Here is a 56791-nt window from a genome sequence, read left to right as displayed (position 1 = left end):
CTGCCGCCGAGCACGCCCAGCCCGAGACGAAAGCAACGTACCCACGTGCCCAAGCTCTTCCTCCGGAATGCCCGCGGCCTGCACCGGGCCGACCGCGGTCCAGCCCTCTGGATTTCCAGGCTGCCGCGCCCCTCACTGCTCGCCTTCGTCCTCACCGGCTCGGCGGCGGCCTACGTCATCAGCGGCACCCTCCACCTCTACGGAATGGCCGCCATCGGACTGCTCTCGGTCAAGCTGCTGCTGTCCCTGACCTACCGGCCCTTCCGGGCCGGCACGCAGGACACGGGCACGGACCGGCTCGACCTGGTCGCGATCATCCCCACGTACAACGAGGATCCGAACACCCTGCGGCGCAGCCTGCGCAGCATCCTGGCGCAGAGCCGCCCGGTCTCCGTGGTGCACGTGGTCGACGACGCGAGCGGCGACCTGTCCGCGGTCCAGGCCGCCGAGGAGATGGCCCCCCAGTTCGCCCGGGCCGGGATCACTCTGCGGATCCACCGCCAGCCGGAGAACAAGGGCAAGCGCGAGGCCCTCGCGGTCGGCTTCCGGGCCAGTCCCGACGCCGGTGCCTACCTGTGCGTGGACAGCGACACCGTCTTGGACCCCCAGGCCGTCGAGGAGCTGATCAAGCCGCTGACTAACCCCCGTATCAAGGCGGTCACCGGTCTCGTCCTCGCACTCAACCAGCGCAAGAACCTGCTGACCCGGCTGATAGACCTGCGCTACGGCAACGCCTTCCTCTTCGAGCGCGCCGCGTACTCGCGGCTGGGCTCGGTACTGTGCTGCTGCGGCTCGCTCGTGGTCTACCGCGCGGATGTCGTCCACGCCAACCTGGACGACTTCCTCACCCAGCGGTTCCTGGGCCGTCCGGCCGTCTTCGGCGACGACCGTCGACTGACCAACTACTGCCTGATGCGCGGGCAGGTGCTCTTCCAGTCCACCGCCGTCGCCTACACCGCGGTCCCCGAGCGTCTCGGGCACTTCCTGCGGCAGCAGGTGCGGTGGAACAAGTCCTTCTTCCGCGAGTCCCAGTGGGCGCTGCGCAACCTGCCGCGCCTGCGCCCCGGCTGGTACCTCACGTTCCTGGAGGTCGCGACCTGGCTGGTGTTCACCGGCGCCGCGATCACCTCGCTCGCCGTCAAGCCGGCCACCGACCCCGGCAACATCCTGCGGCACCTGGGCGGCTACCTCGTCTTCACCGCCGTCATGGGATACGCGCGCAGCGTGCGCTACCTCGACGTGCCTCGGCCGGGCGTCGACTTCGTCGGCCGCCTGGGGATCTACGCTCTGGCCCCGATATACGGAGTGCTCCACCTGGTCCTGCTGCTGCCGATCCGCATCTACGCCATCCTCACCATGACCCACGGCAAGTGGGGCACCCGGCAGACGGGCGTCGAGGTCACGGACGACGCCGGCGCCACGGCAGGGCTCTACCGGGCCATGCAGGACACCTACACCCCCCAGCCCACCACGTCGATCCCGCACCAGGCGGCCCTGGGCAGCAGGGCGCCGTCCCCTTCCTGAACGATCACTCGGCAACCGCGCCGGCGGTCGAACCGGCCCGGCCGCACGCGTGGCGGTGATGGAGCAGGCCTGCCCGATGTCCTCGGAGACGGACCGGCACACGCCCCGCTCCCCCCGGCAGCCGCTGCCGTGCGGCCGTCACGGCAGCGGCATGAGCCGGTAGAAGACCGTGGTCACCAGGTCGCGTGCCCACTCGGCGTCCAGAAGTCCCGGGCGGAACAGAATGCGGTACATCATCGGTGCCACGACGTGGTCCATCACGATGTCGGTGCCGGGTACGTGTTCTCCGCGCTCGGCGGCGCGGGCGAGGATGATCTCCACCTGGTCGACGGCGTAGGCGGAGCACTGTCCGGCGTTGGTGCCTTCGGGGTCGCCGGCGAGGGCGTCTCGGATGTAGGACCGGCCCGCCGTGGACGACATCTCTTCGAGAAAGTCCACGGCCCAGTGCTCCAGGTCCTCACACAGGGTCCCGAAGTCGTGCGGGGGCGCCTCAGGACGCAGTCGCTCCACCGCGACGTCCGCCAGGAGTTCCTGGAGGTCCCCCCAGCGACGGTAGATCGTCGACGGGGTCACACCGGCGCGCGCGGCGACGAGGGGGACGGTGAGGCCGACGCGGCCCTGTTCGGCCTGGAGTTCGCGTACGGCCGCGTGCACCGCTTGCTGGACCCGGGCACTGCGACCGCCGGGGCGTACCGCTGGTCTGGGGCTCATACACGGCACCTTAACGCAAAGTCGTTGCTTGAATTCTTGACTCGAGCACTGACCTGCCAGGTCCGGTCAGGGACGCCCCTCGACCCAATAGCCGCCATATGGCGACCTGGACGACACGCGCGCCGCTCCCCCGGGTCGACTCATGGGCACGGGCCGGCCCTCAGGACCGCGGCCTCATCCAGACTTGCCTTCCTTAAAGCTCATGATTTGCGTTAGCTCACCCTGGGCGATACCGTCCACTAAGGCCAAGAAATGGCTTTAGCTTGATGGAAGGACGTCATGCGTCGCGCCGTCCCCGGGGTACCCGCTCGTCGGACGGGACTGGCCTGGCGCTCGTCGTCCGCACTGAATGCGGTACCGGTTTCGGCGCATTGCCCGAGGGGCACGAAGGAACCCGCCCCTAGCCACCGTGCACGATCGCGCCGGCACCCTCGCCACCTACTGCGGGCTCCGCTACCTGGCCATGAGCGTCCCGTCGGCGGTCGCCGGACTGCTCACAGTTCGCTACGGGCTCCTCACCACGACCTTGCTCTTCGGCGCCGCGGCGCTCGCCCTGGATGTGATCGCTGCCGCCACGGCCCTCGCGCGGGCACACCCCCACTCCGGACACCATCCTTCGGCTGGCGCCACCTCCCGGAACACATCCGATGCCATCTCCGTGCTACTCCCCTCCCCCGCCCCGCCCGCGCATGCCTCGCTCCCCCTGAAGGAGACCTCACATGAGCTCGACAACTCCCGCATCTGCTCCCCGCGGTACCGCGCCGACCTGGGTAGTGGGCGACGTGCTCGTGCACCGCGTCGACGAAGCCGAACTCCCCGCGCGGACCGGTCCCTGGCTGCTGCCCGGCGCGACCCCCGACGTCGTGAACCAGGCGCCATGGCTTCAGCCGGACTTTGCCGACGACGGCATCCTGCGTCTGGCCAGCCACAGCTTCGCCCTCGAGGTGAACGGCCTGCGTGTGCTCGTGGACACCGGCATCGGCAACGGAAAGACCCGCGCCAACCCCGCCTGGCACAACCTCGACACCCCCTACCTGCAGCGACTCACCGACGCCGGCTTCGCGCCCGAGACCGTCGACCTGGTCGTCCTGACCCATCTGCACACCGACCACGTCGGCTGGAACACCCGCGACGACAACGGCACATGGGTCCCCACATTCCCCAACGCCAGGTACGTGGTGTCTGCCGCCGAGTGGGACTACTGGACGGACGTGGAGATGGAGGCGCCTCGGCAACAGATGTTCCGCGACTCGATCCACCCGATCCGCGCCGCCGGTCAGCTCGACCTGATCGACGTGCCGCCGACGACGGGACTGGGCGGTACGGGCACCGAAGTGGGCCCCGGCGTCCGCTTGTTCGCCACGCCCGGCCACACTCCGGGGCAGGTCACCGTCGAGCTCCACAGCGGGAGCCGCTCCGCCGTCATCACCGGCGACTGTGTCCACCACCCCGTGCAGCTGCTTCATCCCCACATCACCAGCTGTGTGGACATCGACGCCGACCAGGCCGAGCGCACCCGCCGCGATCTGCTGGCCGCACTTTCCGACACCGACGTCCTGGTCCTGGGGAGCCACTTCCCCCCGCCGACCGCCGGCGTAGTCGTGGCCGAGGGCGGCAACTACCGTCTCGTGCCCATTCCTGGTGTCACCCCGTCCGCCTGACTGATGAGCCCGCGCCCGTACCGCTCCTGCAGGCGCCCGACAACGTCGCTCCCACCGCGAGGACATGACGCCGCTTCTGGTCGACCTTCACCAGAAATTGCCGTACCGGCACCGCTCAACTCACCGATGACTCAGACGACATGTTGTACGTTGAAACTCGCTCCCGATGATGACGTGTCCAGCTCAGCACTTGCGGTACCGAGGGTGGTCGGAATGGCGGCTCTGGAACTGGCGGAACTCATCGCGCAGTTACGCGCGGAGCTCACCGAGGCGATGCGTGCCGGCGAAGACGCCGGACTCCGGTTCGAACTGGGACCGATCGAACTGGAGTTGGCCCTGACCGTGGGCAGGGAGGGCGGCGCCCAGGGAAAGATCAGATTCTGGGTCGCGGAACTCGGCGCCGACGGCAAGATCACAAACACTGCAGCCCAGCGCATCAAGCTGGTTCTGGAGCCCCGACCGACCCACACGGTCGATGGCAGGCCGATAACCGTGTTGATCTCCGGCAGGGAGGTCGACGGCGAGCGATGAGTACGGGGACAGAGGCACCTGCGCGTGCGGCGGTGGACACATGAGTACCGCGTCCCTGGACCGCGCTCGCGTCGCCGAGCTACTGTTCACTTGCGCTGAGGGCCGGCGGCGTGACTCGGGCTACCGGGTCACCGGCGACGCCGTACTGACTGCGGCCCATGTGCTGAAGGGCGCCGTATCCGTAGACGTACGGTTCGAGCCCGACCTGCCCGGAGAGTGGACCACAACCGCGGTGTCCTGGTCTGCCGACGCGGCTTCGGACATCGCGGTGGTGACTGTCACTCCGCGGCCGGACGAACCGGCTCTGCCACCGGCTCGCTTCGGGCGGATCAGGGCACGGGCCGCTCAACTGCCCGTGCAGGCAGTCGGCTTCCCTCGATGGAAGCTGCGCGCCGACCGCGTTGATCCGCTGGCTGAGGGCACCGGGAGCACGGCGACCCGGTACCGGGACAGCGCGCACGTGGTGGGATCGGTGGCGGTCCTGTCGCAGTGGCGGGAGCGGACCCTGGAAGTGGTCGTCTCCGCCCGGCCCGCGCCTCTCGCCCCGGAGAACAACGGCGCGGTGTCTCCGTGGGAGGGCATGTCCGGGGCCGCACTGTGGGCGGAGGACCGGATCGTCGGCGTCGTCACCACACACCACCTCGGGGACGACCTGGGGATCCTGACCGCCGCCCGGTTCGACCTGGCGCTCGACGGACTCGATCCGGACCGGCGGGTCCTGCTCCGGGAGTTGCTGTCCGTCCCCGAGCAGTCCGCACAGCTGCCCGACGTCGTACCAGCCCCCGACCAGGGGGACGAGGAGTTCGCCGACCGATACCGCGGCTTCATGGCACGCACGCTCGACCGGTTCGAGTTCTTCGGCGTGGGCCCGCACGGCATCACGCGCCGGCACAGGTTCGCCACGGGCTACGTCCCCCTGACGGTGAGCCGGCGGGACCCGCGGGACGAGGCGATCGTGACCGCCGGAATCCGAGCCGACCAGGCCCTCGGAAACCGATCACGCGCCCTGGTGCGCGGCGTGGTGGGCTCGGGCAAGAGCACGCTGCTGCGCTGGCTCGGTTTCCGCGCCGCACGGACCCCGAGCGAAACGGGTGAACCGGCGCCCGTGCCGTTCGTCCTGGAGCTGGCGCGGTTCGAAGGCGGCCGACCGCCTTCCCTCCACGAGCTGATCGCCCCCGTGCTGCGCCCGGAGATGCCCGAGGGCTGGATACGGCGCATGCTGGCAGCGGGCCGCGTGCTCCTGCTTCTCGACGGACTGGACGAGATACCCCCGCGTGAGCGGATGCACATCGAGGAATGGGTCGAGGAGCACGTGGAGGCGCACCCCGGCACCCGGTGCATCGTCACCACCCGCCCCTCCATCGTGGCCGAACAGTGGTGGGCGGACCGCGATTTTCAGCAGTACGACCTGCTGCCGATGAGCCGTCACAGCATCGACGAGTACGTGCACGGCTGGCACGAGGCGGCACGCGCCGACCAGCCCGGCACCGCCTCCGGTGACGAGATACGCAAGGAGCTGACGCACTGCGAACGGCAGCTGCTGATCACTCTGTCCAACCGGTCCGCGCTGCGCGGGATGAGCGCCAACCCGCTGCTGTGCGGGCTGCTGTGCGCGCTGCACCTGGAGCGTGGCGAGCATCTGCCGGAGAGTCGCAAACAGGTCTACGACGACGCTCTGGAACTGCTGCTGGTGCGCTGGCCGCATCTGCGACGCCGGTACCGCGCGCGGGAAGGCGGCGAGCGGAACGGCGGCTTCGCACCCGCATCGGACACCGTGTCCGAGCCGCCGCTGCGCTACGAGGGGATGCTGAAGCTCCTCCAGCGCATCGCGTTCTGGCTGGTCCTCAACCGCCAGCTGGTGCTCACGCCGGAGCTCGCCCGGCGCCGGGTGGAGTCGTCCATCATCGGGCTGCGCGGCGACGTGGACCCGGACCGGTGCTGCGATATCTGGCCCACGAAAGCGGGGTCGTACGCGAACTGCCGGACGGCTCCCTCGAGTTCGTACACCGTACCTTCCGCGACCACCTCGCCGCGAAGGAGGCGGTCGACGAGGACAACCTCCCGATGCTGCTGGACAACGCCGACAAGCCGCAGTGGCATGACGTGGTGGTCATGGCGGGCGCCCATGCCCGCCCATCAGAACGGATCCAGTTGCTACGGCAGTTGCTGGCGCGTAGCCGGGCCGAACCCGGCCACCGCGACGCCCTGTACCTGCTCGCCGCCGCCATCCTGGAGCAGACCGACGTCCTCCCGCAGCAGACCGGGAACTCGCCCGACGTACGGCAGCTCGTCAACGACGCCATGGCCGAGCTGATTCCGCCCCGGACCGCGGTCGCCGCCGACCAACTCGTCGAGGCCGGCCCGATCGTCCTCGACCTACTGCCCGACCCCAGGGGCGTGAACGACGAGCAGGCCGTGCTGGTGGTGCGTGCGGCGGCCAGGGTTGCGGCCCGCTGGAACCCACCCGGTGCGGTCGAGAAGATCCTGCAGTACACCGTGGAAGGCTCCCCGAGCCGCGTGATCAACGAGCTCCTGGAGGCGTGGGGGCGGCACGGAGACTACGAGACGTACGCGCGCGACGTGCTCGGAGAGGTCGACTTCAGCCGTTTCGGCGTCGAGTTGCAGAACGGTCGGCGTATCGACCACATCGGCCACCTGAGGACCATCTCCGACCTGACGCTGCGCAACAACGTTTTCGATCTGCGCCAGCTCGCCACCCTGCCCCGGCTGCGGCGCCTCACCCTGCGCGACAACGACATGACCTCGCTGCGTGCCCTGACCGGCGCCCAGTCCCTCCGGGTCCTGGTTCTGGACCGGTGCGCCAGGAACGCCGGCGCCCTGCCCGTGGACCTTTCCCCGCTGCGCGAGATGCAGCTGTCCAGGCTCGTCATCTCCGGGATCACCACCCGGGCGGACCTCGCCAGCCTGGCCGACATACGACTGGACAGCCTGCGCCTCGAATCACGTCCGCGCGACTCGGAGCGTCTCCCGGCCGGACTGCACGTTCGTCGGCTCAGCCTTGCGGCCGGCGCGCGAGGGATCCGGTTCGACGAGGTGGACGGCGTCCGCTCGGTGATCATGGACTGGTCACCTGAAGAGGACTTGGCCGCCTTGGCCGCGAAGCTGCCGGAACTGCGCCGGCTCGTCCTGCGACACGCACCGCCGGGCACCACCATCCCACCGCTGCCCGGCATTCGGGTCAGCCTCTGTCCCAGCTATCGGCCGACGAGGTGAGGCGGACGCCGGGTCAGGGTGCGGGAACTCTCGTTCGCGGAGACTGTCTTCGCCTGAGGTTGGCTTGCGCACGCCCATCGCCCCCTAGGCTGTGGTGGTCATGAGTCAGAGTGGTTCGCAGGCGGCAGCATTCTTCCGCGACGTCCACCAGAGCAGAGTCGTCTGGCTTGTCCGGGACACCGACGGCAGCCCGGCTCCCCGCGAGCCCGATGGCACGCGGAGCCTCCCGTTCTGGTCGACGTCGGCCCGTGCCAAAAGGGCAGCGAAGATCAGGTAGGTGCCGTGCCCGGTGTCGTGCCGCGTTCCGCAGCGGGCAGTGGCCGGCACGAGGCCTCGGGCTCGGACCTGGTTACCGTAGACGTCGCGGTCGTAGCCGCCGTCGGCGAACAGTGAGTCCGGCTTGCGGGGTGGACGGTCGATGTGGCCGTGGACCTGCGGGATCGTACTTAAAGTCCGTGGAGCTTCCACAGCCCCTTCGCGAGAGCCGATATCCCGCCGGCCAGCGCGAGCAGAAGCACGAGACGACGAGCGTGTCCATCCGGCACTCGCCCAGCCAGCACTTTTCCGATCGCGGCGCCTGCCGTCATGGCGACAACGACCAGTTCCCAGACCGACGCGTTGAGCCGCGGCAAGCCGTTCGCCGCAAGAGACAACGCGTTCACCGCTACCCCGTAGAACTGCGCGTTGGGGACGAACTCCCGCACGGTCCAGCCCGCGTTCACGGCGTACAAGGACAACGGTGGACCACCTACTGCGGCCGACGAGTTCATGAAGCCGCCCACAGCCCCGGCCGCCACGGCTCCCCAGGTGCCACGCAGCGCGGGAATGCGCAGTCCACGCAGCACCAACACAACCGCCGTACTCACCAGTGCTCCAACGCCGATCAGCAGCGTCGGCTCGGGTAGCTGTGCGGCCGTCCAGGTCCCGACCGGTACGGTGCACGCTGCCGCGGCGATCAACGGCACCATCGCCACCAGGCGCACGTTCCGCCAGCCTTCGGCAATGCCGACGACGCTGATGGCGCCGGCCGCGCAGTTGGCCAACGCCACCCCCGTTCCGGGACCGAGGACGAGTATCAACGCCGGTACCGCGACGAGTGCGAACCCCATTCCGGTGAGCCATTGCACCGACGCACCTGCCAGGACAATTCCGTACAGCAGCACGTCGGCCGGCCAGCCAGTCACCGGTGACTCCCCACACGTTCCTCCTTCGGCTTCGGCGAGACACTGAAGCCTTTACGACCAGGGTCCTGAAACGCAATGACCTTGCAGCCGGTTGCGGGGGCGAAGGGGTTCTGTCTGACCCGTCGATGCGTATGCGTACCGGGCAGTTGAACGTCGGCATGGTGACGGCAGCGCTGATGGCAACGGCACCCGGCAGCTATTCGCAGAAGCAGAACGTGCTGGGGTGTGTCCGCCAACCCCGCTCGGTGCGTGCGACAGCCGTGCCGGATACAGGGGCAAAGCAGTCAATCTTGAGGGCTGACGGATACCTCGCGCGCTTTCGGCTCAGGTCGACCGGCCGCAGGTCACGTGCCGGGCACCCAGACGGAGTGATCGTGCTCTCGCAAGTGGCCCGCGGGAGTCGTCGGCGCTGCTGTCTGGCCCCATCACGGCCGGGCTTTGAGAGTTGCCGGAAAATGCCGGTGAGCCTTTGGCCCGCCCCCGGTTATTCTGCCTCGTCCTGAACAGACCAGGGAGGTCCCCCAGCATGAGCACCACCACGTCGTCCTTTCCCGAGCGGATCGAGCTCTCCGGGGAGGGTCTCGTCCTGCGCGACTGGACGGAGGCGGACCTGGTCGCTATGCCGGAGCTGTTTGACCACCCCGACATCGCGTACTGGACACCGATCGTCTCCCCGTTCGACGAAACGGCCGCCCGCGCACGGCTGGACCGGGACCGACAGTTGCGGGCGGAGGGCACGACCATCCTGCTCGCCATAACCGTCGACGGCGGCGCACCGCTCGGCGAGGTGATGCTGCGGCGTGCTCCCGAGGGCACGGAGCTCGGCTACGCGGTCGGCCCGGCGCACCGCGGCCATGGTCTGGCGGCGCGGGCAGTGCGGGTGGTGGCGGCATATGCCTTCGAGCAGTTGGGCGCGGAGCGGGTGATCCTGGAGCTGGAGGCCGAAAACGCCGCCAGCGTCGCCGTGGCCACCAAGGCGGGCTTCAGCCTGCTCGACATGCCGCTGATAAAGGGTGAGGAGAAGGGGCGACCCTACGCCCTGCAGACGTGGGGTCTGAACCGCCCCTGACCCTCAGTTGTTACCCGAGCACCGATCGCACGCTCAGCCAGACCCGCGACCGGCAGGCTCCGGATGAACAAACCTCCATGCCCATCCGTCCGCCCTGCGACGGCCCGCTGAAGGCCGGAGCCTCCGTTCTGAGCCGACGCGAGGACGACAACGGGAGCACCCGCCGCATGGGACCGGCGGGTGCTCGAGCCAGCACGTCTGGTGGAATTGGGCTGACCGGCCCTACGCCCCACCAAAGGACGGCTCACCTCTGGATCTGCACTTCTCAGTACTGCTCGGTCTCCATGAAACCCGTGCTCGCGTTGTCGTCCGCGTCGAAGGCGGCAGCGGTCGGGTCGAATCCAGGCGGGCTGTCCTTCAGGGCCAGGCCCAGGCCGGCCAGCTTCGCCTTGACCTCGTCGATGGACTTCGCACCGAAGTTGCGGATGTCCAGCAGGTCGGCCTCGGAGCGCGCCAGGAGCTCACCCACCGAGTGGACGCCCTCACGCTTGAGGCAGTTGTAGGAGCGGACCGTGAGCTCCAGCTCCTCGATCGGCAGCGCCAGGTCGGCGGCCAGGGCGGCGTCCGTGGGGGACGGGCCCATGTCAATGCCCTCGGCGTCGATGTTCAGCTCGCGGGCGAGACCGAACAGCTCGACCAGAGTCTTGCCGGCGGAGGCCATGACATCCCGCGGACGCATCGCCTGCTTGGTCTCGACATCGACGATCAGCTTGTCGAAGTCGGTGCGCTGCTCGACACGCGTCGCCTCGACCTTGTAGGTGACCTTGAGAACCGGCGAGTAGATGGAGTCGACCGGGATACGGCCGATCTCCTGACCCACCTGCTTGTTCTGCACGGCGGAGACGTAGCCGCGACCGCGCTCCACGGTCAGCTCCATCTCCAGCTTGCCCTTGCCGTTGAGCGTGGCCAGGACGAGGTCGGGGTTGTGCACCTCGACACCGGCCGGGGGCGCGATGTCGGCGGCGGCGACCAGACCCGGACCCTGCTTGCGCAGGTACATCACGACCGGCTCGTCGTGCTCCGAGGAGACGACCAGCTGCTTGATGTTGAGGATCAGGTCGGTGACGTCCTCCTTGACGCCCGGCACGGTGGTGAACTCGTGCAGGACACCGTCGATACGGATGCTGGTGACAGCAGCGCCGGGGATCGACGACAGGAGGGTGCGACGGAGGGAGTTACCGAGGGTGTAGCCGAAGCCCGGCTCCAGCGGCTCGATCACGAACCGGGAACGGAACTCGTCGACGACCTCTTCGGTCAACGAGGGTCGCTGAGCGATCAGCATCTGTGGATCAGATCCTTCAGTCGTGGACGCCCGCTATATGACGCCCGACGGGGCCGCACCCGGCAGGGTGCGGGTACTGCAAGGATACGGGCGGTACGACTCCTGATGGGGAGGTACCGCCTGAATCCTCAGGCAAGCCGTACCTCAGACGCGGCGGCGCTTAGGCGGACGGCAGGTTCAGCTCTTGCAGGAGTGGAGTCTAACGATCAGCTACTCCTGCCCTTGAGAGTCTGCCACCAGCGTAGTTCGTGGGTGCATACTGGGGGCGATGACAAAGCCTGCTGCACCGAAACGTCACTTGCCTACCAGCCCCTTCAAGGCCCCGGTCACGCCGGCTCCTAAGCACTTCGCCGTGGGCGACCAGGTCACGCACGACACGTATGGCCTCGGCCGGGTGATCGGCATCGAGGACGGAATCGCGGCACTCGTGGATTTCGGCTCGGCGCAAATGCGGATCTTGAGCCCGTACGCCAAGATGACCAAACTGTAGGACCGCTGTGCCCGGTCACGGAACGCCAGGCCCCCTCAGGGACCTGTAACGAAAGAGAGACATCTCATCGACCTGACGTCGCTGTTCTCCGCCCTGGAAGGGCAACCCCGCTGTGCCACTGCGGCATCGCCGCCTCCGACGACAAACCCCTTCCAGGCCCCGGACTTCGGGGAAGACGAGACTTTCCCCCTCGAGGATGCCCAGGAGCCCGCCTCGGGCACGCACACGGCGCGACCCAAGGCGGCCTAGCTCCCACGAGTGCGGTGGTCAGGACAGCTGACCGAGGGCCGTCTCCGGTGCTGCGGTGAGGAGTGCGGCCGTCTCAGTTCCCGTCTGATTCGGCCCCGTTCACCGTCGTTCAGCCGAGACCGTGTGCCGGGCCCTTCCCGTAGGCAAGCCGCCCACGAACGCAGGTGAACACCCCTGCGACCGACGCGGCGACGGTAAGCGGCTCTGCCGATACGCTCGCGTACTGGATGCTTCCAAGTAGGGGTGTTGTCGCCTCTCAACCGTGGAAGTGATCGCGCCGGGTCGCGACCACCCTGGGCGCCGTGGCTGGCCCCGATCTCGCCGCCCCGACCGGGAGCCTCGCCCAGTCCCTCGGCATCCCCACCCTCGCCGGACCCTTCCTTGTGTCCGGCGCCGCCCACGCGCTCGCCGCTCTCGCCCTCTCGGGCATCGTGGGCGCCGCGACCAGCTGTCCCGCGCTCGCGCTGCCCGACGGCCGGTTGTTCCTCGCTCTGCTCGCCGAGGAGTGGGACCCATGGCTGCAGTGGCAGGTCGGAAACTTCCCACAGGCGTTCAGCCATGTGCCGTTGATCGACACGGCACTGCGGCTGACGGCGTCCGGCGCGCACGGGGGCGGAGGATGCAGGCAGGCGGCCTGACGAGTTCTCCCTCGGCGGATGGCTGAGGAACCTGGCACGGTACGAGGAGAGCCCCCATGGATACTCGTCCACGCACCGCTGCGGTGCGCTCCCGGATGGTGGCCGGGTTCGGGGATGGAGCGATGGTGGTGCGTACGGCCGTCGCCGCCGGGCTGTCCTGGTGGATCGCGACCGCACTTCTGCATTCCGACTCGGCCTCGCTGGCGCCCGCGGGGGCGATTCTGGGGGCGCACGCGACGCCGTTCGCGACCGCGCGCAAAAGCCTGCAGCGTGCGGCAGGGATCGGTGTCGGATTCCTGCTGGGCGTGGCAGCCGCCGCGTCGCTGGGTGTGAACGCGGTCACGGTGCTGCTTGCCACCCTGATCGGCATGTATGCGGGGAGACTGCTGCGGCTCGGACCGCAGATGCATCAGGTCGCCTTGACGGCGGTGCTGGTGATGGGCACCGCCGCTCACTTCGGATACGGTGCGACCCGCCTGGAGGACAACGTGGTGGGCGTCCTCATCGGCACCCTGGTCGGCCTCCTGCTGCCCGCACCTGGATTCACCCGGCGCGCGGGCGAGGAACTGGCCCGTCTGACCCGGCAGATCGCCGACCTGCTGACCCAGGTGTCCGCCCAGCTCGCCGCGGGTGACTGGGCGGCGTACAGCGGGCAGTGGGTCAGCCGTGCCCGGGAGCTGTCCAAGCGGCTGGAGTCGGTCCGCAAGGCGGTGCGCGAAGCGGAGGATGCCATTCGGTTCCGGCCCCGCGCAGGCAGGGCCCGGCCCCGGATCGATCGGCTTGCCGAGGCCACCCAGTGTCTGGACCACGTCGGGCACCAGGTCCGCGGCATCACCCGGGGCCTGTACAACCTGACCTTCCGTGAAGGTCGGCCGCCCCATCGCGGGGACCAGCACGACAGCCGTCTGCTGCCCGAACCCGCGAGCGCCCCACCGGGTCTGGACCGGGTCCTGGCCGACCTCGCCGCCCTGCTCGGACTGCTGGCCGACGTACACGCCGTGGAAAACCCACCCGACACGGACCTGCTCCAGCGGCTCAGGACTGTCCTCGTTGCCGCCGAGGCCGCCTTCTCGCGTACCGCCCTCGACCAGTCGCCCGGCTATGCGGACTGGAAGGTGCTGTGCACGGCGGGCATCCTCGAGGACGCCCGCAAGATGATCCACGAACTCGACCCGGACATCGGCCCGCATCGCGGCGCCTTCCACGCATGAGCGGGCAGCGGCGGGCGCGCACTGCCGCCGGCATCCGCCACGCAGGCCTGCGCACCGCTGCCCGGCGGCTGTCCGCCGCGCCGGGTCACCGTGGTCGTTCCTCCCCTTCCCGAACGGGTTCGGCTGCGGCGGCCGGGGGTGGCCATTCGGCAGGCGTGGCGTTGGCAGGCTGCGCGTGCCTCGGTGGCGAGCAGGAGTGCCTGTCCCAAGGGCCGGCGCCTGCCGGCCGACGCCACCTGAGGCCGTTCGCTCACCGGAAGCGGCCGGTGAACCGAGCATCCGTAAGGGCCTTACCCGATTGCAGTAGGGCAGCGAATTTCAGCAACCATCAAAACCGAAGGTGGCCGCCGTCGGTCCCCTACGACTGTCCGACCAGCCTTCTGAACCGCAATGGCTGCCCAGTCGGTTCTCCTGAGTCTGGCCGTCCTCTGCCTCGCCGACTGCAACCCGGATTCGACCGACCCCGAAAACGTCGCCCCGGTCAACCTGATGAACGGCACATGCAACGTCGCGCACATCTTCTGGTGTCTTGGCGATGCGGTGATGAGCCCCAGACTGTCCTGCTCTGGGCCAACGGGGGCACTAGCCACGTACAGATTTCGTCCTACGAAGTGCTACTGCGGATCAAGGCCGCCTCAGGCCCAGGGGACACGTCTGTGAAGATGACGCCCCCGGTAGTCGGATAGCCCTGAGCAGGTCGTATCCCTCGGTCAAGTCCGGATACGACCACTGCTCGGAGGGATCGTCTTCAAGCGCAAGGGGCTGAGCGTCACATGCCGACGTAAGCCATATCTGCCGTGCGCAGCCGTACCTGTCTGTGCGGTTCTGAAACCGGAACCAGTCGGCTGACGGTCTCCACCCTCGACGGGGCAGTCCACGACGGTCTCGCTGGACCCGCGCCACACACGGATCCGTGCTAGTTTGGGCTTAGTTGCAGTTGGTACCCATGAAAATCAGTGTGCGCCTGATGGTATATGACCTTCAGGCGTATTTTGTTTTCCCGGTGTGCTCCGGATGGGTCATTTCAGCAACCAGGGTTCCACGTGGAGTGGAACACGAGACGACCCATGTGAGGAGAAAAGCATGGCCACCGGTACCGTGAAGTGGTTCAACGCGGAAAAGGGCTTCGGGTTCATCCAGCAGGACGGCGGCGGCCCCGACGTCTTCGCGCACTACTCGAACATCGCCGCCCAGGGCTTCCGCGAGCTGCAGGAAGGCCAGCGGGTGAGCTTCGACGTCACGCAGGGCCAGAAGGGCCCCCAGGCGGAGAACATCCGCCCCGCCTGACGGTGTCCCGGGCCTCCGGCAACGGCGGCGTGGACAGGGCCTGGGCCAGCGTCTCCACGAGCGCTGGCCCACGCTTTATCGCGCAGGGCCCCTGGGGAATCCCGGCACCTGTCTGCGACCACCGGACATTGGCATAACGCGCCCGAGGACGTCCCAAGCGGAGTAGCCGGCCGTTGCGCGGCTGAGGCAAGAGGCGCTCCAGGCAGAAGCTGGACCTGTTCCTTTTCCTAACTGGGCACTCCGCTAACGGGACTTCGATACGAGGTCGGAGCCGTGCTCGATGCCGCGCCGGGCGATGCCTGGGGTGATCTCGAACCGGCGGACCCGGTCGCGGTAGACGCCGTGGTCGCAGCCGCGGTCGGCATAGATGCGCCGGAGGCGGCGCAGCGGCTGACCGCGCTTACCACGGATCGGCGGGAGGGCCTGGATCAGCGGGATCAGCTGGGTGACGTCGTTGCGGTTCCCGCCGGTCAGCGTCGCGGCCTTTCACTTCTTCGGTTTCTGAACTCACGGACCGCCGAGCAATGAGTACACGACGACGTCGTGGTTGTTGCGTTGGAAACCCACAGGTCACGCCTGTGATGCCCCAACTTCGCTCCTAACGAAGGGTCTGGTGTCGAGGGCCGTGATCCGGGCCGCCGTCTCTGGGCCGCCTCTGGGCCGTCCGAGGGCAGCCGACGACGACAGACGTCGACGGCTTACCCCTGGTCAGAGATGGCGGGTTGGGTACCGCCGCAGGTGCTCATCCGCGAATCTATGTTGAGGAAGTCCAGGTCGACGCCCTGAGCCCAGGCGCACCGTCCTCAGTAGCAAACGGGTCTCAGACACAGACCCAGCAGTAGAGGCGTTAGCCACGTTCGATGGCGCCGCGTGCCAGCGCCGACAGTTCACTCAACAGGTCACCGAGCGGTCCCGCATCGTCGAACCCATCGGTCTCGACCCACTGCTCTGCCGCCGCCCCGAGCTCAATGGCTCCGCTGCTGGCCGGACAGGGTGGGATGATCGCGCGCGGGCAAGGAGGTCCTCGAAGTCGCCCCCCGGTCAGAACGCCATCTGCCGACCGGACCTCGAGCTCCAGACTGACGGCCTGCCACACTGAAGGCCCGCGCCGAATGCCGTTCTACACCCACGACCCCGCCGTCGCCCCAGTGACGGCGGGGCGTCCCACACCCTTTTTGAAGGAGGCCACCATGAGCGACGTCTACGTACCGGAGAGAGGCGACCGCTATCACCTCTACGAGGACTGCCGAGACATCGCTGCCGGGCAACTCGGGAACGCCGCGCAGGGGATCGGGACGTACAGCGTCACACCCATGCCCCTCGACCAGGCCGAGACCCTGCGCAAGACCTTGTGCCGTACTTGCCGTAACACTGCGCTCCCCCCGTAGTTGCATTCCGCATGCTCAAAGGTCCGCCACCTGGCCGTGGGACCAAGGAGACCTCCCCCTGCGGACAGGAAAACGGGTCGCAGGGTGTGCGGGCGACTGGGCGTCAGGCCCGCACACCGGCCGCCAACAACTCGCCGGCGTAGTGCAACTGCACCACGAGCTCGAACCCGCTCTGTTGGTTCTGCCCGCGATTCAGTGAGTCCGCAGGTCAGCCGCTGGCTGCGGGAACGCTCGTCCGGCACTTGGCGCCGACGAGTCAGTCCCACCAGAACGACCAGTGCGTTCGCTGCGGCAGGCTCCGCGCGTACGCGGGGAAGGGAGTCGGCGGATCGTCGACGATGTTGTCGGCGGTCGACAGGACATGCTCCAGGGCAAGAAGGTTCGCGTGCGCGGCGGTTCGCGGCGGGCGGGCAACGGAGACGAACAACTCGCCTCCCATCCCCACCACCCGGGCGCCGAATCGCTCTTCCCAGCTGCGCAGCAGCGCGCACACCAGCGGCAGCGGAGCCTCCGCATTCCAGCCGAGAAGTGCTGGGATATCGGCGCTGTGCTGTGCGGGGACCAGCACGAGGCTGCACCCGGCCAGCCTGTACGGGTTTGTAGCTATGAGGTGACCGATCGTGCGCGCTGCAGCGTCCGCCGGGGAGGGATAAGCGTCCGCCACCGGCGTCGCCGGTGCCAGACCCGGCCATGTCTCGAAGGGCGGGCCTGGATCGTGCGGCCACGGCGCGATGCCCTCGGGCACCGGCACCGGCACCGGTGTCGGGTCCGTCCACCAGGACAGGCGGCGGCGCCTATACTCGGCGAAGTCCGAGGCCAGGACGTTCTCCAGACGGACAGCGGATATTTCTGCCAGATCTGTTGGACGACCGAGGAACGCCCCGCCCAGCAGCGGCACCAGTCCGGTGCCTTCTTGCCCGCGCAACAGGGGGCGCCACACGCCATCGACGTCAGACGGCAGTTCGTCCGCAACCCAGACGCACGCGAACCCCGAGGAGACGAACCGCCCCGGGGGAAGACCCTCTGGCAACGCGAAACCCATGCCCGGACGATAGACCTCGGCTCCCTTCGGTCGCACACCGCCCCATACGGCCGGGCTGCGTGTGTCGCCACTCGAGGCCTGCGCGTTGCGTGCCCGGTCCGACGCGACTCAACGGGGACTCACGGGGAACAGCAGCGCCGATCGCGCCCGGCCCAGGTCAGTGCCCCACCAGGTCAGCCGCGATCCGCATACAGCGTCTTCCAAGCCGGGCCTCCACGGCACAGCCAGGCCACCGACCAAAGCCGTTCCACCCGCTCCAGAACGGCCCCTGACTGATTCCCCTGGTGAGGGACGGTTCCACCTGGCGGTGGGATTGGGATTTCAACCCCCAGTGGCTCGAGCAACGACGGCTCTCAAGAGCGTCGTGTAGATGAGCAGGCCACGTGCCGCACGGCCAGCAGCGCCACGTCGTCCTCGTTGTCCGGTGGACGCGCCCGCGCCAGCAACTGGTCCGTAAAGGACTCCAGGGGGCGGTGGGCCAAAGATGCGGCATGGCGGCGCAGGCGGTTCAGCCCCTCGTCCAAGGCGTGGCCGGGGGACTCGACAAGGCCGTCGGTGTAGAGGAGCAAGGTTGCCCCGGGCGGCAGCTCAGTCGTCGCGTCGGGACGGTCTTGGTCGGGTGCGACGCCCAACAGGAGCCCGTGGCCCTCGGTCAGATACCGCGCCACGCCGTCACGGGTAACCAGCAGCGGAGGCGGATGACCCGCGTTGGTCCAGGACAGCTCGCACTGGCCGTCGTCGTTCTCCGTCATGCGGGCGAAGACCAACGTGACCAGGGAGACCTCCGCGATGTCCCCCGTCGCCCGGTCGAGACATTCCACGATCTTGCTCGGCGGCTCCAGCTGGGCCCGGGCGTACGCGCGGAGCATGTTGCGCAGCTGGGCCATGCCGGCCGCCGCTTCCAGGTCGTGGCCGACGACGTCGCCGATGGCAAGCGCGGTGGCGCCGTCCGTCAGTGTGAACGCGTCGTACCAGTCGCCGCCGACTTGGGAGGCGTCCGGGGCGGGCAGGTAGCGGGCGGCCATGCCGCGGTCGGGCGTACGCGGGAGCTTGGGCAGCAGATGGCGCTGCATGGTCTCGGCCACCTTGCGCTGGCGCTGGTAGAGGCGGGCGTTCTCCAGGGCGAGGCTGGCGCGACGGGCGATGTCCTCCAACAGGGCGATGTCGGTGGCGGTGAACTGCTCGGGCTGGTCGGCACGGCCGAGGGTGAGGGCGCCCAGTACCTCGTGCACGCTGCGGAGGGGAACCAGAACTGCCGAGTGCATACCGGTCGTCTCGAACAGACGCCGCTGCTCGACCGCAATACCCGGGTTGGTTCGCCCCCGATAGGTCTCCGGGCCGGCGAAGGTCGGTGCGACGCCGCGCAGGGCGCGGGCCAGGGGCATGGGGGACTCCTGCTGCACCGGCGGCATGGGCCCCGGCGCCCGCAAGACCCGCCTGCTGCTGGAAGCCTTCCGTGAGCGCGAGGACGACTTCCTGCGCTTCACCACCGACCTGCGCATCCCACCCACCTCCAACCAGGCAGAACGCGACCTGCGGCCCTCGAAGATCCAGGAGAACATCTCCGGCCGGCTCACCGACCTGGAGCGAGCCAAGGACCGCTACCTGATCCGCGGTGTGCTCTCCACCGCCGCCAAGCACACGGTCAACCCCCTCACCGTGCTCCGGGACGCGTTCACCGGAACCACCTGGCTCCCACCCGCAGCCCGCGCCTGACACCCCGCCAGCCGATGACCGCCCACGGTCACCGGCCGTCACCACACGCCCGAATCCGTCACCCAGCGCGCACCGGCTGAATGTTTACCTTAGAACGCCAAGCATGTCCGTCGCCCAGCCGTTGTCAGTGGGCGTCTGTAGCTTTGGACTTGCTTGCCGGAGCTGTCAAGTTCCGGACAGGTCGTCGCCGTTGCCGTAGACAAAGGAGGTGGGATGCCGTGAGTGCAGAGCTGCTCGACCCGGTATCTGCCTGTGACGTGTCTGCCCGCCGGTTCCGTGGGAAGAACAAAGGCAAGCGGTGGACGCGTGGCGAGGGCACCGGGCTCGCGGTAATCCGGCTGCCGCTCGAGGTGAGCGGGCTCGACAGCCAGTTGCGAGTAGAGCAACTGTACTGGGCGATGTGGTCGGTCAAACGCGCGCTACGGCGCGATGCCCGGGCCGCGGTCGACGCGTACTGGGCCGGGGACGTGCGCCGCGATGTCGACGCGAAAGGGTGGCGTGTCGAGCTGGGCCTGTCCCGTGCGGGCATGGAACGCCGCGGGTACCGACACATGGAACGCTCCCGGCATCTGGGCCGGCACGTCACCAAAGCTCTGGTGATGCATCAGGCCGACGAGGTGTGGGAAGGCGTCAGTCGGCACCTGTTCCCCGATGAGTCCGGTCGCCGGTTCGGGCGGCCGAGGACCGGCACCTGGTGGGACTACACCCGCATCCCCGGCCGTGCCCGCTCGCACACCACGGCCCGCAAGTGGGAGACGTTCCCTCTGCACGGCACCCTTGCCGGGCATCTGGACGCCTACCGGCACCGGGACCTCGACCAGGCCATCACCACCCCGGAGCAGGCAGCCGGGCTGGCGCCGACCACGAGTGTTCTCGCGCAGCCGCGGCGCATGCCCGTGCCCACCAGGCCCCGCCGAGTGGAGACCGGCGACGTCAGCGCGAAGGGAAAACCAAAAACCCGGGCTGCGACATGGTGGGACCACACCGGCCCGCTCGCCCTGGTGTTCACCGGCGGCGCCGACTCCCAGCGCGGCGACCTCGTCCTGCCCGTGCGGCTGCCTTCCGGGGCCGGCCGCTGGCCGCGGCTGGTGCACTTCCTGAACAATCCGACGACGTGTTGAACAATCCGACGACGTGGCACAAGGTGGACCTGGTCCGCCGCCGAGACGCCTCGTCTCCTGGTGGGTGGGCATACGAGGCGCACCTGATGGTCCTCACCAGCGGATACGCGTCCCCAGCCACGAAGGCGCGGCGGGCTGCCGCAGCCGACCTGAACCGGGTCGGTGGGATCGACGACAACGTCTCCAACCTGTCCGTCGTCTCCTTCCCAGACACCTTCGACCCCGCAGACGGACAGGTGCACTCGACCAGGGTCGAGCTCACCGACGCCGAGAGGGCCGCACTGGAAAAGGCCCGTCGCAAGGAACGGGGCCGCAAACGTGCCCTCGACCGGTCCCGCCGCGCCACCAACCCAGGCCAGTACGCGCCGTCGAAACGCCAGCAGGCCCGAGCCGCACGACGCAAGACCGCCGGACTCCCGGAACGGCACGTTCACGTTCCGGGCGGCGCGCGGGCGGCGAACAAGGCCGGAGTACCCAAACAGGCATACCGCAGGGACACCCTCTCGGCCGGCTACCGCCTTGACCGGGCCAGGCTCGCCGAGGCCGCGGCCACCGCGGCCGCCGCGAAAGACCACCGCGCACGGCGAATCGCTGAGCGGATCGTCGCCGATCATGGCGTCAACCTGACCGTCGAGGACTGCGACATCCGCACCTGGTACCGGCTGTGGGGCCGCGCCCTGCAAGCCACCACACCTGGCCGGCTCATCGCCGCGATCGGCAAAGAATGCGAGAAGACCAGCGGCCGCCTGCTGCGCGCGTCGACCGTCACCACGAAGCTGTCCCAGACCTGCCTGTGCGGCGCCCAGGTGCGGAAAAGCCTCGCCGCCCGGGCGCACACCTGCACCTCCTGCGGCCTGGTCGCCGACCGCGACATGGTCTCCGCCGCACTCGCCGCGCACGTCCGGGTTCAAAACCCGGACGATCCCAGCACTGCGGGCCTGGACACCGTCCAGGCCCGCACCACACAGATCTTGTTCTCACCAGGGCTGCAAGAAGCCCTGTCGAGTCAACCGCAGCGCGGTGGCCGCCCCAGCAGGGGCCGCACCCACGCGGCAGCCCACGGTCCGGGAATCCCCGGCCGGCAGGCCTCTGCTCGACGAAACACCCCCGACCGGTACCGGCCCACCCCGAATGAGACCCGACCCGCGAATCAGCGGCACAAGGACCACGTCGGAACAGCCGCCCACACAGGAAACACCGCAGCCCGCGGCGGTATCCCTGCGCGGGAACTGATCGGGTGGCATCCCAATACGGGATGACTCTTAGTGCCCTGGGTTCCGGCGGGCGGAGAACCCCGCTGCTGCACCATGGGGCGGATCTGGCTGCATGTCCATGGATGAGGCTGGTGATGGGGCCGGGTCGGGTACTCCCGTCGATGACAGCCCTTGTGGGTTTTTCGGCGCGGTGGTCTGTGTCGGTCCGACGCGGTAGGGCCGCATCATCTCGTTGTCCTCGTGTTCGAGCATGTGGCAGTGCCATACGAACAGGCCGGCACGGTCGAACGTCGCTTTCAGGCGTGTGACGGTCCCTGGGTAAGCGATGACGGTGTCCTTGAAGCCGCGTTCCGATGGCTCAGGGGGCAATGTGGCCTTCTGCCCGAACTTGCGCCGGTCGACGACCTGGAACTGGACCTCGTGAACGTGGATCGGGTGAGCATCGGCGGTGAAGTTGTGGATTTCCCAGACCTCGGTTGCTCCCAGCGCCGGATTCTCCGTCACAGGGTCATCCCATCGCATGAGGACCGGCTTCCCGTGTCCGTCGACGGTCCCGAGAAGTGCTTCTCGGGGGCCGACATGCGGCAGAACAGTGGAGTTCTGCTCATTGAGGGAGACTCTGCGGATGCAGTCCACGGTGCCCAGAGGTACGAGTGGCGGCAAGGTCAGCTGAGACGGCGGCACGCTCGTGTCAGGCGAGGTGTGGGACTGGACGACGAACTTCAGAACCTGCCCGGTCGTGCTCGGGTTCGCGGGCACGAAGTCGGTTCCCGCTCTCCCCCCTTTGAACGCGGAGTCGGGGCCCTCGTTGATGAGGTACAGAGCAGTGCCGGCAGGTACCGAGGTGAAGTCGATGATCACGTCGGCGCGCTCCGCGGGAGCGATGAGCAACTGCTCGAGTTGTACGGGCGCGGGAAGGAAGCCACCTTCACTTCCCAGTTGCCAGAGGGCAACGGCCGGGTCAGCGGGACGGTGGGCGGCGGGATGGGCGACGACCTTCAGAATGAGGAACCGCGCATTGCACCCGTTGAGCACACGGAGTCGGTAGCGTCGGCGCTCCACGTCCAGGACTGGCCAGGTTCTGCCGTTGACCACCATCGTGTCGCCGAAGAACTCGGGATTCCAGATCGGCGGAACATCGCTGCCCGGCACGTAGGGGCCCTTGAATCCGTCGAAAACAGCGCGTCCCGCAGGGTAGAGAAGGCTGCCGTCCTCGTAGAAGGATCTGTCTTGGATCACGAGCGGGATCTCGTAATAGCTCCGACCCGGTGGATCTCCAGGACGGGGGGCGGGCCCAGGTAGGACGCCATCGGGCAGGTCCGCCGGCCCCCCGCGCAGAAGATAGAAACCGGCCAAGCCGGCGTAGACGTTCAGACGCGTCACACCCAAGGCGTGATCGTGGAACCAAAGGGTCGCCGCGCGCTCGTCGTTGGCGTACTGGAAGACGGCCTCTCCCGGATTCCATGTGACGCCGTAGGCGGCTGCGGCCTTGTGCTTGTACACGTCGTAGTACGTTCCGACCCGGGCGTAGCCGGCGGGGATGTCGACAGCCTCGGGAAGGTACCAGGCTTCGGGGTATCCGTCGCTTTCCTCCGTGTTCTGGCCTCCGTGCAGATGTGTCGCGATCGGCACCGGGCCGGTGTACGGACCGGGCGTCGAACGGAACATCGGGTGCCCGTCCCGCTCCCCCGTCCCACCCGGCGGGTTCGCCCAGTGCAGTGTCGGGTCGACCGGCAGCAGGTGGGGCAGATGGTGGCCCGAGCGGTCGAGTAACTCGTTCTTCCACCGCACCCGCACAGGCGTGCCAACCCGAGCTTCCAAGGTGAAGGACGGGGAGTGGAAGGTGCCGGCTTGTCCTGTGGAGCCGTATCCCCACACCGTTGTCGCCGGCAAGCCGGGAGGCAGCATTTGCTGGCGGAACTGACGAGCGCCGATGGAGTAGTGGTCGATCCCACCCTCCGAGCCGCGGTCGGACCGCGGCATGACCGGAGGGACGACCAGACGTGTGCGGTACTTTCCGATACGTTCCGGATCCAGAGCCGTGCGCCCCGCCGGTGATGACAACCGCGCCGGGACGAACTCGATGCCGGAGGGAAGGAGCACGAACGCGCCTCCGGTAACGGCAGCCTGGATGACACGCCGCCTCGTAGCCACACCCGTTCTCCGTTCGCCTTGCCGGACCAAAGCCGGCCCGCGTCACACTCGCAGGTTTGCACAGACTGCTGTGCCCTGGGCTGCGCAGTTGCTCCGGACAGGGCACCCGGCGTGGTCAACGGGCGGCACCCTGGCAATTCACGGCACATCGTCACCAGCGACAACACCGCTGGGGGACAAGCCCGCTGCACGCCATCGGGCGGCACCGAGCGCACGTCCACCGAGTCCACCGCGGTCGAATGGCTCTCACCCCACGAGGTCAGCCAGCGCATGGCCGAGGTCTTCGCGGTTCGCCCCCTGGACGCCTTGGACGGCGAGGGCCCGTACGTGAGAAGCCACGGCGGCAGGCAGCTGCTCCGCCGCTACGACGACACATGGCAGCAGAAGTGGGGGCGCGGAGAGAACACCGAGGCAGCTCACCGAGCTGAGCAACATTCACGAGTTCCTCGGCCGGATTCGGCTGCGGCCATCGATCTGGCTATGGGGCAGTTCACTCCAGCATCTGGTCTCGATGCTGATCGTCTACCGAGCTGCACTGGCCGTCCATGGCGTGCACGGGGACTTCGGCTTCTGGAGCCCGAGCAGCCAGGGCTCCTCCGCTGGGTGGCTGTGGGAGGGCCTCGGTCGGCGCAGCGCCCTGCGCTGGGCAACAGAGATCGAGTGTGAGGCCCAATGGCCGGCGTACCTGCGCTTGACTTGTTCTTCAGCTTGTTCGACGAGTACCGAACCGAGCGCAACCAGACCGCGGGATAGAACTTCCCAACCTCATGAGGCACCCGTCGTCGCCTCGCTCCTCCGCGCAGGCGCGGACGGCCGGCGGCGCCCGCGCTCATGTCTCCACCCCGCTCGGCACCGCCGGCCGCCCACTCCCGCCCAAGAAGCAGACAGTCCCGAGCAACCCAGCCGGTGTCCGTCCCTCTCGCTAGCATCGCGGCAGTCTCTGGGGAGGAAGCATGGGTTACTCTGGCGATTTTGTTCTGGTGCGCAGCGATACTTCGTTGCGGGACCTGCCTGTATTCGATGATCCGGAGTGGTGCATCGAGGAGAGTGCCGATTACTTCGACGAGTGCTGGCCGCGCCCCGGTGGCTGGCAGACGCTGCAAGTGAATGACTATCTGCCGGAGAACGACGACGACCGGTGGCTGCACCGGCTGGTCACAGCAACTGGCTCGCCAGTCATGATCGCAAGCGTCATGGACAGCGATATCTGCTACGTCCGCGGTCTCACTCCGTCCGGGGTGGCCTGGTCAACCTTTCTTGATCCGGTGATGGCTGCCGACTATGAGGTGTCGGTGTCGCCGCCTTCGGATGATGAGGCGCCACGGGGGGAGACCGACAAAGACAGGAGGGTCCGCTGGTTGCTCGCGGACGTGCCCAAGACAGCGGAGCAGATAGGGGTTTGGGCAGCCGAGGGCGGGTTTACCGCGGATCGGGAAGCACTGCGTGTGGTTCTGGCCAAGAGGGCGGAGCCGTTCGTGGAAGACCTCTTCTTCGAATTGGTCGATGCCTGCGGACTGCCGCCGGCCGAGCCTGTCCGGGAAGATCCCGCAGCGTCCGACCCCCCTGTGCACCCGGGCCACCGCCCCGAGCGGAACTGCCCACGTGGCGCCAGACTGGAAGCAGCGGTGTTGAGCCTTCCCCGTGACGGGTTCCTCGTGTTGGAGTGTGCAACGGAGGCGCACTGCTACGCCCAGGTCTGGCTCCGGCCTGACGGCACCTACGAGCTCGAATATCGTGATCGCAGTCCTGCCGAGCACTATCAGACACGGACAGTCTCAGCGGACAAGGTCATTGCGGCCCTGGTGGGCTGGGCGGCGGGCGAGATCGCCTGGCGGGATGCCTTCCAATGGAACTCGATCGGCTCCTGGTTCAGCGATTCCTAGCCGAGCTCGCAAACAGACGGGAGGCCACGAAGGGTTCGGAGCTTGGGGCCGTCTCCGGGCGGTCCGACAGGAACCGGCGTTGACAGGGCACGCCCGCTCCACGGGGTGTGGGTCGACGGCGGACGGGACAGCAGCTCGGGGTGGTGTCAGCTGACGCCTGTGCCGCAGTCGGTGCGGATCTCGGCGCTGGCAGCCATGGAGTCGTCCGCCTGGATTCCGTCGATTTCGACCGAGACTGCCAGCCGGTAGTTGTAGGTGCCGACCCGTCCTTGAGGGCATGGGGCAGACACTGCGTGGCCGGACTGGTCCTGCTGGGATGTCCAATCGGTCTGGCCATGATTGTCGTACCGGCGCCAGCCGGACCAACTGTCGCGTTCAATCGTGTAGTGCTGCCGCATCTTCGCGGTGCGTCCCGAGCAGTGCGTGTGGAAACCGGCGGAGTGGATCTGCGCCCGTGGCTGTGCGCCACCGACCACGATCTCGCCGTTCACAGCGACGGGTGAAACCGTCGTGGTGCACCACCACCCGTGCACAGCGATGATCTCCACGTAGTCACATGCGGTCTCGCTGCCCGGCGCGTGGTAGTCGGTGACGCGGACAGCCTTGGGATCCTTGGGAGCAAGGCCGACGTCTCCGATCGTCATTCGCACCGAGCTGTCACGCAGCTCCTCCGCCCGCCACTCCAGCTTCGTCTGTATCGGCTCGGGCTTGACGCTGGGCGTTTGGCTCCTGGACGCGCACGGCGTCGCATTCGTCGGCAGAGCGGCGTGGCGCGGCCCCGAGCCTGCCGTGGATCGGCAGGCCGTGATGGTGAGCACTGCTGCGGCCAGCGCCGGGCCAGCCAGGATTAGGCGCATCGCCGCGTCTCCCCCGTGTGGACGGAGCGTGCTACCGCTCCGAGTCGCTTGCCACCGACGGTCATTGGTGGATGTCGCCGAAGGGTAGCGCCGCTGAAAGCACGCCAGGACCGCGCCCTGGCCTCGACGACCGCCATGCGGCTCCGCACGGCGGACGGGATGCCGTCTCATTTGGTCTCATCCATCGGTGGCCGGAGTCGTTCACGGGCGTACGAGTCAACCGTCCGGACCTCGGTGGTGAACGACCGCCGACAAGGCGAACGACATCCTGACCAGGACGAACAGACCTCGAAAGCGGGTGCGGCCGTCGCCGGACGCCTTGCTCAGGTCATGGTCGCGAATGACCTGAGGGAACTCGCTGCACTGCACGATCCCGAGTCCAGAACGTCGGCCGGCCACTCGTGGTGAGCAAGAGCGCTGAGTGTCTAACTGAGCAGCGCGCGTCCGCACACTCGATCTTCCGAACAGGACCCGGTCATCAGAGGCTCGGCACCCGAGGGATAGCTTTCCGCTCCGTTCGAGGGCACCTGGAGGCTCCCTGTGCAGACCACCATTTTCCTGCTGCGGAGCGCACTGGGTCTCGGAGGCGGTTTGGTAGGCGTCTGGGAGCTGACACGCCAAGCTTCGGGACCAGGGTGGCGGAAGCCGCGGGTGATAACTGCGATGGCGGCTTTGACTCTCGCCGCGCTGCTCGCCTTCTAGGGGTGGCGGACGGATTGCGGTGAGCAGAACCCGCTCCTCTCAGACTCGGCTAGAGCCACTGACCATGAGGCTGCTGACATCCACGGCTGACCTCAACGAGGCGGACGGCGGCGCACGCGAGCGCTCCTGTCCGGCCGTAGCGGTGCCAGCCCAGGAGTGCGCCGGCATCTTCTAGGCGCTTGGCCGCAGGTTCGAGTCCTGCAGGGGACCGTCGACACGACGAAGCCCTAGACACCCCCCGACGGTCAAGAGAAGGCTTCGGGGCTGTCCGGCTGTCACGGGCTTCCTGCGGGTGGCTGCGGTGAATACGTGGGGAAGTTCTCGGATGCGAGAGCCACGACGGGCAGCAGCTCATCCCAGCGGGATAGGACTTTCTCCTACTTCATCAAGCACCCGTCGTCGCTTCGCTCCTCCGGGCGGGCACGGGCGGCCGGCGGCGCCCGCACTCAAGTCTCTGCCCCCATCGGCACCGCCGTCCGCCCACTCCCGCCCAGGCTCCAGCGCCCGGTGCAGCGAGGCGGTGAACGCCCGCAGTTCCGCCGCCCGCTGATCGGCCTCGGCCGGCCGGGCGGCGATCCGGGGACGCAGGTCTGCCTTCACCTCCGCGCGGCCCCGCTCTCCCACACCGCCAGCAGCTCGCCGATCTCCTCCAGCGGCAGGCCCAGGCGTTTGGCCGCCGGGCGCACTCAACGACCACGCCCTGGTAGGTCGCGGTGAACGGGCGCGTGGGGCAGGCCTGGTTGAGGCTGACCGCCCGCTGCACGGCGCCGGTCGTGCCGTGCGCGCGGTAGGCGCCCAGTACCGCGCCCACGCCGTCCGGGGTGCAGTACGGGCGGGAGCCGTCCACGTGCTCCAGTTCGCCCACCTGCTTGCTGCGTGTACAGACCTGAGTGAGCAGGCTTTGCTTGCCGGGGTCGCCCTTGGTCGGGATGGTGTCGACCACGCTCTCGGGCCCCTGGTTGCCTGCGCCCGACGCGCTCGCGTCGTAGCCGTCGCCGGCATGGGAGGGCCGCGACTGGAAGCAATACCGCAGGGGGTTGCCCTTGCCGTCGGTGAAGGACTGGCCGATCAGCGAGCTGCCCACCGGCCGCCCGTCGGTCCCGATGAGGAGTGAGCCGTTCGCGCTGTGGCGCAGTCCCGGCACCTGAGCGGCGGCGGTGAGAGTGAGCGGATAGATCAGGCCGACCAGCACGGTCAGCGCCAGCACGACGTGGAGCGCCGTGGCTTCTGGGCGATCCAGCGAAGGACGCGGTGGCATGTCAGATCCCGGGGACGAACTGGACGAGGACGACGTCGATGGGCTTGATGGCGATGAACGGCACGATCACGCCGCCCACGCAATGGACCCACAGTTGCGGGGGAACAGTGCGGCGAGCAGCGCCTGCCGCAACTGCCGCGGTTCCGACAACCAGGCTCCGACTCGGTGCGGGCGGCCGGCATGGGGCGGCCGTACGGCCCGCTCTGGGGCCGGTTGCACCGGTGCCGACGCACTCATCTCGAACCTCACTCTCCGGACCGGCAGCGCACAGGGCAGCAGAAAGCCCCGGGCTGGCCGGTGAGCGGCCCGGGGCGCGGCTCAGATGCTATTTCCGCAGGTCCAGGAGTCAGGACTGGCGCTGACGGCACTTTGACGGCACGGGCACGAGCCTTGACGCGATACCTGACGCGGTTGACGACTGGTGTGTCGCATACGTGTCGCAGCTCGCAAGAGTTGAGACCATCGAGGCCGGACTGCGCAGCTCAGAGCCCGTCTCGCCGCGCAGAGTCGCTCCAGGCCTGAGTGTCACGGCCCGTGGCGGCACGTTCCAGCAGGGCCCTCAGGCGGTCGGACTCGGTGTCGTCTGCGCGGGGAACAGGAAAACTCATCGTCATCTCCGGGATCAGCAGACGGTCGCAAGATCACTTTCGCCGATGTGTCGATTGCTGTGGATGTGCGCCGGTCGGCATGTCCGGTGAAGCTGGGCCGACCGGCCGGGCGAGCCGTTGCAAGTCTGCCCGGTACGGGAGCTGTTCCGATGGGACGCAGCGGGGAGCCACGGGGAACGACGGGCCCGGCTGCGCTCTGTCCCAGGTCCGAGCCTCGGCAGGTAGGCCAGGGGCGCCATATACGCCGTCCTCCAAACTGGGGCTCTATGGCGCCTGGAGGGCAGGGGTGTACTCGCAGACAGTCAGCTGTGATCATGGCTGGGCCCCGTCGTAACTCTCAGGGATGCCCCATGCTGCCAGTGCCAGACCGCGAAGACCCATTCGTCCTCCGTACCTACTTCGGCGACCACCCTGCGTGGGAAGCGCTCCAGTCAGCGATCCTCGGAGCAGATCCCGAAGGCGGAAGTAGCTCTGTCGGCTTCGTCGACGACCTGGCGTACCGCGACCTCACAGCAGAGCAGTTCACGGAGCTGATGCCCCAGGGCGATCACGACCCCACATTTCTCCTGCTGGCAGACGAGCGGGCCATGACCGACAAGGAGTACCCGATCCTCGTACTCGACCTCTTCGAAGCAGGGCGGGGTCAGTCCTTTCGGGTCACCGCATCCGAGCTTTGGTCTATTGGCGCCAACCTCTCAATAGGGAACATCGACTTCGAAGAGTTCGCAGACGCTGTAGACGGGGACGGCGTCTTCCGTCGCTTCCCTGACTGAACCCACGCGCAGGCTGGGATCGTGGACAGTCTGTGGCCGTGCCACTCCCGCGTCAGAACGGACGCAAACCCACGGGGACTCGGGGTGCATAGGGGTACGCGCCGCCGGCCTCCGGCCAAGGCAGGGGACCCGCAGGCCACGCCTGTGATGGCCCAACCTCGCTCCTGAAGTGGTTGTCCGGCGTACTTACCGATTCCACACCCGCCGGAACTCTTCGGCCGGGATGGCATCCAGCGGATCCTCTTCAGAGTCGATCGCTTGGTCTGTCAGGCCCCCGTGCCCGTCCTCCAGGTGCTCCCAGCCGTACCGGTGGAGTTGGCATGAGGTCAGAACCGTGGTGGCTGGGCGGTCGGCTCCACGGCTCTAGGCAGCCACCATGGGGCGAGCCTCGAAGATCATGGCCCCGACGTCGAGCTTTACCGGGCAGGTTCACAGACTGCCCGACGCGCCGGACACTTACGGGGCCATGATCACTCGCCCCATGGCAGCTCCAGCCCACAGCCGCTACTCCGACCGCGAGCGCAGGCAGGGCATGCATGATGGCGCACGTGCGGAACGCGGTGGTGGGTCAGGCCGGGCCGTCGGCGTCCTGCGTGGAGGCCACGAACGCCTCGGGGCCCTGCTCCGCCGCCGCCGGGTCCATCCACATGACCTGCCAGCCATGGCCGTCGAGGTCGAAGAAGCTGCGTGAGTACATGAAGCCGTAGTCCTCGGCGCCATCCGCCTCGGAGCCGCCAGCCGCGAGCGCAACGGCGCTGACCTTATCGACCTCATCCCGGGATGACACGCTGAAGCAGTACAGCGCCAGCGTGTGCGTGGTGGGATCGGCCATCGGCAGTTTCGCGAACTCCGCGAACTTCTCACGGCTGAGCAGCATGACGAAGGCGTGCTCGCCGACCATCATGCAGGCGGCGGTCTCGTCGGTGAACATCGGGTTGAAGCTGAACCCGAGCTCAGCGAAGAACGCCTTGCTGCGCTCGAGGTCTGCTACGGGCATGTTCACGAACAGCATGCGGCCGGGGTGTGCGGGATTGGCCATGGTGGGTCTCCAGTCGGTGGTTCGATGGCGTACGTCCTGGTAGACCGGGCCAGCCGGCGGAACTCATCGGTGGATCTCGGCCAAGTCGCAGCGTTGATCGATATCACGGCCGCAGGTCAGACACCTGTCCTTCACTTTTTCGGCTACTGGTGGAGGTGGCCCCCTTGTCGACACGCGTGCCGTGCCTATGCGTGCTCTTGCCCGGTCGGGACCGTGCCCGTTCCGACGGAACACAGCGGGGACTCACAAGGCAAGGCTCGCTCCAGGACACCGACTCGCGCACTAACGCATGACGTCAAGGTACAGAAGTAGAAGCAACTCCAGGACAAACCCGATGAACCAGCCAGTGAGAGCTGCAATCGTCCCGATGGCCCAGGTGTTTCGAACTCGATCCGGACCAGGTACCAGAGCATGAACGCCGAGCCCAGGAACACCCCGACGTTGGCGGGAAACCAGAAGATCATCGTGACGAGCAGGGCGTCCAGCACGCTGTGGGAGCACAGGAGCCTCACCAGGGGGTCGCACTCGCTGGGCGTGGCGAAGCCCACCCACGACCGGACGAACAAAACGATGAACGGGATGTACCAGGCCGTCATGAAGGCCAGGCTCCGCCACACGAGCCAATCGTTTGGAGCGCAGTGGTGAACGACCGCGGACAAAGCCGAACGGTGTCCTGCCCAGTGGGAACAGAACTCGAAAGCGAGTGTGTCCTTGCCTAGCCTTCGGTCCCGGTGGTGGGCCGGACTGCCCGGCGGCACCGGGAAACGCTGAGCGCGTCGGACCGGCGCAGCTCTTGCATGATCAAGGTGACGCTGCGCCCCACAGGTGTGTCCGAAACGGCCGCGTCGGCGTCTCATCAGCCGTACTGCAAAAGCGTCGGCACCGCGCCACGAGGCACCGGGCCGCGATCGTGGTCACGGTGGGTGCTTGAAGAGAACCAGCAACCCGAACGCGTACCAGCCGGCGAAGATCGCCCCGCACCCGTACAGGCAGCCTTGCACTGGGCGGGGCAGTCGGGCGATCGGCCGTATGACCAGCAAGAGCATGATCGGCAGGAACGGCAGGATGAAGCGGGGCTTGGACAACGGTGCGCCCGGTGTGCCGAACATCAGCTCCCAGGCCCCGGCGAGCGCCAGCACCAATGGCCAGGGCACCTGGCGGTCCACTGCCAACGCGACCACGCCCACAGCCACGATGAGGATCACCGTCAGCACGATCGGGTAGCGGATGTCCGTGCTCTGGTAGGTGATCAGTTTCTGCAGGAACCGCAGGCTGCCCAGGCCGAAGTCGAATTGCTGGTCCCAGGCCTTCTCCGCGATGAACCAGCCGTCGAGCCGGCCTATTCGGCTGCCCAGGTACAGCCAACTGAAGATCAGTCCGAGCGGCGCGATGCCCATCGCCGCCCAAGGCCGCCAGCCGGCCCGGCGCTGCGTCAGTGCCCTGATCGCGCTGATGGCTACCACTGCCACCAGCACGGTCGAGGTGGGCCGCACGGTGCCGGCCAGCGCGCAGAGGGCGCCCGCCCACAACCAGCGGCGCGCCACCACCGCGATGAGCGTCCACATCAGGAAGGCGGTGAAGGTGGCCTCGGAGTAGGGCACCCAAAGGGCGAACGCGTACGGCGAGCACGCCCAGAGTCCCACGCAGGCGTAACCCGCGCGACGGCCGAACAGCGACCCGGCCAGCGTGTGTACCCCGGCCGCGGCAATCGCCGCCATGGACCAGGAGACCACCACTCCGGCGTACGGGAAGGGGAGGAAGGTCACCAGGTGTACCGCGCGGATCAAGGCGGGCACCATCGGGAAGAACGCGAGGGCGCTGGGCTTGGGCAGTCCGCTCGGGGTGTACTCCAGGTGGTTCGGGTAACCGTGCTCGGCGATGTGCAGGTATCTCGCGCTGTCCCACCGCGTCAGAACGTCCGTGGGGTGGTAGCCGCGAAAGTGGCTGATCGCCATCAGCAAACCGAAGCCGGTCACGGCGATCGCCAGGTAGATCCCGGCCGCGGTCAGTGCCTCGCGGCGGTCGAAGCGCACGTTCACACGGCGGCCCGTCAGTGCAGTGCGTCCGAGAGTCGGACGAAGCTGTGGCCGGTTTCCAGCAGGTGGGGTACGGCGGTGGCGATACCCCGGGCGGTGCCGCCCTCGGGGTGGTTCATATGGCACAGGACGATCGATCCGCGGCGGGCGGACGCGACGGTGGCAGCGACCTGTGCGTGGGTGAAGGTGGCGCCGCCGTCGCCGTTGACCGAGAAGCTGACGAAGCGCTCCCCCAGGTCGGTGACGATCCGGGCCGCGACGTCGTCGCAGTACGCGGTGCCGGACCGGAAGAAGCGCGGCGGGGTGCCGAGCAGCCGCGTGAGCTTGGCCCGGTTGCCGGCGATCTCGTCATAGACCTCGCCCGCGCTGCGGGTACCGGGAATGCCGTAGGCAGAGCGTCCGGTGACGGACAGCGGGCGGTGCCTCGTGCCGTGGTTGGCGATCTCGAACAGCGGCTCGGCGGCCAGGCGGCGGAAGACCGCGGGGTTGGCGTCTATCCAGCGGGAGTTGATGAACAACGTCGCCGGTATCCCCCGGCTGCGCAGAAAGCGGATCAGTGCCTCGTCGTACCCGCTGCCGCCCGGGCCGCCGCAGGCGTCGAAGGTCAGCGCGATCACGCGTTTCCCGGTCGGCAGCGTGTGCACCACTCCGGGTCCGTCGAAGCCCCAGGTGCGCGGCACGGCGTGCCCGAAGCGGGCCACGATCGCGGCACGGGTGAGCGCGCGCGCCGCAGCGGCCGTCGTGGCCGGCGGCGCGGAAGCCGGAATGCCGGCATCGGTCGCCCCGGATGAGGGAGACGGGCTGGACGTGGACATCCCGCCACCGCTCCCGCTCCCCGGACCTGCGCAGCCCGCGAGCACACTTCCCGCCACAGCAGCCAGCACCGCCCGGCGCCCGGGTGTCATCCGCTCTCCCGCCTGATCGAAAGTCGCCGACGGGCGGACGCCCGCCCGTCACGGCAACCGTATGCGGCACAATTCCCGCGACCGGGAAGAGAGCGGACAAGGATCCGCCAACAAACCTTTGTCGATCATTTGCTTCGGCGGCCGCAGGAGCGAGGGTGGGGAAGGCATCGTGGATGTCGTCGCGGCTCTCCCAGCGGATCCGGAGGCGGCGCAACCAGTGCAGGTGGGCGAACGCGCACTCCACGAGCCGGCGTTGGGTGCCGAGTCCGGAACCATGCTCGGTGCCGCGCCGGGCTGTCAGCGGTTTCTCGCCGAGGTCCCGAACCAGCTGGCGGTACTTGTCGTGGTCGTATCCGCGGTCGGCCGGCACCACGTCCGGGCGGCGCCATCACGGTAGTTGGAGCGGTGGGTTCTCACGGCAGTGGTCCGGTGTCGTCGTCCCACCTGTGCAGCTGTCCGGTCACGCCTCTCACCTGCATAAACTGCCCGGACAGCTCGTAGTGCCTGTGTCCGGACTGTCCGGTCACAGGCGGCTGCAACACTCCGGGGTGTCGCAGCCAGTCGGCGAAGTCGATCTACCAGGTTGCTCTTGTGGCGGCTGCTGACGAGGGCCTGCGGGTTAGGCCCCCGACGTCCCCGGTTTTGGAGGAGACAGCGCTGAGCGAAGGTGCCTGCGGGAACTCACGCCGAGCTTGGCGAATACGTTGCCGAGGTGCCACTCCACTGTGCGAGGGCTGATGAACAACTGGGCAGCGATCTCGGAGTTGGTGTGGTCTCCGGCCAGCCTGGCGATTTGGGCTTCCTGGCTGGTGAGTTCGGCGACGGCGCCGACCGTTCGCTTGCGTACGGTTTCTCCGGTCGCCAGGAGCTCCCTGCGGGCGCGTTCGGCGAAGCCGTGCGCTCCGAACCGGTTGAATGCCTCGTAGGCGGAGCGTAGCTGGGTGCGGCTTTCCTGACGGCGGTTCTGCCGGCGCAGCCACTCACCGTACAGCAGACGGGTGCGGGCCAGTTGGACGGCGATGCGGCAACGTCCGAGGTGCTCGATCGCCTCCCGGTAGAGCGCATCGGCGGCTTGGTCGTCGCTCAGCAGCGCTCGCGAGCAAGCCTCCGTGCCCAGGGCCCACTCGGTGCCGGTCGCACGCGTGCGCTCGGTGAGATCGTCCAGTGCCGCCTCGCCGGACTCCGGCTGCCCACTGCGGGCGGCCGCCTCGATGAGTTCGGCCAGCGACCACCCGAAGAAGCCCAGGTCCTCGTACTGGCATGCGCGCGTCGCGGCTGCCAGCGCGGCGTCGTAGCGGCCGAGTCCGTTGTAGAGCAGTGCGGTCGCGTACTCGGCCAGGCTGAGAACGCGTCCCTCGCCTCTGGCACGCACTTCTTCGATGGTGGACTCTATGAGGTCCAGTGCCGGGGACACCCGTCCTCGCCAGGCGGCGAGAACCAGGGATGTGTACATCATCGGTACGCCACCCACCGCCTCCGAGATCGCCGTGGCCTCGTCGATCAGAGCGGCAGCGGTGTTGAATTCGCCGGCGTGGACGTGGGAGCACGCCTGGTAGGTCAGCGCCATCGGGAGGACAGTGAGCGCCCCCGCTTCGCGGGCGAGGCCGACAGCGCCCAGCGCCATCTCGTGCCACGCGTCGTCGTCCCACAGTTCCGGTGCGAGGGGCTCGGGTGCCACACGGAACGCCAGCCACAGCCAGCGCCTTTCCGCCTCCGTCCCACTGGTTTTCTGCTCCTGCCGGACGACGTGCATTGCATGCCTGAGGGCGGCAACCCCGGCGACGTAGCCATCAAGGATCCGACCAGCGACGCTGTCCAGAAGAACGTCCACCATCCGCGGCGGCGTCCTCGGCGGCGGGCCGGCGCGAGCCGCCTCGGCCACCTCGCGCAGCCCAGGTCCTTCGCCCAGGCGGCCGGCGAAGCTCGCCGCGCCGACCGTCTCCAGGAAAGTGTCGCGGGCAAGATCGGCGTCGAGAGGTGCCAGCCGTTGTGCGGCATCGAGCAAGAGCCGGGGCGCTGCGCTACCGCGCACCTGGGAGAACACCAGCCGGGCGCGCAGCCGCTCGAGTCGGGCGCGCTGCAGGTCGTCGAGTGGGCCGGCCTCCGCGATGGCCAACAGGGACTGGGCCTGGTCGGCCCCACCGGCGTCGATGTGGGCCTGAGCGGCGCCCAGTGCACGGCTGACTCTGCGTGCGGCATCGGGGGTCAGTTCCGTCGCCTGCTGCAGGAACGAAGCCGCTGCAGCGATTCCTCCCCTGCCCTCGGCCCGACCCGCCGAGCGCTCCAGGTCAACGGCTATGCCCTCGTCAGGCCGGTCGGTGGCGTGAGCGCGGTGCCACGCCTTGCGATCAGGATCAAGGTGGGGATCGGTGGCCTCTGCCAGCGCCCGGTGCGCCGCCCGACGCCCCGGCGCGGACGCCCCGCGGTAGATGGCCGAGCGCACCAGGGGGTGGTGGAATCGCACCCTGGCACCGAACTCGACCAGTCCCGCAGTCTCGGCCGACGCTGCGGCATCGACCGGGATCCCCTGCAGAACGGCTGCGCGCCACAACAGATCCACGTCTCCGGTCGGCTCGGCCGCGGCGGTCAGCAGAAGACGCCGGCTGTCCACCGGAAGCGATCGGAACTGCTGGTGAAAGGCGCTTTCGATGTGACTTGCCAAGGGACGCCTGCCGGGCAGCCAGAAGCCACCCGACAGCTCGGCGGGCGCCAGCGCGTGTGGCAGTCGCAGCAGGGCCATCGGGTTGCCGTGCGTCTCGGCGACGATCCGGTCCCGTACCAGCGGGTCGAGTGGCACGCGGACCGCCGAGGCCAGCAAAGCACGCGCCTCGTACTCACTCAGGCCCTCGACAATCAGCTCCGGCAGACCGAGCAGCTCACGACCATCATCGGAATCCCGCAGGGCGAAGATCAAGGCGACCGATTCGGCCACCAACCGCCTGGCCACGAATGCCAGCACCTGCAGGGACTCCTCATCCAGCCACTGCGCATCGTCGACAAGGCAGGCCAGCGGCCCGTCCTCGGCAGCGCCGGCCAGCAGACCGAGCACAGCCAGACCCATCAGGAACCGATTCGGCGCCTCACCCTTCTGTAGTCCGAACGCGACGGACAGTGCATCGCGCTGCGGATCGGGCAGTTGGTGGAGTCTGTCCAGGATTGGTGCGCAAAGTTGGTGAAGGCTCGCGAAGGGAAGCTCCATCTCCCACTCGATGCCCGCGACGCCAAGGGTGCGGAACCCGACGGCCTGGTCGGCTGTGTGATCCAGCAACGCGGTCTTGCCGATCCCGGCTTCACCACGCAGGACCAGGACCGCACTGTGGCCCGCCCGGGCTGTGGCCAGCACCCGCTCCAGCGCCGCCAGCTCCTGATCCCGGCCCCGTAGCGCGACCTGAGAATCCATGGACTGTACACCCATAGGCTGGTCTTCCTGGAACGCAGCTTTGACGCGCTTTGGCGCGCTGTTTTGACCGTATTCCCTTTTGGTCGCTTTGAGTAGTTGTATGGAAATCGACCCACCCCGGGGGTTCGGCCACGGGGATACCCCGGGGGTTTCCCTGGGCCGACGCACGCAGAACTGGACGACTGTGGACGAGCCGGCGACAGAGGGTCGCCGACATTGCAAGGAGCACCCCCCACATGTCTGACACTTCCGCATCTACGACTGTCCGCCCGTTCACGTTCGAGTTCCCCGAGGCGGAGCTCCAGGACCTGCGTGCGCGCATCGAGGCGACGCGCTTCCCCGAGAAGGAGACCGTCGACGATCAGTCCCAGGGCACTCAGCTCGCCACCATCAAGGAGCTGGCGCGCTACTGGGCGACCGAGTACGACTGGCGCAAGGTCGAGGCGCGGCTGAACTCCTACCCGCAGTTCATCACCGAGATCGACGGGCTGGACATCCATTTCATCCATGTCCGCTCGAAGCACGAGAACGCGCTGCCGGTGATCGTCACGCACGGCTGGCCGGGTTCGATCATCGAGCAGCTGAAGATCATCGAGCCGCTCACGAACCCGACGGCCCACGGTGGCGACGCCTCGGACGCCTTCCACGTGGTGATCCCGTCGATGCCCGGCTACGGCTTCTCCGGCAAGCCGACCTCCAAGGGCTGGGGCCCCGAGCGCATCGCCCGCGCCTGGGGCGAGCTGATGAAGCGCCTGGGCTACACCAAGTACGTCGCACAGGGCGGCGACTGGGGCGCGGTCGTCACCGACCTCATGGGCGTGCAGGAGCCCGAGGGCCTGGTCGGCATCCACACCAACATGCCCAAGGTCATTCCGCCCGCCATCGAGCAGGCCATCATCGCCGGCAACCCGCTGCCGTCCGACGTCGTCCTCGCCGACGACGAGCAAAAGCGCGCCGTCGAGCAGTTGGACTTCGTATACCGGCACGTCTACTACGCCTACATGATGGCCTCGCGCCCGCAGTCCCTTACGGCGTTCGCGGACTCCCCCGTCGGCCTGGCCGCCTTTCTGCTCGACCACGACAAGGCCAGCCTGGAGCTGATCACCCGGTCCTTCAACGGAGTGAGTGAGGGCCTGACACGGGACGACGTCCTGGACAACATCACGCTCTTCTGGCTGACGAACACGGCGATCTCCGCGGCCCGCCTCTACGCAGAGAACAAGACTCCGTTCTTCGGTTCGAAGGGCGTCAAGCTGCCGGTCGCTGTGAGTGTCTTCCCCGACGAGCTCTACCAGGCCCCCAAGAGCTGGTCGAAGCAGGCATACCCGAACCTCGTCCACTACAACAAGCTGCCCAAGGGCGGTCACTTCGCCGCCTGGGAGCAGCCGGAGCTCTTCGTCGGGGAACTCCGCGCGGGCTTCCGGTCCCTTCGATAGATGACCGTGTCCGGCCACCTGCATAGGTGAGAGTCGGGGGTGGCCGAGGGTACTCGACTCCGAGTCGCTCGGCCGCCCTTGGTTCGACATGCGAGCCGCGGGTCGGTGCGCGACACACGTCCGGCACAGTCTGTGTCGCTGGCACCCTGCGATGGGCTCCCCCGCAGGTCAGAGCGCTATGCGGAGCGCCTGGTGAACATCTCGTACAGGTCGGTGGCCATCGTGGTGGCCGCGGTGCGCCAGTCGACCGTTGCCAGGTCGGGTAATTCGAGCTCGCTCCAGACCTGGTCGGTGGCGAGCAGCACGAGGTTGTCCTTGTTGACGTGCCAGTACACGGCGGTAGCAGCGGAGTTGAGCCGTTTACCCAGGGCGCGCATGTTCAGGCCTTCGGGGCCGTCAGTGTCCAGATGCTCGATGGCGGCATGGACGATCTGGTCGCCGGTGAGGGTGTTGCGCGCCATGTCCTCAACGGTACGCAGCGGCTTGCACTAAGTTCAACTCGCGTCTTGCACTAAGTTCAACTGGTCGGTTACGGTCTCTCCATCAGTCAGTTGAACTAAGTGCAAGTCGAGAGGGTACCCATGAACACGCTCGCCGCTGTCATGCAGTTGCTCGTCGCCGCCGCCTTTGTCAGCATTCCGGTGGTCCGCCACCGCTTCGGTCCCGCTGCGAAGGCCGCCGCCGTGGCCGAGCTCAGCCGCCAAGGCGTCCGCTCGGAGGTGCTAGAGGAGAACAGGCTCCGCTTCGACGCCGGCGGCCACGAGACCGCGGCGCCGGCGGCCGTCGCCGCGGTGATGGCCGCGACCGCCGCCTTCAACTTCGCCGGCGCCGACCTGGCACAGCTACTGACCTGGATCTTCTCCTCCCTGGTCCTGCTGATGAACGCGGGCATCGTCTACAGCAACCTCACCGCGGTGAAGTCAGTGGAGACCGCTTTCCGCCGCAAGGGCGACCCGGAGCTGGCCCGGATCAAGGTCGCGCCCTTCCTCCAGGCCGCCGAGAACGCCTTCCCCCACTGGGTGCGCGCCCAGACCTACCTCCGCAACACCACGGTCTTCGCCGGCTCCGCCATCGCCCTGCTCGCCGTTTCCCTCGGCTGACGAATCCGCCCGCCCGTAGAGTTGCCTCTTGATCTTCTTGAGGCGGTTCGCGGCGCCTTCGGTGCCGCCGGAGCTCCAGTGCAGGGTCAGCCGGCGGTCACGGCGTCGAGGTCTCGGAGCATGCGAAGTGCGAAGCCTGTGGGCCGGGCCGTTGGCTGGCATCGAGAGCGTCAATCCATGCGGGGAGCCTGAGGCCGAGGCGGCTGGTGCGGATCTTGCCCAAGTCACGGACTTGCTGGGCGGCGGCATCCAGTTGGGAGCAGCAGGCCAGGACGTCCTTGAGCGCGGCGCGCACGTCCTCGCTCAGGGCCGTACGGTGGCCGATGAGCCGGCCGGTGACCCGCCGCACCGTCGGCGGCGGAGGCCATGCCTCAGGTACGGCAGCGGCGCGCAGGGCAGCGATGTAGGCGCGGACCATCTGGTAGCTGACTGAGGCGTCCTCGGCGAGCAGTTCGCGGTGCGGGCGCGTGACACTCGTGCATCCCGCGGCGAACCGCCGCTCCAGATAGGGCTTGTAGGGGTCTTGCGGACAGAAACTGACCTAAAGGCTCCGTACGGTCGTGCCATGACCCAGACGCAGAGGATTCTTGTCACCGGTGCCACCGGAACCGTCGGCCGCCAGGTCGTCGCCGAACTGCTCGCCCGCGGCCATGCGGTCCGCGCCCTCACCCGGAATGCGGCGAGGGCCGACCTCCCCGCCGGTGTCGAGGTCGTCCAGGGTGATCTGACCCAACCGGCCAGCCTGGTTCCGGCTTTGGAGGGCGTCACCGGCCTCCATCTGATCACCTTCGGCGGGGCCCGCTTCGTCCCGCTGGAGACCGGCCTGCGGATCCTGGAGCTGGCCCGCGCGGCCGGCGTACGCCGGGTCACCGTGCTGCATGGCGGCGGGCAGTCCCTGCTGGAGGACGCCGTGCGTGCCGATGACGATGTGGACTGGACCGTACTCATGCCGGTCGAGTTCATGGCCAACTGCCTGGAGTGGGCGGACGGGATCGTGTCCTCGGGCGAAGTCCGCGAGCCGTTCGTCTCCCGGCTGAGTGCCATGGTCCACGAGGGCGATATCGGCGCCGTCGCCGCGGTCGTGCTCACCGAAGAGGGCCACGGGGGCCAGGAGTACGTGATCACCGGCCCCGAGTTGCTCACAGTCGGCGACAAGGTGGCGACGATCGCTGCCGCCCGCGGCCGGGAGATTGCCCTCGTCGAGCTCAGCGAGGAGCAGGCCGTCGCGCAATGGCGGGCGGCGGGCCACCCGGAGGACGTGATCGGCTTCCTGACCGAGGCGTACGGGAATACCCCGGAGGTGGGCCGTACGGTCGTCGACACCGTCGAGAAGGTCACCGGCTACCCGGCCCGCACCTTCGCCCAGTGGGCAGCGGAGCACGCGGACGCCTTCACGGCAACAGCCCCCGTGGTCACGGCATAGCGCCCCCGTGGTATGTGGAACGGACTCGGAAGGAACCGGATCACAAGTGACGAAACCACGTCCGCGTCCGACCGCACCCGACGAAGCCGCGAAACTCCCGATCTCGTGAACATCGGCTATTCGCGCGAGTATGCGACTCCCGCTCTCGTGTCGAACGACGTCATTACTCACGTGCATGGCCAAGAGGCCGTCCGTCCTCGCCGACGAACTGCGCACGTTCCTCGCCCTCCTGAACTGATAGGTCAGATGGCCACCACTTCGCCCCGGCCCGCCGACGTACTTGAGCGGCGGACTCTCAACCGTGCCTTCCTGGCACGCCAGTTGCTGCTGGCACGACGAACGATGCCGGCGGAGGAGGCGCTCGAGCACCTCGTGGGTCTGCAGGCACAGGCACCCATTCCGCCGTACTACGGCCTTTGGACCCGGCTGGAGGACTTCCGCCCGACGGAACTGGCCGGCCTGCTCACCGAACGGCGGGCCGTGCGCATCGCACTGATGCGGGGCACCGTCCATCTGGTAACCTCCGCCGACTGCCGCGGGCTTCGGCCCTGTCTGCAGCCATTCATGCAACGAAGCCTGATCACCACGTTCGGCAAGGACCTGAACGGACTGGATCCGGCCAAGGTCGCGGCGGCCGGCCGGGAGCTCCTGGAACAGTCTCCTCTGACCGTCGGCGACCTGAGCGCCTCCTTGCGGACGACCTGGCCCGACCACCCCGCCTCCGCACTCGGCAACGTCGTACGCAGTCTGCTTCCGGTCGTCCAGATCCCGCCCCGCGGAGTGTGGGGTCAGAGCGGACAGACGACGTACGCCACGGCGGAGGACTGGCTCGGCGCCCCGCTGGACCCGGAGCCCGACGTCGACACCCTGGTCCTGCGCTATCTGGCAGCGTTCGGCCCTGCCACCGTCAAGGACATCCAGGCGTGGTCGGGGCTGACCCGGCTGCGCGCGGTGACCGAGCGCTTGCGCCCGCAGCTGGTCTCCTTCCGTGACGAGGACGGCCGAGAGCTGTGGGATGTGCCCGGCGCACCGCGTCCGGACCCCGACACGCCTGCGCCGGTACGCTACTTGGCACCGTACGACAACGCGATCCTCTCCCACGCGGACCGCACCCGGATCATCAGCGACGAGCACCGCAAGGCCATCGCGACGAAGAATGCCGTCATTCCCGGGACGATTCTGGTCGACGGGTTCGTCGCCGGAGCATGGCGGACCGACCGTGCGCGCGGGGCGACGACTCTCGACGTCCAGCTCTTCCACCCGGTGAGCAAGCGCCGGCGCGCCGAACTCGCGGAGGAAGGGGAACGTCTCCTGCTCTTCGCGTCGGACCGCGCGGCAGGGCGTGAACTGCGCATCACCGACGCCTGACCGCGATGCCCCAAGGGAAGCGCGGCCCCTCTCACAGACTGCCGTGCTACCGAGTTGAATTCCTGTTCTCTGGCTGATGGAAGCTGAGGCGGAGGGGGTAGGCGATGACAACAGCACGAACGAGGGCTCACAGCGCAGGCAGACTGCCGAGCAAGGACGGTGCCGACCGGCGACCGCGGGGTCGGGCGCGGTTCATGGGCATGCTGCTGATCCTGTCATCTCTGATATCGGCGGTGCTCTGTTACATCGTGTTCGCGGCGTGGTTGCCCTCCGACAGGGAGCGCTACGAGGACTACCAGGCAGCCGAGCCATGTCCCGCTCGTGCAACAGCTCAGGTACAGAGAGACTGCCTGAGCACCTTGCAGTTCACCGTCGTGAACACGGTCAACAAGTCCGGAAAGCTTTCCAAGTACGAGGCGACCCAGGAAGCCCCACTCTCCGCTGGATTATCGGTGCCCGTCGCGTTCCCGTTTCCCAGGGCTGAGCGTGAAGAAGCCAAACACCACCGATCCCACCAACGCCAGGGTGGCGAGGGCGGCATCCAAGATGCCCTGCCCGACGTTCCGCTCGGCATACCCGCCGATGATCAGGGTCCGCACTTCCTTGACGTCTCCCGGTTTGCCACCGTCCCAGCGGACGTCGGCGTCATGGTCGACGAGCCCGCCATCCTGAGACATAAAGGTTCCCCTGCAATGAAGGTGGGTAATTCCTGCTCTGCCGTCGTTCTCCTGCTTGCATACCGAGGCGGCCATCTTGCCCGGTACTCCGGTCCACCCGAACTCCGCAGTGGCAATCGCCCAGCAAGCAACCCCACCGAATGCCGCGGCAATTGCGATGAAACCGGTCATGAACCTGCGAAGCCAGCGCCTGCGAGAGCCCTCATGTATCGGCAGCCCGCGGGAGCTGGTTGGTTCTGGTCGGGCCTGCCAAGTACGTTCCCAACGCCGTTGAGGACGCTGGTATGCCTTCCGGCTCGGCCGGGCACAGCGGGCCCGTGCTGACCCTGTGCTCCTCTGCGGTGAGCATGTCGCGTCTCGATTTGGTGTTCGAGACCCACACCAAAGGCTCCTGGCCGGCAACGCCTGGGGCCGGGACGACGTCCCGGCCCCAGGCGTTGCCGACTACTGCTGCTAAGCGGCTTGCCTGAAGTTCTGCGCGTAACTCTTCGGCAGCCAGGGCGAGGCCCAGGGTGCGGCGGTGGTCAGCATCTGGGTGGGTGAGCGCTGCCGGAAGAAGGCGTGGACCTGGCGCAGGCGGCCCGGCCAGGTGACGGCGGTGTTGGCAATGTGGGCCTTCAGCGCGGCCCAGATGCGCTCGACCGGGTTGTCGTGCGGGCTGTAGCGGGCGCCGAACAGCAGGCGCAGGCGGGGCTGGTCGGCCAGGTAGGCGGTCACCGCCTTCGCGTGATGAATGCTGTCGTTGTCGCAGACCACCGCGACGACCGGGGCGGCGGGGTAGGCGGCCAGCAGTAGCTGGAGGAAGGCGACGAAGGCGGCGGCATTGCGGCGGCCCAGGGTGTAGACCCAGGCGCCGGTGGCCACTTCCAGGGCCCCGAAGACGGTGGCCTGCCGGTTCTTGCCTGGGGTGGCCACCTGCTGCCGCGTCCCGCGCAGGATCCAGCTCGCCCGCACGTGCGGCAGTAGGTGCAGGTGGGTCTCGTCCTCGGCCCAGACCACCGACCCGTGGGGCAGGGCGGCGAGTTGGCGGCGCAGGGCGGCGAGGGTGCGCCTGCGCTCGGGGTCACCCCTGGCCACCAGGCGGGGCCGCCGCCAGGCCGCCTGTTCGCGAGTGTGCCGGTACACGGTGCGCAGGCTCATCTTCGGCCGGCCCAGGCGGCGCCAGATCCGGCGGATGGTCCACGGCCCGGGGCGGGTCAGCAGGCGGCGGATGCGCTCGCCCAGCCTCGGCCCGCCGAGCCGGGGCCGCCCCGCGCGGGGGCGATCGGCCAGGCCCGCCAGGCCGGCGGTGTTGTAGCGATGGATCCAGCGGCGCACCGTGGCCGGGTGGTAGCCGAGCAGCTCGCCGATCTCTCCTGCGGTCATGCCGGCCGCGGACAGCAGCACGATCACCGCGCGGGAGGCCTCTCGCCACCGGTGATGCAGCAGGTGATACAGGTGCTGGTACGCCGGACCGGGGCGGTTGGCGAACACGGATGCCGGACGCATACTGGCCTTGACCTCGCCGGTTTTGTCGTAGTTTGGTCAACCTCGATACAACACCCGGCGAGGTCTTCTCGTCATCGAGGCCATCGCGCCAGGCCGCCGCTGCCGCTCCAGATTCCGCGCAGAACTTCAGGTCATCCGCTTAGTCGCGGTGGGTCAGTGCTGGCCGTGGCCGCCGTCACTACGACGGCGTTGGAGCGTGAACTTCTCGAAGACCGACAGCTCACCTGTGGGCGTGATGATGTTGTAGTAGGTGACGTGGATGCGGGTCATGTCACCGGGGTGACGGCCCGGGTCGACGGCGAACTCGGCGAAGCCGTACGGATGCTCCGCGTCGCGGACGCCGATCCAGACCGCCGTCTCCTTCTCTTTGACCGAGTTGAACTTGCCGACGTGTTCCATCTGGACGTATGCCGAGTGATGCCCGTGACCGTCGGCGTCGTCGGTGGTGAAGCTGTTGTTGGTGATGCCGGACACGCCGCCACCGCCGAGGACCATGTGCGTCGTGCCGTGCGCACTGTCGATCACGTCGAGTGCGGTCTGACTCGGGTTGGGTGTGAGGGTGACGCTGCCGGGGACGACGCCACGCACCGCCAACGAGCGCTCGTAGTCGTGCTCGTGGCCACAGACCACCAGGTCGACGCCGTACTTGTCGAACAGCGGGCCGTACGCCGCGCGCAGCGCGACATCGGGGCCGTTCGCGGCGGTCGCCGAGCTGATCATCACCTGGTGCATGCAGACCACGATCCAGTCGATGGCCTTCGAAGCCCGTGCCGACTTGAGCTCCTGCTCCAGCCAGGCGAGCTGCCGACCGCCGGAGTAGCCGTTGATGTAGATGTCGCCGCCCTCCTGCAGGGCGATGTCGTCGTTCTGCAGGGAGATCACCTTCACCGAGCCGACCGTGAAGGAGTACCAGAGGTTGTCGAGCTCGGGCTGGGTCTCGGTCGAGGGCAGCTCGAAGTAGGTCTGGTACGCGTCGAGGCCGAGCTTGCCGTTGCCCAGCTCGATCTCATGGTTGCCCGCGCACGGCATCCACGGACGGAATCGCGCTGAGCGGCTGTTGTTGGTGAGGAAGTCGTGCCAGACGCGAATGCGGTTGGGCCCGGTGTTGGCGTAGCAGAGGTCACCGTTGAGGAGGTGGAACAGCGGGCCGACCTTCTCAACGCCGGTGACGATGTCGGCAGCGGCGGGCGTGGCGTTGGGCTCGAAGTCCCGGCCCGAGGCGTCGGCCGGGTTCGCTCCGGTCTTCCACGTCACACTGGGCGCACCCTGGTCGCCGAAGCTGGTGAAGGTGAACGGAGCTCGGCCGGACGGCGCCGTGTGGAAGGTGCCGGCGTCGGGGGTGGCGCCGTCGTGCTGGGCTGCGTACAGGTAGTCGGTGTCGGCCTTGAGCTTGCTGATCAGCGCGTGATGGACCCAGACGGTCCGCCCGGAGGTGCCGTCCACGTAGGTCTTCGTCGTCGCGTGCACTGTGGAGCCGAAGCCGCCGCTCAGCGTGCCGTAAACGACCCGGGGGTTCTTGACGGCCGCGTCGGTGACCCACGAGACGACCATCTGGCTGCGTGGGTCGGCGCCGAAGGTCAGGTGCAGGCCCTGGACGGGGGTGGTGGCCGAGCCGGTGGTGAGACCGGTGACCTCCGACTTCGCCGGGACCGCCTCGGCGGTTCCGGCGCCGAGGACCAGTGGCCCGGCGGCGGCACCGGACACTGTCGCGCCGAACAGGCCGAGCGCGTTGCGACGAGAGATTCTGGTTTGCTTGGGTTCTTCGGACATTCCAGGGGCCTTTCGCGTCGTCGGGGGCAGTCGCACACCGACCGGACAGCAGCGCTCCGAACCTGACAGCGGGCTGCGGCAGGTCAGCGGTGCGCGCACTCACGGACGCTAGGAAGCACGGTCGACCGGAGCGGTGCGACAGGTGTGAACGCCAGATGGCGGTCACCGCAACGGACGGCAATTCCCGGCGGCCTGGCCCTGTCTTGGCCAATGCCTTGGAGCGGTTGGGGTGTTCGGGCGCGCTCCCGTCAATCGTTTGATGAAGTCGACGCCGCGAGGCCCGCGCGCCATCTCGTCGGCACAGGGTCTCCGCGACGGTTCGATGTCCCGGTGCGGGACGTCACGTCGGATGGCCGCGTAAAGCTCAACCCGCGATCGCTGCGGCGGCATCGGTACGAAAGATCATGCGAGGCCGGGCGCGAGTGCCAGCAACTGTTGCGCAACCACGACCTGCAGTCCCTCTCCAGGCGCAGCTGGCTGCGCAAGCGAGGCATCCCGCACCGCATCGCCCGCAAGGCTCGAGTCCTCCACCCGGCTCGGCCGGCACCGCTGGACGATCGAGCGCACGATGTCCCGGCTGGGCGGCTGCCGCCGTCCGCACCGCCGCTACGAACGCAAGGCCGAGCGCTTCCTGGACTTCACCGCTATCGCCTGCAGCGTCATCTGCTACCGCAGACTCACCAAATGAGACGACGTCCAAGCGCTTGGCCGCAGGTTCGAGTCCTTCAGGGGGCGCCACTGGGAGCCATCCCACCGGGAGGGCCTCTTTGCTGGTCAGGAGGGTGGCTGTCGACACGACGAAGCCCGGCAACCTCCACCGGCCCCAGCTACAGGCGCCGCCTGCGCAGAGTGTTCTACCTCTCCGCGCAGACCAGCATCATCCGCGACGGCCCCAACCGCACCTACTACCTCAAGAAGCGAGCCCAGGGCAACAAGCGCCTCCCCGCCGTCATCACCCTCGCCCGCCGACGCGTTGACGTCCTCTGGGCCCTCCTACGCGACAACCGCCCCTTCACCACCGCGCCACCAACCCGGACAACAACGATCGCAGCGACCTGACCGGGCACGAAACCCTCGGCCCTCCCGATTACCTACGGTGCACACCCGGAGTTGACTACCTTGGCGATCAGCCGACTGAGGAGATGATGCATGCGGCCACTCGCTCATCCGCCCACGCCATGTCCCCGCTGCGGAGCAGCAACCGACCGCGTCCTCACCGTGATCGTCCCCACCACCACCGACGAGGACGACCTCTTCCGAATCACCCACAGCGCCTCAGAGTCACTGCCCACACACCTCACCTGCGCCGACTGCCGTCACGAGTGGGGATGGGAAGAAGGGACTGGCGCTCCGGGAGGTTGACCCGGTCATTACTGACTTCGGCGTTTTGAGGTCAGGGCGGTGGTGAGTCGAGTTGGAGTCCGGTCTCGGTCATGAAGCCGTTGAGTGTTGCGGGGCGGTACTGCAGGCTCTTGAGCCGATTGCGGACCAGGGATTCCAGCCGGTCGACCGTACCGGCGGCGAGGTTGGCCAGACTGCGCTTGCACTGCGACCACACACCCTCTACCGGGTTCAACTCCGGTGCGTACGTGGGCAGGAAGAAGACGGTCAGCCACGGGCGGGCGGCCACCAGTTGCTGCATCGCCTTCGAGACATGGGTGCTGAGCCGGTCCCAGACCAGCACGATCGGCGCCCGCAGCAGTTGGTGGGCGCCATCGACCAGCCGCATGTAGTCGGTCTCCGACAGGCTGCGCCGCTCGCCCCTGCGGCCGTGATGGACGCGGATCCGGTAGCACAGTCGGGTCCGGGAACCGGGCCACAGTGCGATCAGGCCCGCGATGGAGATGCGGCCCGACCGGCGGCCGGACACCGTCACCACCGGGGTGCGGCCCCGCCGGCCCCAGGTGCGCCCGGTGGGCGGCCGCTGACGCTGACCGGCCTCGTCCTCGAAGCAGATCCAGCCGCCGGTGGCCGCCTGTGTCCTTTACCTCCGGCCAGGCGCCTTCCTTCCAGGCGGTCACCGCTGCCTCGTCGCGCTCGGCAGCCCGCCGGGCGGGCTTCTGCGGGGTGAAGCCGAGTCGGCGCATCAGCCGGGTCGCCCCCGAGACGCTGTAAGAGACGTGGAACTTCCGGCCGATCAGGGTCGCCACCCGGGCACCGGTCCACACCTGGTCCTCATCCCAGCCGTGCGCGGCCGGGCCCTGCTCCAGCATGGCGGCCAGCTTCCCGCGCAGGGCCGGGCCGAGTTTGCACCGCTGCCCGCCCGGCCCGGTGGAGGCCAGGGCCGCCGGGCCGCTGGCGGCCCAGTTCCGCCGCCACTGGTAGACCGACTTCGGCGACACCCGCAGCTGCCGGGCCACCTCCGGGACGCCGGCCCCGGCCGCGAACAGCTCGGACGCCCGCAGGCGTACTGCCTCACGCCGTGCACGCTCTTTGGCGTTCATCCCGCCACCGTCTGCGTACCTCATACCTCCCGGTCTACCGCCGCATCCGGAGGACGCCAACAGGACCAGCCCCAGCCTGACCTCAAAACGCCGAAATCAGTAAGACTCCACCGCCCGCGCGGGCACGCCCCCTGTGTCTTCGACCCGCAGAGCTATGATCGCCAGAGTGGATGACTCCCTGATACCCCGAGCTCTGACCAGTGAGGCGCAGCTCCGAGAGTTGTACGCGGACCCCGGAGCGCGGGCGGTACGCAAAGAACTCGACCACATCGACGAGATGTCGCGCCGCCTCATAGCGGTCTCGCCCGTGGTGTTCGTCGCCACCAGCGATGCCAATGGCCGCTGTGACGTGGCCCCTCGGGGCGGCACCCCCGGTTTCGTCACGGTCCTCGACGAGCGTCATGTAGTGATTCCGGACGCGACGGGGAACAATCGGCTGGACAGCTATCGCAACATCCTGGCCAACGGGCACGCCGGGCTCAACTTCGTCATCCCTGGCCGGGACACGACGCTTCGTGTCAACGGCGCAGCCTGGATCACGGCCGATGGAGATCTGCTGGCGCGGCTGACCCCGGTCGGCAAGCCGCCGAAAACTGCGCTGGTCGTGCGGGCCGACGAAGTGTACGTCCACTGCGCTAAGGCCTTCGTCCGGTCGAAGTTCTGGCACCCCGAGGCATGGCCGCTCAAGGAGGAGCAGCCGACGTCGGCCGAGGTCGCTCATGCTCATCAGCGCGACCCCGACTTGACGCTCGCCAAAGTCGAGCAGGATCAGCGTGACTCCCTCCTGCACCGGCTGGCCTGATATCGGTTCGCCGCGAAAGATCCGGAGGGGCCGTGGCGCGAGGCCCTGCCGGCTGTGCCGGACGGGTTCGGCCTCGATGAGGACGAGGGCTGAACCCCAGCCACAACTGACGGCAACGTCCGCGAACGCCACCTTACGCAGCCGTACGTCATCAGCTGTCAACCTCGGTCGCTGTCGGGCCGGAGGATGATCCACTCCGCACGATCAACTCGCCTGAAAAGCAGAGAGTCGGCTGTGCCCTGCGCGCCCGTTTCGGGCCCGGTCCGGCGGGACGCAGCGGTGACTCACCGGGAACAGCGGTGCCGATCGCGCTCCGACCCAGGTCAGGGAGTGCTTGGTCAGCCGTCATCCGCATACGGCGTTTTCCAAACTGGGGCTCTGCTCCGCTTCTGGGCAATCTAATGCCTTGGTCGCGACGGCCGTAGCAGGAACAATCGCTGGTCATGAGCTTGGTATCCCACTGGCCTCTGGCGGGACTGCGGCTGACTACGCCACGACTGGAACTGCGATTGCCGAATCTCGATCAGCTGGTCGCGCTAGCTTCCCTGGCAGCCGACGGTGTTCATGACCCGGCAGTGCAGCCATTCACCGTGGCATGGACCGATGTCCCGCCAGAGCAGCGGGCCCAGAGCGTCCTGCAGTACCACTGGCGCTGCTGGGGCGCGTGGAAGCCGGAGGACTGGGAGCTCAACTTGGTGGTACTGCGAGACGGCGTCGTTGTGGGGACACAGGCCGTCGGTGCCCGGGACTTCGGAATCCGTCGTGAAGTCGGTACCGGTTCGTGGCTCGGCAGGGCGTACCACGGACATGGCCTGGGAACTGAGATGCGCGCAGCGGTTCTGCACTTGGCCTTCGCTGGACTCGGTGCACAACAGGCCGTCTCCGGGGCGTACACAGACAACTCGGCCTCGCTGGGGGTATCGCGCAAACTCGGCTACCGCGACGATGGGATCGAGCGACACGCCGTACGCGGCAAGCCCGCTGTGCTGCAAAGGCTCCGACTCACCGCCGAACAGTGGCAAGGTAGCCAACAAGTCCCGGTGACGATCGAAGGCCTGCGGGAGTGCCTGCCCTGGTTCGGCCTGAGCGAGCACGTTGACATCCAGGGTTGACATCAACGAGGACAGACAAGGATGGACTGAGGCGACGCTCCTCGGAAATGGCCCGGCGAGCGGAAGCAGCCCAGCAGGATCAATGGCACAGCTGGACCGAACTTGTAAAGCGGGGGTCGTCGGCGGAGAGTGTTTTGAGGTGGCGGCGCGAACGGAGGCGATCGTGGATGCGTCTGAAGCCGGACGGGGGTGAGCGGAGTGGAAGCCCTGCCTTTCGTTGACGAGCATCGTGTGCTCGTGTCTGCTCCGGCTTTCGTGGTTTGGAGTGCTCTGGCTGCGCAGATCCCGCAGTTCACCGGCTCCGGAACGTTCGTCCGCTTGCTGGGTGCTTCACCGAATCGGACCGCTGGCGAGCCCGTCGTCACGGGCGCGACGCTCCCAGGCTTCCGCGTTGCCGAAGCCGTCCCCGAACGCTGTCTCCGATTGATCGGACGTCACCACTTCTCCCAATACCAGCTGCTGCTCACCCTCGCCGAACACACCAGCGGGACGCTGCTTAGCGCTACGACGTATGCGGCGTTCCCGGGGCTGCATGGGCGGGTCTATCGCTTGATCGTCATAGGCTCCCGCGTCCATCGCGTACTAGCCTCGATTCTTCGGTGGGGTTTGGTCGTTGAGTGGCCCGGCGGTTCGCCCGTAATGTCCCTCGCCGTGTGAGGGTGGGCCGTCGCGTGTCGCTGCGGGGTGCGCCGGGTTCCACGGGCCCGGAGGCTGCTGGCCTTCCTCCTCTCGGTGTGCGTTGGGGCGGAGGCTGGTCGTCAGGTGGCGGCGGTCAGGTCGTTGATCCGCTTCCAGCTGGTCGTGAATGTCTCGGCCCAGGGCCAGGTCCGTTCGATGCGCAGGTGGCGGCGGCGTGCGTGGTGGGCGAGGCGGGCGGGCAGGTGGTAGAGGCGGAAGCGCATCGTGTCCGGCTCGGCGTCGGCGAGGTCCGCTTGGTCGTGGAGGGTCAGCAGCCGCAGCCAGGCGTCGAGATCGGCGGCGAGGTTCGCGGTGAGCATCCAGCTCGCGTTCGTTTCCCAGGACTTGGACGGCAGGTTCGCCAGTCCCATCGCCTTGTTGGTGCGCACGCGGTCTTCGACCTCGGCGTGATCGCGGTGGAGGACGTCGAGGAACTGCACTTGGTGGGTGCCGGCGATGTGGCCCATGTGCCGGATGTTCGTTGCGGTGACCGAGTATCGCCAGCCGGTCTTCTGCTCGAACGCGGTCAGCTTCCCCAGGTGCCGGCGGGAGGGCTTGACGCGGCGGACGATCAGCCGCATGCCCTTGGGCCAGCCCTCACGAGTGTTCAACCCGGTCAACTCCGCGACGAAGTAGCCCTCTTGGACCTCGCCGTCCTGTCGCAGGGAGGTTTCCCAGGCGGCTTCGGGGAGGCGTGCGATGGCGCGTTCGTCCTCGGGCGTGATCGTCCAGCCGACGGTGTAGCGGACCGTGCGCCGCGTGGTGTTCAGCGCCTGAAGGCGCTTGAGCAGGCCGTGCGTGGCACCGGCGCCGTCGACCCGCACCAGGATCTTGGCCTGAGAGGAGCCGGGTATCTGCGCGAGAGCGGCATCCAGCACCCGCAGGTGATCGGCGACGGTGTTCGCGCCGGCGTTGCCCTCCCTCAGCTCCATCGCCAGGCACTCGTCGGTGTTGGCCAGCCACGCGGCCAACGGGTGGAAGCCGAAGGTGCCCTTGAACGTGCCGGCGGCGCCCTGTTTCCTGGAGGCCGCAGTGATGATCGTGGCGTCCATGTCGAACACGATCCAGCCCTTCAGATACCGACCCGCGACGGTCAGATACGGGAAGCCCCCGGGCCGCAGGTGCAGCAGTGTCCAGACGTGGCGACGCACCCGCTGTCGTACCTTCGCGATCTGTGCGCGCCTCGTCTCGTCCGTCGTGGACAGCAGCCGGTGCAGCGTGGAGTCCGACACCGCCGGTCCGAACAGGAGGCCGTGGTGGAGCTGGAGTTGCTCGGCTTCCAGCAGACTCGTGGCGCCGAGCGCGATCGCGACGACGAGGCCGACGAGCGCGGTGGCCCGGTCCCGCCACGACGAGGTCGTGCCCGATGGCAGCACTCCCGCCAGTGCTTCGGTCAGGCCGACGCGGTCGGCGAGCCTGCGTAGCAGCACCGCCCCGGCATGTCCGACCAGCCCTTTCCCGTCGGCCGTCACAGACAGACCACGGTCCCACCCTGTACGCTCGCCCACCAGAAAGGTGCCCTGACTCCTGCGCCGGATTCGATCTAGACACTCGCATCCTTGCAGGTCGGCGGCACCTTTCTGCTGTCAGGGGCGTCAGATCGACCAATTCCGCTGAAGAGCCGGGGCTAGTGATCCGCCTTCTGCGCGACGTGCGCCGCCGGGCCGAAGAGGCGGCGAGCGGCGCATGACCATCTTGTCGGACGTGGACTATTCGTGAACAAGTGGCGCCACGTGGACGATCCACAGGCGGCGTGACCTACTCGAACGCTCGGGAGCCAAGTCCCCTCCGGATTCATGTGTGCTTCAAGTCGCTCCGCCAGGTCGGCGTGTTCGGCATACTCAGGCGCCTGGACTGTGAGCGCAGGGGGTTGGCGATGTACGGCCGGAGCGGTGAAGCATGGGATCAGTTGGCCAGTGCCGGCTTGAAGTTCCGCGTTGAGCGGGCACAGCTCCGCAAGGTCACGACCTACCCAGTTTCGTCGTCCGGCGCCTCGACGATGGCCGCAAGGTCGTAGGGACCGACGGTCCAGTAGATATTCAGGAGCTGTGCCCCGAGCTTCTGTACCGCTGAGCCGAAGGCCTCGGCGCGCTTCGCGGTGTCCTTATAGTTGCGGACTCCTTGATCGGTGCGGCTCAGCAACGCGATGTACGTCGCCATGTCCTTCACCTTCACGAGGAGACACACCGCAAGGTCAAGCCCGGGCACCTCGGCCAGAGCCTGCACGAGGCACGCACCTGAACGTGAAATTTCGAGCGCCCCCGGCAATCGAGAGCAGGCTGACGTCCACTCCGACATCAACGACACCCGATGCGCTGTACTGCTCCTCATCCGCTCCGGGTGCTCTGTCGAGCGCCACCGGCGCTGTTGCGATGCTCGCGCACCGCGATCCGGGCCAGCTTTGTCAGCATCATGCCGTTGCGGATCGAGACGATGTAGTCCACAGGGAGCCCGTGCATCCGGATGCCGGGACCCCGCAGGGGGTGCCAGTCGAGAACGAAAAGGGTGTTCTCGCCCCAGGGGATCAAGTTCATGGCGATGCGGGCTGCGCCGAAGGGGTCTGCCTTCGCTTCCAGTTCCAGACGGCGTTCCGGCTCACAGATGCGTACGACACAGGTGTCGTCGAGGGCCAGTGGGCCGACACCGACTCGGACTTGGAGGCGGGCGCCTACTTCTGGCCAGTGCGGGTCAGCGGCGATGACCTGTTGCGTTCCTGAGACCCATTCCCCGTAGCGATGGCCATTGGACAGCAGGCCCCAGACTCTCGACGGCGAGCTCAGGATCAACCGGAGATTCCGGGCCACATCACCCACGCTCCCTCTGTCCGCTGCTCCTCGACACTAGCCGCGCCGTACACCTCCGGCATCCGCAACAGTGGTCAGGCCCGGCGCCCACACGGCATCGTGCGCGCCCGGGTCAGCAGGCAGGATCACAGCCCTGATCGGCGGTGCCCGTCCAACGGGCGCCGAGTTGTGCGCTCGTCCAACCAGGTGACGGCGGCGACCGTCCGAGCTCGGATGCCCCGGTCCCGGGCCGGCTGCCGTTTCGGCCTTAGATCGGCATCGAGATCATCGCCCGCCTGGTCACCATCGGCGGTGTCGCCAGTGTTCCCGTGACAGCCCACAGAGGGCGGAGTGGGACATGGCCGCGCGGGTCCGGCCGGGGTACACACCTCGACAGGCTGGTCGGAGACCAGCACTTTACTGCCCGCGTGATGACACGGTCAGGCGGGCTGCCACAGCTCGATCCGATTGCCCTCAGGATCGGTGACCCAACCGAATCGACCGACACCCTCCATGTTTTGAGTTTCGTGGGCCACGTCCGCTCCCTTGGCGCGCAATTGCGCGAGCATCGCATCCAGGTCGCCGACTCGGAAGTTGAGCATGGTCTGCTGGGCTCGGGGCCCGAAGTAGTCGGTCTCGGACTCGAACGTCGCGAACACCGTCGCACCGGGTTCCTGATGCCACAGCCCGTTCTCATCGGCGTCCAGACCCAGGCAATCGCGATACCACGCGCTCAGGGCCCCCGGGTCGGTGGCCCGCATGAAGTATCCGCCGATTCCAAGCACACGTTCCATGTCGCTATCTTGCCAGGACGGCGATCGGGCGCGCGGGCACCACACCATCGCCCGCTTCACACCCCTGTCTCAATCGTGGGGGAAGTCGTCAGAGAACCTTGAGCATGCGTTCCGCCAAGACGGATGCCGACGCAGGGTTCTGTCCGGTGAACAGGTTGCGATCCACCACCGTGTAGGGCTTCCACATCTCGCCCTTGGTGAAGTCGACGCCCATCTCGATGAGCTCGGTCTCGACCGTCCACCTGGCCCGTTGGGCGAGTCCGACCGCTTCCTCTTCCTCGTTCGTGAAGGCGGTGACCCGGTAGCCGACGAACGGCGACTTGCCATGGATCCTGGTCGCCAGCATGGCCGCCGGCGCATGGCAGACGATGGCGAGCGGCTTGCCGGAAGCCAGGGCCGCCGTCAGCAGCCGGCCCGCGTCGGCATCGAGGCACAGGTCCTCCATGGGCCCGTGGCCTCCTGGGAGGTAGACGGCGTCGTAATCCTCCAGCCGGGCATCCGCCAGTTGGATCGGGCGCCGCAACACCTCCGCGGAGCGGATGATCGCCTCCAGATCGAGTGCGATCTGGGCGCTGCCGGCCATCTCGGGGCGCAGGCTCATCATGTCCACCGTCGGTACGACCCCGCGAGGGGTGGCGACGACGATCTCATGGCCGGCCTCGGTGAGGGCCTTGTACGGGGCCGCGAACTCTTCGGCCCAGTAGCCCGTCGCGTGCCTGGTGCCATCCTTGAGCGTCCAGTACGCCGTCCCAGTCATCACGAAAAGCAGCTTTGCCATGGACAATCGCCTTCCCGTCCAGATCCGACATGGTTAGCGCATATCCCCCAGTGAAAGCATGGTCTGTGCGCAAGTCATCCGCGAGGTGTGCGATGCTGTCGGAAACGAAAAGCGGACCTGACCTGCCATTTCCTTGAGTGACGCGCCATCTCGAGTACACCGCCACCTCGAGATCATCCAGGGCGCCACGAACGGCCTGGGACGGCCATCCGGCCGAGGCGCAGAGCTTCGCGGTCACCTGCCACGACCCGGACGCACTGACGGACAGCAGGGCGGGAGGCAACCCCTGCCTGGCTTGGCTTCCGGCCCGTGGCCCACGCCTGGAGCGAGCCATGCTCACGCCGGTCTTCGGGGTCCTCGATTCTTCCTCGCACCATGATTTTATCCACCTGGATTCTCCGGAGTCCGTCATCGTCGGACGGCGTTTGTGGATTCCGCGCGCAGAAGCGCCCCAATCAGACGGAACGACACCGCGCGCCGACTCGGAAGCAATCGGATTGCCGCTCAGGAGATTAGTTGTCCGGCTGCTACTGCCAAGTTCTGGCGCGCCCGTCGATGCATCATCCGGAGGCAGTCTTCCGGACGGTTTGGGCCGATCCGGTGAAATGCCCTACGGCCGAGTCGTGTCGGACGGGTGTCCGACTTCCCCCCGGTACGCTCCGAGGTCGTTATCCGAGTTCTCGGAACCTACCGATGAATTGCGCACTGTCTTCCTCAGGAGGGACTGGCGAGAATGCCTGTAGGTCAGGTGTTGAAAGGTGTTTCCCTGTTCCTGGCGGGCAGCATTTCGGGGTGGCCGAGCGGGGCCCCCGGAGTGAATCACGAAGCCAAGCCGGCGCGCTCGGATATTCCCTGCTATGCCGCTCCGTGCTCGGTCCCTGAAGCATCTGCATCCCGGCGTAACACCGGCCTTCCCTCATAGGGGGACCCCAAGCTGCTGCCGGGCGCGGAAGGGAAGAAGGTGCTGGTCG

General features: G+C 67.9%; 46 protein-coding genes and 6 pseudogenes (1 of these 52 only partly in view). 28 read left to right on the top strand and 24 right to left on the bottom strand.

The genetic code is table 11. The annotated features are described in order from the left end of the window. Positions 1-45 precede the first annotated feature (45 nt). Positions 46-1524 (top strand): glycosyltransferase, encoded by a 1479-nt coding sequence (locus ACQEXA_RS49235; RefSeq protein WP_432923723.1) that lies wholly within the window; start codon positions 46-48, stop codon positions 1522-1524. Between the two features lie 138 nt (positions 1525-1662). Here the strand turns inward: ACQEXA_RS49235 and ACQEXA_RS49230 are convergent, their stop codons facing one another. Continuing rightward, the gene (locus ACQEXA_RS49230) at positions 1663-2235 is read right to left on the bottom strand and encodes a TetR/AcrR family transcriptional regulator (RefSeq protein WP_432923725.1); all 573 of its coding nucleotides are present in this window, start codon (positions 2233-2235) and stop codon (positions 1663-1665) included. 719 nt (positions 2236-2954) lie between these two features. On the opposite strand from ACQEXA_RS49230, the gene ACQEXA_RS49225 reads away from it, so the two are divergent. The 4 genes from ACQEXA_RS49225 to ACQEXA_RS49210 all read left to right on the top strand — a co-directional run bounded on the left by ACQEXA_RS49225 (position 2955) and on the right by ACQEXA_RS49210 (position 7938). Next, positions 2955-3896, top strand: coding sequence for an MBL fold metallo-hydrolase (locus ACQEXA_RS49225; RefSeq protein ID WP_433133123.1), 942 nt, complete (start codon positions 2955-2957; stop codon positions 3894-3896). A gap of 213 nt (positions 3897-4109) precedes the next feature. Then, complete coding sequence (locus ACQEXA_RS49220; protein ID WP_432923729.1) at positions 4110-4427, top strand: trypco2 family protein; 318 nt, start codon at positions 4110-4112, stop codon at positions 4425-4427. Positions 4428-4467: 40 nt separating this feature from the next. Then, positions 4468-6741 (top strand): NACHT domain-containing protein, encoded by a 2274-nt coding sequence (locus tag ACQEXA_RS49215; protein WP_433133121.1) that lies wholly within the window; start codon positions 4468-4470, stop codon positions 6739-6741. Between the two features lie 1020 nt (positions 6742-7761). After that, complete coding sequence (locus ACQEXA_RS49210) at positions 7762-7938, top strand: DUF2750 domain-containing protein (protein ID WP_432923733.1); 177 nt, start codon at positions 7762-7764, stop codon at positions 7936-7938. A 169-nt stretch (positions 7939-8107) separates the two neighbouring features. Here the strand turns inward: ACQEXA_RS49210 and ACQEXA_RS49205 are convergent, their stop codons facing one another. Further along, positions 8108-8824 (bottom strand): TSUP family transporter, encoded by a 717-nt coding sequence (locus ACQEXA_RS49205; protein WP_432923735.1) that lies wholly within the window; start codon positions 8822-8824, stop codon positions 8108-8110. Between the two features lie 547 nt (positions 8825-9371). Between ACQEXA_RS49205 and ACQEXA_RS49200 the strand changes: the two genes are divergently transcribed. Further along, the gene (locus ACQEXA_RS49200) at positions 9372-9914 is read left to right on the top strand and encodes a GNAT family N-acetyltransferase (protein WP_433133119.1); all 543 of its coding nucleotides are present in this window, start codon (positions 9372-9374) and stop codon (positions 9912-9914) included. Positions 9915-10179: 265 nt separating this feature from the next. On the opposite strand, the gene ACQEXA_RS49195 is transcribed toward ACQEXA_RS49200, so the two are convergent. Beyond that, positions 10180-11196: a DNA-directed RNA polymerase subunit alpha gene (locus ACQEXA_RS49195; RefSeq protein WP_359391881.1), complete on the bottom strand. Its 1017-nt coding sequence runs from the start codon at positions 11194-11196 to the stop codon at positions 10180-10182. 268 nt (positions 11197-11464) lie between these two features. On the opposite strand from ACQEXA_RS49195, the gene ACQEXA_RS49190 reads away from it, so the two are divergent. The 4 genes from ACQEXA_RS49190 (at position 11465) to ACQEXA_RS49175 (ending at position 15071) form a co-directional block, all read left to right on the top strand. Then, the gene (locus ACQEXA_RS49190) at positions 11465-11686 is read left to right on the top strand and encodes a hypothetical protein (protein ID WP_359391880.1); all 222 of its coding nucleotides are present in this window, start codon (positions 11465-11467) and stop codon (positions 11684-11686) included. Positions 11687-12237: 551 nt separating this feature from the next. Continuing rightward, positions 12238-12573 carry a hypothetical protein gene (locus ACQEXA_RS49185; RefSeq protein WP_432940044.1) on the top strand — a complete coding sequence of 112 codons (336 nt, stop codon included), beginning with the start codon at positions 12238-12240 and terminating at the stop codon, positions 12571-12573. 56 nt (positions 12574-12629) lie between these two features. Beyond that, positions 12630-13784: an FUSC family protein gene (locus ACQEXA_RS49180; RefSeq protein WP_432923740.1), complete on the top strand. Its 1155-nt coding sequence runs from the start codon at positions 12630-12632 to the stop codon at positions 13782-13784. A 1083-nt stretch (positions 13785-14867) separates the two neighbouring features. After that, complete coding sequence (locus ACQEXA_RS49175) at positions 14868-15071, top strand: cold-shock protein (RefSeq protein WP_359391878.1); 204 nt, start codon at positions 14868-14870, stop codon at positions 15069-15071. A gap of 261 nt (positions 15072-15332) precedes the next feature. On the opposite strand, the pseudogene ACQEXA_RS49170 reads toward ACQEXA_RS49175, so the two are convergent. Further along, positions 15333-15554: pseudogene (locus ACQEXA_RS49170) on the bottom strand (IS5/IS1182 family transposase); the annotation flags it as partial. A 707-nt stretch (positions 15555-16261) separates the two neighbouring features. Here ACQEXA_RS49170 and ACQEXA_RS49165 point away from each other — a divergent pair. Next, entirely contained in the window at positions 16262-16459 is a 198-nt protein-coding gene (locus ACQEXA_RS49165; protein ID WP_432923742.1) for a hypothetical protein, read from the top strand. Between the two features lie 256 nt (positions 16460-16715). Here ACQEXA_RS49165 and ACQEXA_RS49160 read toward each other — a convergent pair whose 3' ends face one another. Both ACQEXA_RS49160 and ACQEXA_RS49155 read right to left on the bottom strand, forming a co-directional pair. Further along, complete coding sequence (locus tag ACQEXA_RS49160) at positions 16716-17501, bottom strand: DUF4253 domain-containing protein (protein ID WP_432923744.1); 786 nt, start codon at positions 17499-17501, stop codon at positions 16716-16718. A gap of 353 nt (positions 17502-17854) precedes the next feature. Beyond that, positions 17855-18919 (bottom strand): annotated as a pseudogene (locus tag ACQEXA_RS49155) (PP2C family protein-serine/threonine phosphatase); the annotation flags it as partial. Between ACQEXA_RS49155 and ACQEXA_RS49150 the strand changes: the two are divergent. The 3 genes from ACQEXA_RS49150 to ACQEXA_RS49140 all read left to right on the top strand — a co-directional run bounded on the left by ACQEXA_RS49150 (position 18885) and on the right by ACQEXA_RS49140 (position 21597). Continuing rightward, a complete protein-coding gene (locus ACQEXA_RS49150) occupies positions 18885-19217 on the top strand; it encodes an IS66 family transposase (RefSeq protein ID WP_433133117.1) in 333 nt (110 codons plus the stop codon). The pseudogene ACQEXA_RS49155 and the gene ACQEXA_RS49150 sit on opposite strands and share 35 nt — an antisense overlap. A 218-nt stretch (positions 19218-19435) precedes the next feature. Then, positions 19436-20338 (top strand): hypothetical protein, encoded by a 903-nt coding sequence (locus ACQEXA_RS49145; protein ID WP_433133115.1) that lies wholly within the window; start codon positions 19436-19438, stop codon positions 20336-20338. Continuing rightward, positions 20332-21597 carry a hypothetical protein gene (locus ACQEXA_RS49140; protein ID WP_433133113.1) on the top strand — a complete coding sequence of 422 codons (1266 nt, stop codon included), beginning with the start codon at positions 20332-20334 and terminating at the stop codon, positions 21595-21597. Before ACQEXA_RS49145 ends, ACQEXA_RS49140 begins: the two co-directional genes overlap by 7 nt. 3 nt (positions 21598-21600) lie before the next feature. Here the strand turns inward: ACQEXA_RS49140 and ACQEXA_RS49135 are convergent, their stop codons facing one another. Continuing rightward, positions 21601-23706 (bottom strand): multicopper oxidase family protein, encoded by a 2106-nt coding sequence (locus ACQEXA_RS49135; protein ID WP_433133111.1) that lies wholly within the window; start codon positions 23704-23706, stop codon positions 21601-21603. Positions 23707-23889: 183 nt separating this feature from the next. Here ACQEXA_RS49135 and ACQEXA_RS49130 point away from each other — a divergent pair. Both ACQEXA_RS49130 and ACQEXA_RS49125 read left to right on the top strand, forming a co-directional pair. Next, positions 23890-24063: pseudogene (locus ACQEXA_RS49130) on the top strand (NUDIX hydrolase); the annotation flags it as partial. A 596-nt stretch (positions 24064-24659) separates the two neighbouring features. Then, the gene (locus tag ACQEXA_RS49125; protein ID WP_432923752.1) at positions 24660-25589 is read left to right on the top strand and encodes a hypothetical protein; all 930 of its coding nucleotides are present in this window, start codon (positions 24660-24662) and stop codon (positions 25587-25589) included. A gap of 146 nt (positions 25590-25735) precedes the next feature. Here ACQEXA_RS49125 and ACQEXA_RS49120 read toward each other — a convergent pair whose 3' ends face one another. Then, entirely contained in the window at positions 25736-26233 is a 498-nt protein-coding gene (locus tag ACQEXA_RS49120; protein WP_432923754.1) for a hypothetical protein, read from the bottom strand. Positions 26234-27533: 1300 nt separating this feature from the next. After that, positions 27534-28406 (bottom strand): potassium-transporting ATPase subunit C, encoded by an 873-nt coding sequence (locus ACQEXA_RS49115; RefSeq protein ID WP_432923756.1) that lies wholly within the window; start codon positions 28404-28406, stop codon positions 27534-27536. A gap of 958 nt (positions 28407-29364) precedes the next feature. Here ACQEXA_RS49115 and ACQEXA_RS49110 point away from each other — a divergent pair. After that, on the top strand, positions 29365-29787 hold the full coding sequence (locus ACQEXA_RS49110; protein WP_359391873.1) for a DUF6924 domain-containing protein: 423 nt from the start codon (positions 29365-29367) through the stop codon (positions 29785-29787). Between the two features lie 568 nt (positions 29788-30355). Here the strand turns inward: ACQEXA_RS49110 and ACQEXA_RS49105 are convergent. Then, a complete protein-coding gene (locus ACQEXA_RS49105) occupies positions 30356-30826 on the bottom strand; it encodes a VOC family protein (protein WP_432923764.1) in 471 nt (156 codons plus the stop codon). Between the two features lie 411 nt (positions 30827-31237). On the opposite strand from ACQEXA_RS49105, the gene ACQEXA_RS49100 reads away from it, so the two are divergent. Further along, the gene (locus tag ACQEXA_RS49100) at positions 31238-31471 is read left to right on the top strand and encodes a hypothetical protein (RefSeq protein WP_432923766.1); all 234 of its coding nucleotides are present in this window, start codon (positions 31238-31240) and stop codon (positions 31469-31471) included. A gap of 269 nt (positions 31472-31740) precedes the next feature. Here the strand turns inward: ACQEXA_RS49100 and ACQEXA_RS49095 are convergent, their stop codons facing one another. The 3 genes from ACQEXA_RS49095 to ACQEXA_RS49085 form a co-directional block, all read right to left on the bottom strand. Next, positions 31741-32859: a hypothetical protein gene (locus tag ACQEXA_RS49095; RefSeq protein WP_432923768.1), complete on the bottom strand. Its 1119-nt coding sequence runs from the start codon at positions 32857-32859 to the stop codon at positions 31741-31743. A gap of 17 nt (positions 32860-32876) precedes the next feature. Next, complete coding sequence (locus tag ACQEXA_RS49090; RefSeq protein ID WP_432923770.1) at positions 32877-33677, bottom strand: polysaccharide deacetylase family protein; 801 nt, start codon at positions 33675-33677, stop codon at positions 32877-32879. Between the two features lie 709 nt (positions 33678-34386). Beyond that, a complete protein-coding gene (locus ACQEXA_RS49085; RefSeq protein WP_432923772.1) occupies positions 34387-37167 on the bottom strand; it encodes a helix-turn-helix transcriptional regulator in 2781 nt (926 codons plus the stop codon). 236 nt (positions 37168-37403) lie between these two features. Between ACQEXA_RS49085 and ACQEXA_RS49080 the strand changes: the two genes are divergently transcribed. Then, positions 37404-38603 (top strand): epoxide hydrolase family protein, encoded by a 1200-nt coding sequence (locus tag ACQEXA_RS49080; RefSeq protein WP_433133109.1) that lies wholly within the window; start codon positions 37404-37406, stop codon positions 38601-38603. A gap of 176 nt (positions 38604-38779) precedes the next feature. Here the strand turns inward: ACQEXA_RS49080 and ACQEXA_RS49075 are convergent, their stop codons facing one another. Further along, on the bottom strand, positions 38780-39064 hold the full coding sequence (locus ACQEXA_RS49075) for a TetR/AcrR family transcriptional regulator (protein ID WP_433133107.1): 285 nt from the start codon (positions 39062-39064) through the stop codon (positions 38780-38782). A gap of 120 nt (positions 39065-39184) precedes the next feature. Between ACQEXA_RS49075 and ACQEXA_RS49070 the strand changes: the two genes are divergently transcribed. Further along, complete coding sequence (locus tag ACQEXA_RS49070; RefSeq protein ID WP_432923777.1) at positions 39185-39703, top strand: hypothetical protein; 519 nt, start codon at positions 39185-39187, stop codon at positions 39701-39703. A gap of 97 nt (positions 39704-39800) precedes the next feature. On the opposite strand, the gene ACQEXA_RS49065 is transcribed toward ACQEXA_RS49070, so the two are convergent. After that, entirely contained in the window at positions 39801-40121 is a 321-nt protein-coding gene (locus ACQEXA_RS49065; protein ID WP_432923779.1) for a hypothetical protein, read from the bottom strand. A 147-nt stretch (positions 40122-40268) separates the two neighbouring features. On the opposite strand from ACQEXA_RS49065, the gene ACQEXA_RS49060 reads away from it, so the two are divergent. Together ACQEXA_RS49060 and ACQEXA_RS49055 are read left to right on the top strand one after the other, a co-directional pair. Beyond that, complete coding sequence (locus tag ACQEXA_RS49060; RefSeq protein WP_432923781.1) at positions 40269-41126, top strand: NAD(P)H-binding protein; 858 nt, start codon at positions 40269-40271, stop codon at positions 41124-41126. Positions 41127-41372: 246 nt separating this feature from the next. Further along, complete coding sequence (locus ACQEXA_RS49055; RefSeq protein WP_432923783.1) at positions 41373-42494, top strand: winged helix DNA-binding domain-containing protein; 1122 nt, start codon at positions 41373-41375, stop codon at positions 42492-42494. Positions 42495-42940: 446 nt separating this feature from the next. Here the strand turns inward: ACQEXA_RS49055 and ACQEXA_RS49050 are convergent, their stop codons facing one another. From ACQEXA_RS49050 to ACQEXA_RS49040, 3 genes are all read right to left on the bottom strand, one after another. Further along, complete coding sequence (locus tag ACQEXA_RS49050; protein WP_432923785.1) at positions 42941-43342, bottom strand: hypothetical protein; 402 nt, start codon at positions 43340-43342, stop codon at positions 42941-42943. 282 nt (positions 43343-43624) lie between these two features. Then, positions 43625-44659 carry an IS630 family transposase gene (locus tag ACQEXA_RS49045; RefSeq protein WP_432923211.1) on the bottom strand — a complete coding sequence of 345 codons (1035 nt, stop codon included), beginning with the start codon at positions 44657-44659 and terminating at the stop codon, positions 43625-43627. A 153-nt stretch (positions 44660-44812) separates the two neighbouring features. Next, entirely contained in the window at positions 44813-46429 is a 1617-nt protein-coding gene (locus ACQEXA_RS49040; RefSeq protein ID WP_433133105.1) for a purple acid phosphatase family protein, read from the bottom strand. Between the two features lie 468 nt (positions 46430-46897). Here ACQEXA_RS49040 and ACQEXA_RS49035 point away from each other — a divergent pair. Further along, positions 46898-47117, top strand: a pseudogene (locus ACQEXA_RS49035) (transposase); the annotation flags it as partial. Between the two features lie 112 nt (positions 47118-47229). After that, positions 47230-47488, top strand: a pseudogene (locus tag ACQEXA_RS49030) (IS110 family transposase); the annotation flags it as partial. Positions 47489-47822: 334 nt separating this feature from the next. Here the strand turns inward: ACQEXA_RS49030 and ACQEXA_RS49025 are convergent. Then, a protein-coding gene (locus tag ACQEXA_RS49025) for an IS630 family transposase (RefSeq protein ID WP_433133103.1) occupies positions 47823-48897 on the bottom strand; the annotation gives its coding sequence in 2 pieces (ribosomal slippage) (positions 47823-48413 and positions 48415-48897; 1074 coding nt in all). A gap of 196 nt (positions 48898-49093) precedes the next feature. Here ACQEXA_RS49025 and ACQEXA_RS49020 point away from each other — a divergent pair. Next, positions 49094-49675: an MSMEG_1061 family FMN-dependent PPOX-type flavoprotein gene (locus ACQEXA_RS49020; RefSeq protein WP_433133101.1), complete on the top strand. Its 582-nt coding sequence runs from the start codon at positions 49094-49096 to the stop codon at positions 49673-49675. A gap of 443 nt (positions 49676-50118) precedes the next feature. Further along, on the top strand, positions 50119-50787 hold the full coding sequence (locus tag ACQEXA_RS49015) for a GNAT family N-acetyltransferase (RefSeq protein WP_432923789.1): 669 nt from the start codon (positions 50119-50121) through the stop codon (positions 50785-50787). Positions 50788-51545: 758 nt separating this feature from the next. Here ACQEXA_RS49015 and ACQEXA_RS49010 read toward each other — a convergent pair. The 5 genes and pseudogenes from ACQEXA_RS49010 to ACQEXA_RS48990 all read right to left on the bottom strand — a co-directional run bounded on the left by ACQEXA_RS49010 (position 51546) and on the right by ACQEXA_RS48990 (position 55820). Then, positions 51546-52937, bottom strand: a complete 1392-nt coding sequence (locus ACQEXA_RS49010) for an IS1380 family transposase (RefSeq protein ID WP_433133099.1) — start codon at positions 52935-52937, stop codon at positions 51546-51548. 502 nt (positions 52938-53439) lie between these two features. Then, a pseudogene (locus ACQEXA_RS49005) lies at positions 53440-53625 on the bottom strand (GYD domain-containing protein); the annotation flags it as partial. A 167-nt stretch (positions 53626-53792) separates the two neighbouring features. Continuing rightward, the gene (locus ACQEXA_RS49000; RefSeq protein WP_432923795.1) at positions 53793-54269 is read right to left on the bottom strand and encodes an SRPBCC family protein; all 477 of its coding nucleotides are present in this window, start codon (positions 54267-54269) and stop codon (positions 53793-53795) included. Positions 54270-54688: 419 nt separating this feature from the next. Further along, complete coding sequence (locus ACQEXA_RS48995) at positions 54689-55042, bottom strand: VOC family protein (protein ID WP_432923797.1); 354 nt, start codon at positions 55040-55042, stop codon at positions 54689-54691. 88 nt (positions 55043-55130) lie between these two features. Beyond that, a complete protein-coding gene (locus ACQEXA_RS48990) occupies positions 55131-55820 on the bottom strand; it encodes a type 1 glutamine amidotransferase domain-containing protein (RefSeq protein WP_432923799.1) in 690 nt (229 codons plus the stop codon). 137 nt (positions 55821-55957) lie between these two features. Between ACQEXA_RS48990 and ACQEXA_RS48985 the strand changes: the two genes are divergently transcribed. Continuing rightward, on the top strand, positions 55958-56563 hold the full coding sequence (locus ACQEXA_RS48985; protein ID WP_432923801.1) for a hypothetical protein: 606 nt from the start codon (positions 55958-55960) through the stop codon (positions 56561-56563). Positions 56564-56781: 218 nt separating this feature from the next. Then, a protein-coding gene (locus ACQEXA_RS48980; protein WP_433133097.1) for an SGNH hydrolase domain-containing protein crosses the window boundary here: on the top strand, positions 56782-56791 show its start. The gene runs 590 nt beyond the window's last position; only the first 10 of its 600 coding nucleotides appear in the window; the start codon lies at positions 56782-56784; its stop codon lies off the right edge, out of view.

Origin of the sequence: Streptomyces sp. CA-106110 (assembly GCF_050936285.1) — a bacterium.
GTDB lineage: Bacteria > Actinomycetota > Actinomycetes > Streptomycetales > Streptomycetaceae > Streptomyces.
This window is presented reverse-complemented; position numbering and strand designations above follow the sequence as displayed.

What these genes read in the sequence shown, in the direction of transcription:
- ACQEXA_RS49230 (WP_432923725.1), bottom strand. Translation starts at nt 2,235, where the DNA reads ATGAGCCCCAGACCAGCGGTACGCCCCGGCGGTCGCAGTGCCCGGGTC.
- ACQEXA_RS49225 (WP_433133123.1), top strand. Translation starts at nt 2,955, where the DNA reads ATGAGCTCGACAACTCCCGCATCTGCTCCCCGCGGTACCGCGCCGACC.
- ACQEXA_RS49220 (WP_432923729.1), top strand. Translation starts at nt 4,110, where the DNA reads ATGGCGGCTCTGGAACTGGCGGAACTCATCGCGCAGTTACGCGCGGAG.
- ACQEXA_RS49215 (WP_433133121.1), top strand. Translation starts at nt 4,468, where the DNA reads ATGAGTACCGCGTCCCTGGACCGCGCTCGCGTCGCCGAGCTACTGTTC.
- ACQEXA_RS49210 (WP_432923733.1), top strand. Translation starts at nt 7,762, where the DNA reads ATGAGTCAGAGTGGTTCGCAGGCGGCAGCATTCTTCCGCGACGTCCAC.
- ACQEXA_RS49200 (WP_433133119.1), top strand. Translation starts at nt 9,372, where the DNA reads ATGAGCACCACCACGTCGTCCTTTCCCGAGCGGATCGAGCTCTCCGGG.
- ACQEXA_RS49195 (WP_359391881.1), bottom strand. Translation starts at nt 11,196, where the DNA reads ATGCTGATCGCTCAGCGACCCTCGTTGACCGAAGAGGTCGTCGACGAG.
- ACQEXA_RS49190 (WP_359391880.1), top strand. Translation starts at nt 11,465, where the DNA reads ATGACAAAGCCTGCTGCACCGAAACGTCACTTGCCTACCAGCCCCTTC.
- ACQEXA_RS49180 (WP_432923740.1), top strand. Translation starts at nt 12,630, where the DNA reads ATGGATACTCGTCCACGCACCGCTGCGGTGCGCTCCCGGATGGTGGCC.
- ACQEXA_RS49175 (WP_359391878.1), top strand. Translation starts at nt 14,868, where the DNA reads ATGGCCACCGGTACCGTGAAGTGGTTCAACGCGGAAAAGGGCTTCGGG.
- ACQEXA_RS49165 (WP_432923742.1), top strand. Translation starts at nt 16,262, where the DNA reads ATGAGCGACGTCTACGTACCGGAGAGAGGCGACCGCTATCACCTCTAC.
- ACQEXA_RS49160 (WP_432923744.1), bottom strand. Translation starts at nt 17,501, where the DNA reads ATGGGTTTCGCGTTGCCAGAGGGTCTTCCCCCGGGGCGGTTCGTCTCC.
- ACQEXA_RS49150 (WP_433133117.1), top strand. Translation starts at nt 18,885, where the DNA reads ATGGGGGACTCCTGCTGCACCGGCGGCATGGGCCCCGGCGCCCGCAAG.
- ACQEXA_RS49125 (WP_432923752.1), top strand. Translation starts at nt 24,660, where the DNA reads ATGGGTTACTCTGGCGATTTTGTTCTGGTGCGCAGCGATACTTCGTTG.
- ACQEXA_RS49120 (WP_432923754.1), bottom strand. Translation starts at nt 26,233, where the DNA reads ATGACGATCGGAGACGTCGGCCTTGCTCCCAAGGATCCCAAGGCTGTC.
- ACQEXA_RS49115 (WP_432923756.1), bottom strand. Translation starts at nt 28,406, where the DNA reads ATGCCACCGCGTCCTTCGCTGGATCGCCCAGAAGCCACGGCGCTCCAC.
- ACQEXA_RS49110 (WP_359391873.1), top strand. Translation starts at nt 29,365, where the DNA reads ATGCTGCCAGTGCCAGACCGCGAAGACCCATTCGTCCTCCGTACCTAC.
- ACQEXA_RS49105 (WP_432923764.1), bottom strand. Translation starts at nt 30,826, where the DNA reads ATGGCCAATCCCGCACACCCCGGCCGCATGCTGTTCGTGAACATGCCC.
- ACQEXA_RS49100 (WP_432923766.1), top strand. Translation starts at nt 31,238, where the DNA reads ATGAACGCCGAGCCCAGGAACACCCCGACGTTGGCGGGAAACCAGAAG.
- ACQEXA_RS49090 (WP_432923770.1), bottom strand. Translation starts at nt 33,677, where the DNA reads ATGTCCACGTCCAGCCCGTCTCCCTCATCCGGGGCGACCGATGCCGGC.
- ACQEXA_RS49085 (WP_432923772.1), bottom strand. Translation starts at nt 37,167, where the DNA reads ATGGATTCTCAGGTCGCGCTACGGGGCCGGGATCAGGAGCTGGCGGCG.
- ACQEXA_RS49080 (WP_433133109.1), top strand. Translation starts at nt 37,404, where the DNA reads ATGTCTGACACTTCCGCATCTACGACTGTCCGCCCGTTCACGTTCGAG.
- ACQEXA_RS49075 (WP_433133107.1), bottom strand. Translation starts at nt 39,064, where the DNA reads ATGGCGCGCAACACCCTCACCGGCGACCAGATCGTCCATGCCGCCATC.
- ACQEXA_RS49070 (WP_432923777.1), top strand. Translation starts at nt 39,185, where the DNA reads ATGAACACGCTCGCCGCTGTCATGCAGTTGCTCGTCGCCGCCGCCTTT.
- ACQEXA_RS49065 (WP_432923779.1), bottom strand. Translation starts at nt 40,121, where the DNA reads ATGGTCCGCGCCTACATCGCTGCCCTGCGCGCCGCTGCCGTACCTGAG.
- ACQEXA_RS49060 (WP_432923781.1), top strand. Translation starts at nt 40,269, where the DNA reads ATGACCCAGACGCAGAGGATTCTTGTCACCGGTGCCACCGGAACCGTC.
- ACQEXA_RS49055 (WP_432923783.1), top strand. Translation starts at nt 41,373, where the DNA reads ATGGCCACCACTTCGCCCCGGCCCGCCGACGTACTTGAGCGGCGGACT.
- ACQEXA_RS49050 (WP_432923785.1), bottom strand. Translation starts at nt 43,342, where the DNA reads ATGACCGGTTTCATCGCAATTGCCGCGGCATTCGGTGGGGTTGCTTGC.
- ACQEXA_RS49045 (WP_432923211.1), bottom strand. Translation starts at nt 44,659, where the DNA reads ATGCGTCCGGCATCCGTGTTCGCCAACCGCCCCGGTCCGGCGTACCAG.
- ACQEXA_RS49040 (WP_433133105.1), bottom strand. Translation starts at nt 46,429, where the DNA reads ATGTCCGAAGAACCCAAGCAAACCAGAATCTCTCGTCGCAACGCGCTC.
- ACQEXA_RS49015 (WP_432923789.1), top strand. Translation starts at nt 50,119, where the DNA reads ATGAGCTTGGTATCCCACTGGCCTCTGGCGGGACTGCGGCTGACTACG.
- ACQEXA_RS48995 (WP_432923797.1), bottom strand. Translation starts at nt 55,042, where the DNA reads ATGGAACGTGTGCTTGGAATCGGCGGATACTTCATGCGGGCCACCGAC.
- ACQEXA_RS48990 (WP_432923799.1), bottom strand. Translation starts at nt 55,820, where the DNA reads ATGGCAAAGCTGCTTTTCGTGATGACTGGGACGGCGTACTGGACGCTC.